Annotated in this window: 59 protein-coding genes, 1 tRNA gene, 1 rRNA gene, 1 other RNA gene and 1 pseudogene (2 of these 63 cut by a window edge); 4 read left to right on the top strand and 59 right to left on the bottom strand. The window is 37.2% G+C overall.

The genetic code is table 11. From position 1 onward, the window contains the following. The 25 genes and pseudogenes from QUE18_RS05085 to QUE18_RS04965 form a co-directional block, all read right to left on the bottom strand. Nucleotides 1-1,218, bottom strand: the 5' portion of a protein-coding gene (locus QUE18_RS05085) for a UDP-N-acetylmuramoyl-L-alanyl-D-glutamate--2,6-diaminopimelate ligase (RefSeq protein ID WP_009202843.1). Its footprint begins 240 nt before the window's first position; 1,218 of the gene's 1,458 nt are visible here — the first part of the coding sequence; it begins with the start codon at nt 1,216-1,218; its stop codon lies beyond the left edge, outside the window. 35 nt (nt 1,219-1,253) lie between these two features. After that, nucleotides 1,254-2,105: a diaminopimelate epimerase gene (dapF, locus tag QUE18_RS05080; RefSeq protein ID WP_009202844.1), complete on the bottom strand. Its 852-nt coding sequence runs from the start codon at nt 2,103-2,105 to the stop codon at nt 1,254-1,256. A gap of 190 nt (nt 2,106-2,295) precedes the next feature. Beyond that, nucleotides 2,296-3,567: an aspartate aminotransferase type Ic gene (locus tag QUE18_RS05075; RefSeq protein WP_009202845.1), complete on the bottom strand. Its 1,272-nt coding sequence runs from the start codon at nt 3,565-3,567 to the stop codon at nt 2,296-2,298. 62 nt (nt 3,568-3,629) lie between these two features. Beyond that, nucleotides 3,630-4,640, bottom strand: a complete 1,011-nt coding sequence (locus QUE18_RS05070; protein ID WP_008393645.1) for an NAD(P)H-dependent glycerol-3-phosphate dehydrogenase — start codon at nt 4,638-4,640, stop codon at nt 3,630-3,632. A 15-nt stretch (nt 4,641-4,655) separates the two neighbouring features. Further along, nucleotides 4,656-5,279, bottom strand: a complete 624-nt coding sequence (gene plsY / locus QUE18_RS05065; RefSeq protein WP_008393644.1) for a glycerol-3-phosphate 1-O-acyltransferase PlsY — start codon at nt 5,277-5,279, stop codon at nt 4,656-4,658. Next, a complete protein-coding gene (gene der / locus QUE18_RS05060; protein WP_008393643.1) occupies nt 5,279-6,601 on the bottom strand; it encodes a ribosome biogenesis GTPase Der in 1,323 nt (440 codons plus the stop codon). Before der ends, plsY begins: the two co-directional genes overlap by 1 nt. A 116-nt stretch (nt 6,602-6,717) precedes the next feature. After that, a complete protein-coding gene (pgeF, locus tag QUE18_RS05055; protein ID WP_009202846.1) occupies nt 6,718-7,536 on the bottom strand; it encodes a peptidoglycan editing factor PgeF in 819 nt (272 codons plus the stop codon). Then, nucleotides 7,526-7,873, bottom strand: coding sequence for a YraN family protein (locus QUE18_RS05050; RefSeq protein WP_008393641.1), 348 nt, complete (start codon nt 7,871-7,873; stop codon nt 7,526-7,528). Before QUE18_RS05050 ends, pgeF begins: the two co-directional genes overlap by 11 nt. 22 nt (nt 7,874-7,895) lie before the next feature. Then, nucleotides 7,896-8,552 carry a ribonuclease HII gene (locus QUE18_RS05045; RefSeq protein ID WP_009202847.1) on the bottom strand — a complete coding sequence of 219 codons (657 nt, stop codon included), beginning with the start codon at nt 8,550-8,552 and terminating at the stop codon, nt 7,896-7,898. 17 nt (nt 8,553-8,569) lie between these two features. After that, nucleotides 8,570-9,091, bottom strand: coding sequence for a signal peptidase I (gene lepB, locus QUE18_RS05040; RefSeq protein ID WP_008393639.1), 522 nt, complete (start codon nt 9,089-9,091; stop codon nt 8,570-8,572). A gap of 25 nt (nt 9,092-9,116) precedes the next feature. Further along, on the bottom strand, nt 9,117-9,977 hold the full coding sequence (ylqF, locus tag QUE18_RS05035) for a ribosome biogenesis GTPase YlqF (protein WP_008393638.1): 861 nt from the start codon (nt 9,975-9,977) through the stop codon (nt 9,117-9,119). Nucleotides 9,978-10,000: 23 nt separating this feature from the next. Further along, nucleotides 10,001-10,549, bottom strand: a complete 549-nt coding sequence (lepB, locus tag QUE18_RS05030) for a signal peptidase I (protein ID WP_008393637.1) — start codon at nt 10,547-10,549, stop codon at nt 10,001-10,003. A gap of 107 nt (nt 10,550-10,656) precedes the next feature. Then, on the bottom strand, nt 10,657-11,004 hold the full coding sequence (gene rplS / locus QUE18_RS05025; protein ID WP_009265055.1) for a 50S ribosomal protein L19: 348 nt from the start codon (nt 11,002-11,004) through the stop codon (nt 10,657-10,659). A gap of 137 nt (nt 11,005-11,141) precedes the next feature. Then, complete coding sequence (locus tag QUE18_RS05020) at nt 11,142-11,975, bottom strand: Cof-type HAD-IIB family hydrolase (protein WP_008393635.1); 834 nt, start codon at nt 11,973-11,975, stop codon at nt 11,142-11,144. Beyond that, nucleotides 11,962-12,681, bottom strand: coding sequence for a tRNA (guanosine(37)-N1)-methyltransferase TrmD (gene trmD, locus QUE18_RS05015; RefSeq protein ID WP_008393634.1), 720 nt, complete (start codon nt 12,679-12,681; stop codon nt 11,962-11,964). The genes QUE18_RS05020 and trmD overlap by 14 nt, the downstream gene beginning before the upstream one ends. Further along, complete coding sequence (rimM, locus tag QUE18_RS05010; RefSeq protein WP_008393633.1) at nt 12,674-13,189, bottom strand: ribosome maturation factor RimM; 516 nt, start codon at nt 13,187-13,189, stop codon at nt 12,674-12,676. The genes trmD and rimM overlap by 8 nt, the downstream gene beginning before the upstream one ends. Nucleotides 13,190-13,689: 500 nt before the next feature. After that, nucleotides 13,690-15,141 carry an aminoacyl-histidine dipeptidase gene (locus tag QUE18_RS05005; protein ID WP_009203654.1) on the bottom strand — a complete coding sequence of 484 codons (1,452 nt, stop codon included), beginning with the start codon at nt 15,139-15,141 and terminating at the stop codon, nt 13,690-13,692. 12 nt (nt 15,142-15,153) lie between these two features. Beyond that, a complete protein-coding gene (locus tag QUE18_RS05000) occupies nt 15,154-15,498 on the bottom strand; it encodes a hypothetical protein (RefSeq protein ID WP_008393630.1) in 345 nt (114 codons plus the stop codon). Nucleotides 15,499-15,527: 29 nt separating this feature from the next. After that, entirely contained in the window at nt 15,528-15,863 is a 336-nt protein-coding gene (locus QUE18_RS04995) for a PqqD family protein (protein ID WP_008393628.1), read from the bottom strand. Nucleotides 15,864-15,943: 80 nt separating this feature from the next. Then, a complete protein-coding gene (locus QUE18_RS04990) occupies nt 15,944-17,881 on the bottom strand; it encodes an OPT family oligopeptide transporter (protein WP_009203653.1) in 1,938 nt (645 codons plus the stop codon). Between the two features lie 162 nt (nt 17,882-18,043). Further along, on the bottom strand, nt 18,044-18,955 hold the full coding sequence (locus QUE18_RS04985; protein ID WP_009203652.1) for a hypothetical protein: 912 nt from the start codon (nt 18,953-18,955) through the stop codon (nt 18,044-18,046). Between the two features lie 233 nt (nt 18,956-19,188). Beyond that, nucleotides 19,189-19,506, bottom strand: coding sequence for a helix-turn-helix domain-containing protein (locus QUE18_RS04980; RefSeq protein WP_286259403.1), 318 nt, complete (start codon nt 19,504-19,506; stop codon nt 19,189-19,191). A gap of 27 nt (nt 19,507-19,533) precedes the next feature. Beyond that, nucleotides 19,534-19,656 (bottom strand): annotated as a pseudogene (locus QUE18_RS04975) (transposase); the annotation flags it as partial. Between the two features lie 430 nt (nt 19,657-20,086). Further along, nucleotides 20,087-20,308 carry a transposase gene (locus tag QUE18_RS04970; RefSeq protein WP_051040964.1) on the bottom strand — a complete coding sequence of 74 codons (222 nt, stop codon included), beginning with the start codon at nt 20,306-20,308 and terminating at the stop codon, nt 20,087-20,089. 34 nt (nt 20,309-20,342) lie between these two features. Next, nucleotides 20,343-20,651: a hypothetical protein gene (locus QUE18_RS04965; protein ID WP_207641996.1), complete on the bottom strand. Its 309-nt coding sequence runs from the start codon at nt 20,649-20,651 to the stop codon at nt 20,343-20,345. Between the two features lie 433 nt (nt 20,652-21,084). Between QUE18_RS04965 and QUE18_RS04960 the strand changes: the two genes are divergently transcribed. Then, nucleotides 21,085-21,867 carry a hypothetical protein gene (locus tag QUE18_RS04960; protein ID WP_009203970.1) on the top strand — a complete coding sequence of 261 codons (783 nt, stop codon included), beginning with the start codon at nt 21,085-21,087 and terminating at the stop codon, nt 21,865-21,867. A 532-nt stretch (nt 21,868-22,399) separates the two neighbouring features. On the opposite strand, the gene QUE18_RS04955 is transcribed toward QUE18_RS04960, so the two are convergent. The 20 genes from QUE18_RS04955 to QUE18_RS04860 all read right to left on the bottom strand — a co-directional run bounded on the left by QUE18_RS04955 (nt 22,400) and on the right by QUE18_RS04860 (nt 40,051). Continuing rightward, complete coding sequence (locus QUE18_RS04955) at nt 22,400-24,082, bottom strand: glycogen synthase (protein ID WP_009203896.1); 1,683 nt, start codon at nt 24,080-24,082, stop codon at nt 22,400-22,402. A gap of 145 nt (nt 24,083-24,227) precedes the next feature. Next, the gene (locus QUE18_RS04950) at nt 24,228-24,494 is read right to left on the bottom strand and encodes a hypothetical protein (RefSeq protein WP_009265063.1); all 267 of its coding nucleotides are present in this window, start codon (nt 24,492-24,494) and stop codon (nt 24,228-24,230) included. A gap of 128 nt (nt 24,495-24,622) precedes the next feature. Continuing rightward, nucleotides 24,623-25,411: a class I SAM-dependent methyltransferase gene (locus QUE18_RS04945; protein WP_040344376.1), complete on the bottom strand. Its 789-nt coding sequence runs from the start codon at nt 25,409-25,411 to the stop codon at nt 24,623-24,625. A 19-nt stretch (nt 25,412-25,430) separates the two neighbouring features. After that, the gene (locus QUE18_RS04940; protein WP_264292843.1) at nt 25,431-25,553 is read right to left on the bottom strand and encodes a hypothetical protein; all 123 of its coding nucleotides are present in this window, start codon (nt 25,551-25,553) and stop codon (nt 25,431-25,433) included. Nucleotides 25,554-25,831: 278 nt separating this feature from the next. Beyond that, nucleotides 25,832-26,425, bottom strand: a complete 594-nt coding sequence (locus tag QUE18_RS04935) for a cytidylate kinase-like family protein (protein ID WP_009203892.1) — start codon at nt 26,423-26,425, stop codon at nt 25,832-25,834. Between the two features lie 13 nt (nt 26,426-26,438). Further along, nucleotides 26,439-27,809: an MATE family efflux transporter gene (locus QUE18_RS04930; protein WP_009203891.1), complete on the bottom strand. Its 1,371-nt coding sequence runs from the start codon at nt 27,807-27,809 to the stop codon at nt 26,439-26,441. A gap of 397 nt (nt 27,810-28,206) precedes the next feature. Continuing rightward, the gene (locus QUE18_RS04925) at nt 28,207-28,521 is read right to left on the bottom strand and encodes a TIGR04076 family protein (RefSeq protein WP_009203890.1); all 315 of its coding nucleotides are present in this window, start codon (nt 28,519-28,521) and stop codon (nt 28,207-28,209) included. Nucleotides 28,522-28,650: 129 nt separating this feature from the next. Further along, nucleotides 28,651-28,806, bottom strand: coding sequence for a hypothetical protein (locus QUE18_RS04920; RefSeq protein ID WP_009203889.1), 156 nt, complete (start codon nt 28,804-28,806; stop codon nt 28,651-28,653). 252 nt (nt 28,807-29,058) lie between these two features. Beyond that, nucleotides 29,059-29,401: a transfer-messenger RNA gene (ssrA, locus tag QUE18_RS04915) on the bottom strand. Nucleotides 29,402-29,527: 126 nt separating this feature from the next. Then, nucleotides 29,528-30,013, bottom strand: a complete 486-nt coding sequence (smpB, locus tag QUE18_RS04910; RefSeq protein ID WP_009203887.1) for an SsrA-binding protein SmpB — start codon at nt 30,011-30,013, stop codon at nt 29,528-29,530. Beyond that, on the bottom strand, nt 29,997-32,135 hold the full coding sequence (gene rnr, locus QUE18_RS04905) for a ribonuclease R (protein WP_009203886.1): 2,139 nt from the start codon (nt 32,133-32,135) through the stop codon (nt 29,997-29,999). The genes smpB and rnr overlap by 17 nt, the downstream gene beginning before the upstream one ends. A 103-nt stretch (nt 32,136-32,238) precedes the next feature. After that, nucleotides 32,239-32,514 carry a preprotein translocase subunit SecG gene (gene secG, locus QUE18_RS04900; RefSeq protein WP_008393522.1) on the bottom strand — a complete coding sequence of 92 codons (276 nt, stop codon included), beginning with the start codon at nt 32,512-32,514 and terminating at the stop codon, nt 32,239-32,241. A gap of 70 nt (nt 32,515-32,584) precedes the next feature. Continuing rightward, nucleotides 32,585-33,874 (bottom strand): phosphopyruvate hydratase, encoded by a 1,290-nt coding sequence (eno, locus tag QUE18_RS04895; RefSeq protein ID WP_008393521.1) that lies wholly within the window; start codon nt 33,872-33,874, stop codon nt 32,585-32,587. A 38-nt stretch (nt 33,875-33,912) separates the two neighbouring features. Then, entirely contained in the window at nt 33,913-35,256 is a 1,344-nt protein-coding gene (locus tag QUE18_RS04890; protein ID WP_009203885.1) for a hypothetical protein, read from the bottom strand. After that, on the bottom strand, nt 35,253-35,810 hold the full coding sequence (locus tag QUE18_RS04885) for an RNA polymerase sigma factor (protein WP_008393519.1): 558 nt from the start codon (nt 35,808-35,810) through the stop codon (nt 35,253-35,255). Before QUE18_RS04885 ends, QUE18_RS04890 begins: the two co-directional genes overlap by 4 nt. Nucleotides 35,811-36,489: 679 nt before the next feature. Beyond that, nucleotides 36,490-38,184 (bottom strand): AAA family ATPase, encoded by a 1,695-nt coding sequence (locus QUE18_RS04880; protein ID WP_009203109.1) that lies wholly within the window; start codon nt 38,182-38,184, stop codon nt 36,490-36,492. A 95-nt stretch (nt 38,185-38,279) separates the two neighbouring features. Further along, entirely contained in the window at nt 38,280-38,573 is a 294-nt protein-coding gene (locus tag QUE18_RS04875; RefSeq protein WP_008393517.1) for a transcriptional regulator, read from the bottom strand. 28 nt (nt 38,574-38,601) lie between these two features. After that, a complete protein-coding gene (locus tag QUE18_RS04870) occupies nt 38,602-39,240 on the bottom strand; it encodes a hypothetical protein (RefSeq protein WP_009203110.1) in 639 nt (212 codons plus the stop codon). Nucleotides 39,241-39,478: 238 nt separating this feature from the next. Then, the gene (locus tag QUE18_RS04865) at nt 39,479-39,628 is read right to left on the bottom strand and encodes a helix-turn-helix domain-containing protein (protein ID WP_008393515.1); all 150 of its coding nucleotides are present in this window, start codon (nt 39,626-39,628) and stop codon (nt 39,479-39,481) included. 3 nt (nt 39,629-39,631) lie between these two features. Next, nucleotides 39,632-40,051, bottom strand: a complete 420-nt coding sequence (locus QUE18_RS04860; RefSeq protein WP_009203111.1) for a hypothetical protein — start codon at nt 40,049-40,051, stop codon at nt 39,632-39,634. Between QUE18_RS04860 and QUE18_RS04855 the strand changes: the two genes are divergently transcribed. After that, a complete protein-coding gene (locus tag QUE18_RS04855) occupies nt 40,051-40,374 on the top strand; it encodes a type 2 periplasmic-binding domain-containing protein (RefSeq protein ID WP_009203112.1) in 324 nt (107 codons plus the stop codon). The genes QUE18_RS04860 and QUE18_RS04855 overlap by 1 nt on opposite strands. A gap of 38 nt (nt 40,375-40,412) precedes the next feature. Here the strand turns inward: QUE18_RS04855 and QUE18_RS04850 are convergent, their stop codons facing one another. The 5 genes from QUE18_RS04850 to gpmI all read right to left on the bottom strand — a co-directional run bounded on the left by QUE18_RS04850 (nt 40,413) and on the right by gpmI (nt 45,170). Beyond that, nucleotides 40,413-41,750, bottom strand: a complete 1,338-nt coding sequence (locus QUE18_RS04850) for an MATE family efflux transporter (RefSeq protein ID WP_009203113.1) — start codon at nt 41,748-41,750, stop codon at nt 40,413-40,415. 170 nt (nt 41,751-41,920) lie between these two features. Continuing rightward, the gene (locus QUE18_RS04845; protein WP_286259363.1) at nt 41,921-42,652 is read right to left on the bottom strand and encodes a M14 family metallopeptidase; all 732 of its coding nucleotides are present in this window, start codon (nt 42,650-42,652) and stop codon (nt 41,921-41,923) included. 2 nt (nt 42,653-42,654) lie between these two features. Then, complete coding sequence (locus tag QUE18_RS04840; protein ID WP_330380002.1) at nt 42,655-43,080, bottom strand: succinylglutamate desuccinylase/aspartoacylase family protein; 426 nt, start codon at nt 43,078-43,080, stop codon at nt 42,655-42,657. Nucleotides 43,081-43,233: 153 nt separating this feature from the next. After that, entirely contained in the window at nt 43,234-43,515 is a 282-nt protein-coding gene (locus tag QUE18_RS04835; protein WP_015530868.1) for a hypothetical protein, read from the bottom strand. A gap of 113 nt (nt 43,516-43,628) precedes the next feature. Continuing rightward, complete coding sequence (gene gpmI, locus QUE18_RS04830) at nt 43,629-45,170, bottom strand: 2,3-bisphosphoglycerate-independent phosphoglycerate mutase (RefSeq protein WP_015530867.1); 1,542 nt, start codon at nt 45,168-45,170, stop codon at nt 43,629-43,631. A gap of 217 nt (nt 45,171-45,387) precedes the next feature. Here gpmI and QUE18_RS04825 point away from each other — a divergent pair, with 217 nt between their 5' ends. Further along, complete coding sequence (locus tag QUE18_RS04825) at nt 45,388-46,317, top strand: alpha/beta fold hydrolase (protein ID WP_207641992.1); 930 nt, start codon at nt 45,388-45,390, stop codon at nt 46,315-46,317. A gap of 75 nt (nt 46,318-46,392) precedes the next feature. Here QUE18_RS04825 and QUE18_RS04820 read toward each other — a convergent pair whose 3' ends face one another. From QUE18_RS04820 to QUE18_RS04800, 5 genes are all read right to left on the bottom strand, one after another. Further along, complete coding sequence (locus QUE18_RS04820) at nt 46,393-47,583, bottom strand: phosphopentomutase (protein ID WP_009203118.1); 1,191 nt, start codon at nt 47,581-47,583, stop codon at nt 46,393-46,395. A 186-nt stretch (nt 47,584-47,769) separates the two neighbouring features. Continuing rightward, nucleotides 47,770-48,516 carry a triose-phosphate isomerase gene (gene tpiA, locus QUE18_RS04815; protein ID WP_009265097.1) on the bottom strand — a complete coding sequence of 249 codons (747 nt, stop codon included), beginning with the start codon at nt 48,514-48,516 and terminating at the stop codon, nt 47,770-47,772. Between the two features lie 72 nt (nt 48,517-48,588). Beyond that, a complete protein-coding gene (locus tag QUE18_RS04810) occupies nt 48,589-49,794 on the bottom strand; it encodes a phosphoglycerate kinase (RefSeq protein WP_009203119.1) in 1,206 nt (401 codons plus the stop codon). A 164-nt stretch (nt 49,795-49,958) separates the two neighbouring features. After that, complete coding sequence (gene gap / locus QUE18_RS04805) at nt 49,959-50,972, bottom strand: type I glyceraldehyde-3-phosphate dehydrogenase (RefSeq protein ID WP_009203120.1); 1,014 nt, start codon at nt 50,970-50,972, stop codon at nt 49,959-49,961. A gap of 210 nt (nt 50,973-51,182) precedes the next feature. Continuing rightward, entirely contained in the window at nt 51,183-52,862 is a 1,680-nt protein-coding gene (locus tag QUE18_RS04800; RefSeq protein ID WP_009203121.1) for a Na/Pi cotransporter family protein, read from the bottom strand. Nucleotides 52,863-53,069: 207 nt separating this feature from the next. Between QUE18_RS04800 and QUE18_RS04795 the strand changes: the two genes are divergently transcribed. After that, on the top strand, nt 53,070-53,879 hold the full coding sequence (locus tag QUE18_RS04795) for a histidinol-phosphatase HisJ family protein (protein ID WP_009203122.1): 810 nt from the start codon (nt 53,070-53,072) through the stop codon (nt 53,877-53,879). 75 nt (nt 53,880-53,954) lie between these two features. Here QUE18_RS04795 and QUE18_RS04790 read toward each other — a convergent pair whose 3' ends face one another. The 4 genes from QUE18_RS04790 to QUE18_RS04775 form a co-directional block, all read right to left on the bottom strand. Continuing rightward, nucleotides 53,955-54,824, bottom strand: coding sequence for a radical SAM protein (locus QUE18_RS04790; RefSeq protein ID WP_040344008.1), 870 nt, complete (start codon nt 54,822-54,824; stop codon nt 53,955-53,957). Between the two features lie 20 nt (nt 54,825-54,844). Further along, complete coding sequence (locus QUE18_RS04785) at nt 54,845-55,522, bottom strand: C40 family peptidase (protein WP_008393497.1); 678 nt, start codon at nt 55,520-55,522, stop codon at nt 54,845-54,847. 227 nt (nt 55,523-55,749) lie between these two features. After that, nucleotides 55,750-55,821, bottom strand: a tRNA-Trp gene (locus QUE18_RS04780). A 74-nt stretch (nt 55,822-55,895) separates the two neighbouring features. Then, nucleotides 55,896-57,671 (bottom strand): 23S ribosomal RNA (locus tag QUE18_RS04775); it runs 1,112 nt beyond the window's last position.

Raw genomic sequence — 57,671 nt, 5'->3', positions numbered from 1 at the left:
TGGATTATCAGATGTTACAACGGTAAGATCTGCAAGTTTTGAAGATACTTCTCCCATCTCATAACGTCTTGCTTTTGCACGGTTTCCACCGCATCCAAATAAGCAGTAGATCTTCTTAGGGTTATATTTACGGATCGTTGTTAAAAGACTTTCAAGACTCATAGCATTATGTGCATAGTCGATCATTAATGTGTAATCTCCTGGAGTCTTGATGATCTCCAAACGTCCTTTGACCTGAATTGTATTCAATGCTGATAATACATCTTCTTTGACAATTCCCATATGGCGGCAAAGAGAGATTGCTGCCAAGGAATTATAAACTGTAAAGTCTCCTGGGATATCTACATGTACGTTATATTCCTGTTTTCCTTTGAGATCGTAAGCAACTCCAAGGTATCCAGGTTCCTGAATTCTTGTAATATTTTCTGCATAAACATCGTTTGTATCCTTCATTCCATATGTTTCGATCGCACATGTATGATCTTTGATGATTCTTTCTACATAGTCATCATCTCCATTGACAATTCCTTGTTTACACTGCTTAAATAACAGACTCTTACAATGAATATAGTCGTCCATATCTTTATGTTCATTTTCCCCAATATGGTCTTCTGCAAGGTTTGTAAAAATTCCATAATCAAATTCAAATCCACTTGTTCTATGAAGCATCAATGCCTGAGAAGATACTTCCATAACAACATTTTTCAATCCTGCGTCCGCCATCTTACGGAAAGATTCCTGTACGATATAAGATTCTGGTGTTGTATTGACGGATGGAATTCTCTCATCTCCGATGATTGTCTCAATCGTTCCGATCAATCCTGTTTTCTGTCCTGCATGTTCTAGGACTGCACGGATCATATACGTTGTTGTTGTCTTTCCTTTGGTTCCTGTGATACCGATCGTTGTCAGTTCTTCTGATGGATATCCAAAGTATGCTGCTGACATCTCGGCTAAAGCAAGTCTTGTATTATCAAACTTGATCACTGTCAGATTTTCTGGTACTTCTACATCTTTTTCTACTACGACTGCTGCCGCTCCAAGTTCAGCAGCCTGTGCTACAAATTTATGACCATCAAAGGCTGCTCCGCTGATACATACAAATACACTGCCTTTTTCAATCTTTCTTGAATCATATACTAATGTAGAAATCTCTACATCTTCACTTCCCTGCACGAGGGTATATTCTGAACGTTCTAATAATTCTTTTAAAATCATGTTCTATCTCCAATAATTCTTCTGTCTTTCTGCTCTTAATCGTCAATTCCTGTAAGATCGATCTCACCATCAAATACAGTTGTTGCTGGTCCTGTCATAAAGATCGTATTCTTCTTATCATCATATTCGATCTGAAGATCTCCACCTAAAAGATGTACCAAGACCTTCTTTCCTGTTTTCTTATTCAGATAAGATGCATAAGCACTTGCACAGGCTCCTGTACCGCATGCAAGAGTTTCTCCTGCGCCTCTCTCCCATACTCGCATCTTGATCGTTTTATCATCAACAAGTTCAATAAATTCTGTATTCACACGATCTGGGAACATTGGGTGATTCTCAAACTTTGGTCCGATCTTCTCAATGTCGATATCTGCAACAGAATCTACAAATACAACTCCATGTGGATTTCCCATAGAAATACATGTGATATTATATTCTTTTCCATCAACGATCACTGGCTGATCGATCACTTCATCAAGATCATCATAGATTGCAGGAATCTGTGAAGCTTTTGTGATTGGTGCTTCCATATCAACTTTCACCCATGTCACTTTGCCGTCTTCAACTGTAAGGTCTAATTCTTTAATTCCGCCTTTTGTCTCGATCGTGATCGTTGTTTTATCTGTCAGTCCATAATCATAGACATATTTTGCAATACAGCGGACACCATTTCCGCACATGGCTCCTTCTGAACCATCAGAGTTATACATGGCCATTCTAAAATCAGCTTTATCTGATGGACAGATACAGATCATTCCATCAGAACCAATTCCAAAATGCCGGTCACTGATAAATTTTGCCACTTTATTTGGGTTATTGATCTTTTCTTCTAAACAGTTTACATATACGTAGTCATTGCCACAACCGTGCATCTTTGTAAATTTCATGTATAATCAACTCCTTTTTATTATTTTACGAATAAACAGTTTTATTTTACCACATCAACGTGTTAATTGTATAGATACAATCTTTGAATTTATATTTTAAAAACCAAATACTAGTATTACAAAAACAAATGAGGAACATGCCTTATCACCATTGATAAAGAATATTCCTCATAATATTTTTTATGAACTCTTATGCCTGTTCTAACAGTTTTTCAATTCCTGCTTTCTTTACACATACACAAAACAGATCCATTGCCTGCTGTAACTCTTCTACTGTTGGGTAAGAAGGTGCCAGTCTGATATTGCTGTCTTTTGGATCATTCTTATATGGATATGTAGCTCCTGCTCCAGTTAATGTAACCCCTGCTTCTTTGGCAAGTTCTACAACTCTCTTTGCACATCCTGGAAGAACATCTACAGATACAAAATATCCACCTTTTGGATTCTCCCATGTGATCAATCCGCTTCCTTTTAACTCTTTCTCTAACGTATTAAGAACTGTCTCGAATTTAGGTTTTAAACAATCTGCTAAGATCTGCATATGTTTTCTGACTCCGTCTGCATTCTTAAAGAACTGCACATGGCGAAGCTGATTGATCTTGTCATATCCGATCGTCTGGGCTGTCATCACTTTCTTGATCTCTGCAATATTATCATCGCTTGATGCAATGATAGATACTCCTGCACCTGGGAATGTGATCTTGGATGTTGAGAAGAAATAATATGCTCTGTTATCATTTCCTGCTTCTTTACATGCATCTAAGATATTCTTAACTTTTACATCTTCAAAGATTGGATGTACTCCATATGCATTATCCCAGAAGATTCTGAAATCTTTGGCTGCTGTCTTCATAGAAGCTAAACGATCAACCGTTTCATCACTATAGCAGATTCCCTGTGGATTGGAATATTTTGGCACACACCAGATTCCTTTGATACTTTCATCTTCCGCAACCAGTTTCTCTACCTGATCCATATCTGGACCTTCAGATGTCATATCGACTGTGATCAGTTCAAATCCTAAAGTTTCTGTAACTGAAAAATGTCTGTCATATCCAGGAGCTGGACATAAGAATTTTACTTTCTCTAACTGTCCCCAAGGCTTCTCACCTGCTGTTCCAAATACAACCAGTCTCATCATCTGATCAAACATCAGATTCAGACTCGCATTTCCTCCAACAATGATATTCTTTGCTGGAATATCTAATAAATCGCTGAATATTTCTTTCATCTCTGGAAGTCCATCAAGAACTCCGTAATTACGCACATCCAGACCATCTTTTGCATGATAATCTGTCATTGTCTCAAGCATGCCATTTGCATGATCGATCTGATCTGGTGCTGGTTTTCCTCTTGCCATGTTTAGTGAAAGATGAAGATCTTTAAATTCCTGATACTTTTTGTTCACTTCCACTTCCTGTGCCTGTAACTCTTCTTTTGACATTTCCCTAAATGATTCCATTGTTGTCTTCCTTCCTTCATGTTTTTATGTTTTGTATATATTTATGTTTTTATATATCCTGATTAATTCCATTCAAGATTTGTATGTTCTTGTTTTCTCTCACGAAGGAGTAAGTTTGAAACTTCTTCTTTTGGATCCGCATTCTCAAATAACACTCTGTTCACTGCTTCCACAATTGGTACAGCTACATTGCATTTCTTTGCAAGTCCAAGGGCTGCTTTTGCTGAATATACCCCTTCTACAACCATTTTTACTTCTTTCATAGCTTCCTCTGCAGTCATACCTTTTCCCATTAAGTATCCTGCTTTACGATTTCGACTATGTACGCTTGTACATGTAACGATCAGATCTCCAACTCCTGTAAGGCCTGAAAATGTCTCTGGTTTTCCACCAAGTGCTTCTCCAAGACGTGTCAGTTCTGCGATTCCTCTTGTCATTAATGCTGCTTTTGTATTATCTCCATATCCAAGGCCATCAACCGTTCCTGCTGCTAATGCAATAACGTTCTTTAATGCTCCTCCAAGCTCAATTCCAACAATGTCAGAACTTGTGTATACACGGAATACTTTATTCATAAATACATCCTGAAGCATTTCCGCTGTCTCTTTATTCTTTGCACCAACTACAACCGTTGTAGGAATTCCTCTTCCTACTTCTTCTGCATGACTAGGCCCTGATAATACGCAAACTTCTGCATTTGGAATCTCTTCTTCAATGATATCTGATAATGTCTTATATGTAACATCTTCGATACCTTTTGCAACGTTAACAATGATCTGTCCGTCTTTTATAAATGGGGACATCTGTTTTGCAACCATACGAACAACAGGTGAAGGAACTGCCATAACAACAACATCTTCATCTGTTAAAGCTGTTTTAAGATCTGCCTCGATCATAATATTATCTGGCAATTTTACTCCAGGTAATTTCTCTACCTGCTCTCTCTTTGTGGAAAGCATCTCTATTTCATGCGGATCATGTGTCCACAATGTCACTTCATGTCCATTATTTGCTAATAATACCGCAAGGGCACTTCCCCAGCTTCCTGCACCGATAACGCTAACTTTCTTCATCTGTTTAAGTTCCTCCTAACGTTTTACTTTCTGACCTAATTTATTCTCAGTACCATTCATCAAACGCCCAATATTCGCACGATGGCGCCAGATTGCCATAGCTGTAAATATACATCCAACAATAACTAATTTCCAATCATGTGGATTGTTAAAATACAAAATAAATGGAATGATCAGCACCATGCAGATCGATCCTAACGATACATACTTAGAAATAGCCGTAATGATCAAAAATACTGCTGCACAGACCAACCCAAGCTGCCAGTGAAATGCAAAAATAACTCCCCCAGTTGTCGCTATTCCCTTTCCACCTTTAAACCCAAGATAAAACGGGAAATTATGTCCCAGTACTACTGCAAATCCTGTCAAAAGCCAAAGATAAGCTTCTCCTTCTACATGAAAAGCCGGCATGATCACATATCTCGCAAGATTCACCGCCACAAGTCCTTTGACGGCATCTCCAAGAAATGTAATGATCGCTGCTGTCTTTCCCAAAGTTCTTAATGTATTCGTTGTCCCGGAATTTCCACTTCCGTAATCTCTGATATCGATCTTATTTACTCGTCCGACAATATATCCTGTCTGAATACACCCAAACAGGTATCCGACGATCATACACACAACAATACAAACTGCCATTATCTTTCCTTCCTTTCCCTCGCAATAATATGAATTGGTGTTCCTCTGAATCCAAATGTATTACGGATCTGGTTCTCAAGATATCTTGTATATGAAAAATGCATTAACTGACGATCATTGATAAACACAACAAATGTTGGCGGTTTTACAGAAACCTGTGTAATATAGTAAAGTTTTAATCTCTTTCCTTTGTCTGATGGTGGCTGTTTCATCGCTACCGCCTCTGTAAGGATCTCGTTTAAGACTCCTGTCTGTACACGTAATGCATGATTCTCGATCACCATATCAAGAACATCAAAAATCTTAGGAAGTCTCTGTCCTGTCTTAGCAGAGATGAAAACAAGTTCTGCATATGACATATAAGATAAGACTTCTCTAACCTGGTTTGTAAACTTGTAGATTGTCTTATCGTTCTTCTCGATGAGATCCCATTTGTTAACCGCAATGATCATACCTTTTCCACGTTCGTGGGCAATTCCTGCGATCTTGGCATCCTGTTCTGTGATTCCTTCTTCCGCATCAATGACTAAGATTGCCACATCACAACGTTCTACTGCTGCAACCGTACGGATCACACTGTAACGTTCGATATCTTCTTTGACTCTGGCTTTCTTTCGAAGTCCGGCTGTATCGATGAATACATATTCTTTTCCATTACGTTTGACCGTTGTATCAATCGCATCTCTTGTTGTTCCTGCAATATCAGAAACGATCAGACGGTCTTCTCCCAATAATTTATTGATCAATGAAGATTTTCCTGCATTTGGCTTTCCGATGATTGCAACTCTTGGTCTTTCATCTTCTTTCTCATCTGCATCCTGTGGATTGCAGTGAACAAGAACTTCATCTAACAGATCACCGAATCCAATCTTAGAATTCGCTGAAACTGGAAATGGTGTTCCAAGCCCCAGATTGTAAAATTCATAAGTATCCAAAACGAATTTTTCGTAATTATCTACTTTATTGACTGCTAACACAATTGGTTTCCCTGATCGTCTTAACATATCTGCCACCTGATAATCTGCATCGACAAGCCCCTGTCTTACGTCTGTAAGGAAGATGATCACATCTGCTGTCTCCATTGCGATCTCTGCCTGTCCTCTCATGTGGCTTAATAATAGATCACCACTGTCTGGTTCAATACCACCTGTATCAATCAATGTAAACTGATAGTTTAACCATGTCACATCTGCATAGATACGGTCTCTTGTAACTCCTGGTGTATCTTTAACAATTGAAATTTTTTCTCCTGCCAGTGCATTAAACAATGTAGACTTTCCTACATTCGGTCTTCCTACAATGGCAATGATCGGCTTACTCATAATCTATATACCTCTCTAAATGTTTCAAAACCTGTACTGTTTCTTAGTATACCTTATCTTATGAGATTCGTCCAGTGTGAAGAATTTCACAAGATATATTCTTTTTATTTACCTTTTTATAACACAATAAATGCTGCCAGATTACCACGTTTCCCATGACTTGCTCTATGCGAAAACAGTAGATCAGGATTACAACATGTGCAGATATCTGTAATATCAAGATTTTCTGGACGGATTCCTGCTTCTGTCAAAATAATTTCATTTGCTTTCCAGAGATCAAGCTGGTATTTTCCATTCCCTTTATCATCCAAAAATTCTTTTGCATCATGTCCTGTCAGTTCTTTTTTAAACTCATCTGCAACATCTTCACTAACCTCGTAGCAACTTCGGCAGATTGATGGTCCAATGGCTGCGATGATATTTTCCTTTTTACTTCCATATTCATTTTCTAAAAATTGTACCATCTTGGCACCGATTCTTCCAACAGTGCCTCTCCATCCTGAATGTGCTAAAGCTGCAGCCTTTTCTACCGGATCATAAAAAAACAAAGGCACACAATCTGCATATCCTGTATAAAGCGGAATCCCCTGCTCATTTGTAGCAAGACCATCCATATCTTTCATAACTTTTCCACAATCTTCTTTCGTTACCTTATGGATTCTCGTCTCATGAATCTGATTTGAAAATACCAGCTTTGTATGATCGAATCCGATCGCTTCTGAGATTCTTCTGAAATTTTCATCCACAGCTTCTTTTTTATCTCCACGGTTATAGCTTAAATTCAACGTGGAAAACATTTCTTCGCTGACTCCACCCATACGTGTTGAAAATCCATGTCTGACTCCTGCCTGATCCAATTTTTTAAATGTCAGATATGGAACAGACCCCTCATGTAATATCGTAGACTGATTATCGTTTGATTTTTTAAAATGCATGTTTTATCACCCTGATCTTCTTTCCTAAAATCTCCACTACATCAAAACGGATCGGCTGTTCAAAAGATAGATGATTCTTCTTTAAATAAATCATTGCACTCTTTCGGATCTTCTGCTGTTTTCTTTGGTCTACAGCTTGTGCCGGATATCCCTTTTTGTCATCTTTTCTGTATTTTACTTCCACAAATACCAATGTCTGATCTTCTTTTGCTATAATATCAATCTCTCCGACTTTTGTATAAAAGTTTTGTTCAAGGACGTCATATCCTTGCTGTTTCAGAAACCAACAGGCAATCGCTTCTGCTTTTGCCCCTGTCTCCCTGTTATTTTTCTTCATATTATATATACTTTTTTGTTTTTTATATGTATTTCTTTACAAATGTTCTTCTATGGATATCACAGATTCCCTGCTTTTTGATTCCTTCAATATGTGCTTTGGTTCCATATCCTTTATTTTTTGCAAAGTCATATCCCGGATAAATTGTATCATATTCTTTCATCATACGGTCCCTTGTAACTTTCGCAACAATACTTGCCGCTGCGATCGATGCGCTTTTTGCATCTCCTTTGATGATCGGAACCTGTTCGATCTCAACGTCTGGAATTGTTACCGCATCATTCAATAAAAGATCTGGTTTTATCGAAAGCTTTGAAATTGCCTGCTGCATTGCCTTATAAGTTGCCTGCAGGATATTGATCTCATCGATCACTTCTTCTGAAGACATTCCAATACCGATTGCAACTGCTTTCTCATAAATCTCATCATATAAAAGCTCCCTTTTCTTCTCTGAAAGCTTTTTGGAATCATTCAGATATAAAATATCACAGTCTTTTGGCAAAATCACTGCAGCCGCAACAACAGGTCCTGCAAATGGTCCTCTTCCAACTTCATCAATTCCACAAATCGCCTGATGATCTCCATATTCTCTTTCAAAAGAAAACATCTCATACATTCTTTCTTTCTCAAGCCTTAATTTTTCTAACTTCCTGGCTTCTCGTTCTTCTTTCTTTGTCATAAGTCTTAAAACCCTTCCTATGGCCGGATCACACCTGCATTCTTCCATGGATAAAACCGGAAAATGATCCTCCCTGTGATCTTTGACCTCTTTACTGGACCAACCTCTTTGTATCTGCTGTCATTACTATTATCTCTGTTATCTCCTAAAACAAAATATTCATCTGATGAAAGATGAAACTTTCCTTTTAATTCACATGAATCTGTCGTATGATCTTTAGAATAATCTTTTACTTCTTTGTCGTTTACATAGACTTTTCCTTTTGTGATCTTTACCGTTTCTCCTGGAAGTGCGATCACTCGCTTTACAAAAAACTGATCGCCACCTTCTGGTCCTGGAAATACAATAATCTCATATCGTTTAGGATCCCGAAAACGATATGTTAACTTATCTAACAACACTTGATCATGATCATGCAAGTGCGGTTCCATTGAATGTCCACTTACTTTCGTCCGTTCACCAACACACATAATAAGAACAAATGCAAATGCAACCGCGATCAAAATGGTACCCAGCAACCTTAGAATACTTTTAAACATTCTTATATCTGCCCCTCAAAGGCTTTTATGCCTCTTTTGTCCCTTCTTCTGGTGTTTCCAGAGAAATTTTTCCTAATTTCCCATTTCGGAATTCCTCTAATACGATCTTTGATGCTTTTTCGTAATCTAATTCATTTCCTTTCATCTTACAATTACGATTTAGCGCAATCTGTTCTAAGATTTTCACTTTATCTTCATTTTCATCTACTTGATAGCGATCAGCAAGAATTCCCTGATAATGATTTTTTAAATACTCGATCAGTTCGATCGCCATTTCATCCTGATTGAGGATTTCATCTCTGATCGATCCGATCAATGCCAGACGAAGCCCAACCTGCTGGTCTTCAAATTTAGGCCATAAAATTCCAGGGGTATCTAATAATTCAATATTCTTATTTAATTTGATCCACTGTTTTCCTTTTGTAACTCCTGGTTTATTTCCTGTTTTTGTACAGGCTTTTCCAACCAGACTGTTGATAAATGTTGATTTTCCAACGTTTGGGATTCCTGCGATCATTGCTCTGATCGGACGGTTTTTAATCCCACGTTTTCTATCTCTCTCAAGTTTTTCCTTGCAGGCATCCATCACGATCGCCTGTGTACCTTTGACACCTTTTCCTGATCTTGCATTTGTTCTTGCTACATAGAATCCTTTTTCTTTAAAATATTCTTCCCACTGTGCAGTCACACGTTCATCTGCCATATCTGTCTTATTTAACAAGATCAATCGTGACTTGTTCGCTGCCAACTGGTCAATATCCGGATTTCTGCTGCTTAGTGGAATTCTTGCATCCACAAGTTCGATCATAATATCGATCAGTTTCATGTTTTCCTGCATCATACGTTTTGCTTTGGTCATATGACCCGGGTACCACTGAAAATCCATTCTTTATTTCTCCTTCCCTCTGTTTACCACGGCCAGTATTTGATACCGACCTTTCCAATGATATTTGTTCTTTTGATATTTCCAACACTCGCACTTCTGGAATCTTCACTATTATTATAGTTATCTCCCACAACAAAGTACTGCTTACTCTTTAATGTAATCTCATCTGCTGCTAATCCTGCAGATAAAATCTTCTGACTTGAAAATGCTTTTGTTTTCTTTCCGTTTACATAGATTCTGCCGTTTTTGATCTGAACCTTTTCTCCCGGAAGACCTATCACTCGTTTTACATAGTAATTTCCATTCTTGTCATCTGATTTAAATATGACCACATCATACCTGCTTGGTCCCTTGATCTGATAGATCAGGCGATTCACCAGATGTTTTTCACCTCTTTCAATCGTTGGTGACATAGAATCACCTTGAATCGTAAAACTGAAACACACAAATCTTACTAACAAAAATGCCAGTAACACAACTCCGACAAATTTTAAGACATACTGAATCACGATTTCCCTTTGCTGACGCTGTTTCTTGCGCATCTGATAGGTTACTGTGTATCCTTTCCTCATAGAAGAACTCCTTTCCTCTTCGTATAGAAAGATTCGTAAAATTCCTGTATACTAAAACAGGGATAAGCTATACAGCCTATCCCTCTCTTTTGACAATCTTTGTCTGATTATACTCTTTCTTTTACTTTTGCTGCTTTACCAACACGATCACGTAAGTAGTATAATTTAGCACGTCTTACTTTACCACGTCTTACTACTTCAATCTTTTCGATGATTGGAGAATGTACTGGCCATGTTTTTTCAACACCAACACCACTTGCCTGTTTTCTTACAGTAAATGTTTCGCGTGCTCCACCATTCTGTCTTTTGATGACTGTTCCTTCGAAAACCTGAATTCTTTCACGGTTTCCTTCTTTTACTTTCGCGTGAACTCTTACAGTGTCTCCTGTTTTGAATTCAGCAACTTCTCTTAACTGTGCATCTTCGATGCTTTTAATAATATCCTGTGCGCTCATTGTTGTTCCTCCTTGAACGTTTTTAGATGTTCTTAATACCAAATGTAACAGAGGACCATCCATATTTATAACAACTTGAACATATTATCATATTTTTTTATGTGAAGCAAGTGTTTTTTTGTATTTTTTAAGATTCTTTACCTTAATACAAATTTCTCCATTGCCTTTGCGACTCCATTTTCCTGATTGGAAACCGTAATATAGTCTGCGATCGCTTTCATAGAATCAAGGCCATTTTCCATAACAACCGCAAGTCCTGCACTTTCTAAAAGTTCTCTGTCATTGTCTGCATCCCCACAACTCATAATCTCTTCTTTTTGAATATTCAAGATCTTTGCAAGATGGAACAGACCATCTCCTTTATTACAGCCTTTCTTAGAAATCTCAAGATTCTTTGGAAGAGAACTTGAAAACTGAATGTCTTCAATCTTACTCAATGCATCCGCTGCTCTTCGTCTTTCTTCCATCGTCTTAAATAATAAAGTTGTCTTCTCAACAGTTGTTGACTGTTCTTTTACAAACATCTCTAAATCATCAACAAGAACTCTCGACCCCTGCACAATTGCTTTTGTATTTGAATCAAGTTCATAATAATCAATATTTTCCATTTCTTTTTTGTTAGCATAGGATTGCCCATTTAAACTAATACTTTCCATTAGATCAAATTGCTTAAGAAAATCCATCAACTCTAAAACTCGATCCATTTCAAAATGATTTTTATAAATCACTTTTTCTTCTTTTAAGTCATAAATGGTTGCACCATTACTGAAAATCCCATAGCGAATTCCTTCCATCTCTTTTAACTCTGGCGGTAATGCATTCACAGCTCTTCCTGTAGCCGGAACGAAATAAACACCTTGTGCCATTGCTTTTTTGATCACATTCTGTGTATACTTTGTAATCTTACGCTCTCGATTCAACAGTGTTCCATCCATATCCGCTGCGACAAGCTTAATCCTATTTTCCCCCATCTTTTTCTTTCATCTCCTTCTCATATGCCTCCCATAGATCCGGTCTTCTCTCTTTGGTACGTTTGACTGACTGTTCATGCCTCCATTTGCGGATATTCTCGTGATGTCCGGATAAAAGAACTTCTGGCACCTCTTTATCTAAAAACACTGGTGGTCTTGTATACTGTGGATATTCAAGCAACCCATTTTCGAAAGATTCATCCCCAGCGGAATCATCATTATGTAAAACACCTGGAACCAATCTTGAAATTGAATCGATCATCACCATTGCAGGCAATTCCCCACCAGTCAATACATAATCTCCGATTGATACATAATCTGTGACTATTTCTTCCAAAACCCTCTCATCGATTCCTTCATAATGCCCACATAAAAAAACTAATTCTTCTTCTTTTGCAAGTTCCTTTGCCATCTCCTGATGAAATGTTGTCCCTTGCGGCGTCAGATAGACAACTCTTGGTTTCTTCTTCATATCTTTTTCAAGGTCTTTATACGCACGGTAAACCGGCTCTGGCTGCATCACAAGTCCGGCTCCGCCTCCATATGGGTAATCATCCACTTTCATATGTTTATTGGTAGAATAGTCACGAATATTGACCGCATTGATCTCAAGAAGTCCTGCTTCAATCGCTCTTCCGATGATACTTGTATTCAACCCGTCCATCACCATCTCTGGAAATAATGTTAATATATGAAATCTATTCATCTAATAATCCTTTCATGACATGGACTGTGATCTCACCTTTTTGAAGATCCACATTCTTAATGCATTCTCTGATCGCTGGAAGTAAAACTTCTTTTCCATCTTCCATCTTCACTTCATAGACATCATTTGCACCCGTCTGTAAAACATCAGTTAATTCCCCAAGAACTTCTCCATTATCCTCTCTGATCACAGAAAGACCGATCAGATCTGCGATAAAGTATTCGTCTTTTTCAAGAGGTACTGCCTGATCTCTTGTAACAAACAGGCCTTTTCTTTTATACATCTCTACTTCGTTGATATTTGAAAATTCTTTAAATCTCAAAACCGGCTGGTTCTTTACGAATTTGCATGACACTACGTGTAATAGTTTTCTTTCTTTTCCTGTATCTAAATATACTTCTTTTAATTTCTTAAATCGTTTGATATCATCTGTCATCGGAAATACTTTGACTTCCCCAGCGATGCCGTGTGTGTTGGCGATTGCTCCTACTTGTAAGAATTCTTCCATGGATTCATTTTATTCCTTTCATTTTGATTTTTCTATTTATTATTGTATAAAATGGTTTAAAAAAACACAACTATTTTATTATAATCGTACTTGTTATAATATATCAATACAAAATGGCAGAAGATTCAACTCCAATAATATTATCAACAAACTGAAGATAAGCAATTTGAATATTTTCCAAACACCTCGATAAATCGGTGTTGTTTAAGCCCTTTTACCATCTGTCATCTGTTAATAAATACAAAAATTATTAGCCAGTACCGTATAACATACACACTGTGTAGTGGTTTGAATCACGTAAATTATTTGAATATTATAAAAAGAGATCATGTGTCGGCAACCGTACGGACACGTCTGCACTTAGCGAGTGGATGGTCGTTAGACCATTCAGGAGCTTAGTACAGCTACGTGGGAGTCCGAACGCGAGTGGGTTGCAGACACATGATTTCTTTTTATAATATTCCACCAATAATTTCCGTCTTCAAACTACAAATCACAATTTATTTCAAAGCAGCCAACGTTTTCACAACCAGTTCCCATGTACGTTCTGTAGATGAGATACTCAACACCTCATTTGTTGTATGAATATGTTCCATCTGTGGTCCAAAGGATACTGCATCAAGCCCCGGCAATTTAGAAGCAAAGATTCCACATTCAAGTCCTGCATGAATACCTTCAACAACTGGTTCTTCTCCGTTGTATAAATGTTTATATGCTTCAACCATAACCTCACGTAATCTGGAATCTGCTTTGTATTCCCATCCTGGATATGGTCCTGCAATCTCTACATTCCCTCCTAATGTTTCTGTAAGAGATGTTAATTGATCGATCAGATACTGTTTTTCTGTCTCACTGGAACTTCTAACTGCAAATGTCATCTGTACTTCAGATTCTTCTGTTGTTAAAATTCCCATATTCAGTGATGTCTGTACCAATCCTTCAATCTCTGGATTCATTCTCTGAACACCATTTGGCATATGAACCATTGCTGTTACTACTGCAAATGTTGTATCTTCTGTGAATGTTTTTATATTTGCTGCTTCTTTTACATTCACTGTTAATTTTGCATCTGGATCTGTGACTTTATATTCTTCTTTGATCTGTGCAAATGTATCTTCAACGATCTGTTTTGCTGCTTCTAATTCTTCTGGAAGTACTGCAACAGATGCTTCGCTAAACTTAGCGATCGCATTGTCTTTTTCTCCACCATTTACGGAAACAAGCTGCATTTCAACCTCATTAAACAGACTTAACAATACTCTTGCCATTGCACAGTTTGCGTTCAAACGTCCTTTGATGATCTCGACACCAGAATGCCCACCTGCAAATCCAGTCATCTTGATTTCAATGACAGATGCATTGACAGTTTCTGTCTCATATGGAATCTTACAGATTACGGATGCTCCACCTGCACAGCTGACTGTAAACACTCCTTCGTCTTCAGAATCCATGTTCATAAATAAACGTCCCTTAAGATCTGAAACATCAATAGTTGCTGCTCCAAGCATACCGATTTCTTCATTAACTGTAAAGATTGCTTCGATTGGTGGGTGTGCCATTTCTTCATCGTCTAACACTGCAAGTGTATATGCAACCGCAATTCCATCATCTCCACCTAAAGAAGTTCCTTTTGCTGAAATATAATCTCCATTGATTTCCAGATCCAATCCTTCTTTTTCCATATCTTTATCGCAATCTGCTTCTTTGACTGCAACCATGTCCATATGTCCCTGAAGGATGACTGGTTCAGAAGCCTCATATCCTTTGGATCCATCTTTCCAGATGATCACATTCAGATCTTCATCCTGTCTGTATTTTAATTCATGTGCTTTTGCAAAATCTACCAGATAATCGCTAATCTGCTGCAGATTTCTTGATCCGTGAGGGATTGAACAAATCTCCTCAAAATATTTAAATACTTTGTTTGGCTGTAATTCTCCTAATACTGACATTTTATGTCCTCCTTATTTTTTATGCATTTTGTAACGACTGCCCTCTTGTTCGAGCTGATTCGTTTTCAGCATATATTCTACAAGTTTCTTCGCATAGTCTCGTTTATCCTTCACAACCGCTTTGTTTCTTGAAAATGGCTGTTTCGCTTCAAGACCTTCGCAAATCTGTTCTACCTGTGAAATTGTAACGTATTCATGTTGTTTTAAATACTTTTTTATTTTATCCTGTCCTTTACTAAAAAGCAAATTCATCAGGTCACTTGTCTGATTCTTTTGTTTTACGATTCCCCATCCATATAGGATCATCGTCACTATGGCAAATAAAGCAATGCCTATGATCACTGTTGATATTTTCATATTAAATCCTTTTTCACTTTTAATAATATTTATTCTTCAAAAACAATGTATTTATTTCTTTCTAAAATTGCAAAATACTGTGATAATCTTTCATATAACTGTGTTGCTGCACCTTCATGAACTGCTTGAAGTTCTTTTCCTATCTCATAAATACTTTTCTTTCCATCAATTTTCTGCCACACAAAACTTCCATATTCATCTAATTTGATAAAACTGTAACGTGGCTTTTTAAATATTTTCTGCGCGATCGTATTATAAAATCCAGTATTTTCTACTGTAATTTCTACAATTCCATCTTCTGACACATCCCATTTCATATCATTGATCTTCGGGATGTTGTCAATATAATTCTTCTTTTCTTTCATAATACACCTTTTTATTTAGAAAGCACTACTGCAGAATCGCAGCAGTGCTTTCTTCTCACTGAAATACATATTTATTTTTATTATTTTGCGTCTACTTCAATCGTCTTTTTATTTCTTGTGAAGTAGAATAATATAGCTAACAATACTACAAAAGCTGCTAAACCTACCCAGTTACCTACACTCTGGAAGGCAGCTCCATATACAGATGACAGATTGATCTTATCTGCAACACCAAATACTGCCAGTACAGCCAGAAGGATACCAACGATACCTTCTCCTGCAATCATACCTGCAGCATAAAGGACTCCTCGATCTGATCCGTCTTTTCTTGCCGCATCACTGTCATATTTTCTCTTATTGTCAATAAACCAACGAATCAGTCCACCAACCATGATCGGTGTACTTAAGTAAATTGGTAAATAAAGACCGATTGAAAATGCTAACACTGGAATTCCAAGGATTTCAACAACGATTGCGATAAACACACCCATGAAAATCAATACCCATGGTAATGTACCACCCATAACACCTTCAACGACCATCTTCATCAATGTTGCCTGTGGTGCTGGGATCTGATCAGAACCGAATCCCCATGCTGCGTTCAGAAGGTACATAACTCCTCCGATCGCAAATGCTGCTACGATCGCACCGATCAATTCTCCGATCTGCTGTAATCTAGGTGTCGCACCTACGATATAACCTGTCTTTAAGTCCTGTGAAGTATCTCCTGCCATAGCTGCTACGATACAGATAACAGTACCAATAGAAATCGCTGATACCATACCTGCTGCACCTGTATTCCCAGTTGCTTTTAAGATAAATGTTGTTACGATCAGTGTCGCGATCGCCATACCTGATACTGGGTTATTACTACTTCCTACAATACCAACCATTCTAGATGATACCGTTGCAAAGAAGAAACCAAATACAACAATCATCACTGCTCCCAAGAAGCTTACTGGAATCTCTGGTAATAACCAGATTAAAACTGCAATGATCAGGATTCCTCCAAGAACCACTTTCATAGAAATATCCTGCTGTGTTCTTAACTGGCTGTCACCTTTCTTACCGAATCCCTTCATAGCATGTCCAAATGTCTTGATCATTGTTGGGAATGTCTTGATCAGACTGATCAGACCACCAGCTGCTACTGCACCGGCACCAATATATCTGACATAGTTACTCCAGATCTGGCTTGCACCTAACTGATTAAATGCAAGTGCTTTTCCTGTCTCATCGACAACTTTTGATAAAGAATCTCCGCCAAAATAAGCAATTGTAGGAATTAATACAAGATAAGATAGCACACCACCTGCAAAAAGATAGCTTGATACCTGCACACCACAGATATAACCTACACCTGCTAATGCCGGAAGAACATCCATACCAACGGATGTTGTATACTGTCCCTGCATTGAAAATTCAACTTCACTAGGGAAAAGTTTTAAACCATCTGCAATAAATTTATAAACTGCCGCAATTCCGAGTCCTGCAAATACAACTTTAGATTTACTTCCTCCTTCTTCTCCAGCTAAAAGCACTTCTGCACAAGCTGTTCCTTCAGGATAAGGAAGTACCCCATGTTCTTCTACGATGAGGGCTGTACGAAGAGGTACCATAAAAAGTACTCCTAAAATACCACCGCAAAGCGCGATCAATGCGATAGATACAAAAGATGGAGCAGTAACTCCACTTCCCTTTTCTGATGCCCAAATAAAAATAGCAGGGATTGTAAAGATTGCTCCTGCTGCTAATGATTCACCTGCTGAACCAATTGTCTGTACCATGTTATTTTCAAGGATGGAATCTTTCTTTAAGATCACACGGATCACACCCATGGAAATAACTGCCGCTGGAATGGAGGCTGATACAGTCATACCAACTCTTAGCCCCAAATAAGCGTTTGCACCACCAAATATAACCGCCAGTATCATACCAAGGATTACTGATGTAACTGTAAACTCTGGTAATACTTTATCTGCGGAAATAAAAGGCTTAAAGTCATTTTTCTTTTCCATTTTTCTCTCCTATTTTCAATATATATTTCACTGTATCTCTCTATTATACTAAATCATACAAGAAAAAGAAACCCCTTCTTTTTCTTAAACTTCTTAACTTAGATTCCTCGCATTTTTTAATAAACAGTTTTGCTTTATGTGTTGTATAAAATGCATTATACATTAAAATAAATCAAGCATATTATCCAAATAAACTTCTTCTCTAACGCATATTTGGTATTCTGGTTTTACCATATAGTATAGTAGAAACTCCAAAACCAACGCACTTCCCAATCCACGTCCTTCAATTTTAAAATTCTCAAACCCCATTGGAAGATAAATTTTCTTTATATCATTAACACTGATAAATCCTGGATTCTTCATTGCCTTTGAAAAACGATAGCCTTCCTTTGCATCTGGCGAATTGCATTTGTGATCTGGTATCATTTCTCCTAAGTTTTTTCGACTGACTATTTCGTAGCATTGCTTTCTGTCTTTACATCCAAACCAACAGCATTCATTGCATAAAAATTCCACTTTATTTTTCTCCTGCTCCGAAAGCATGTTTAATTTATCAAATGCTTTATTTAACCGAAAATCTGGTACTACATACCGAAAATCTTCTTTCTTTACTTCTTGCAAAAATTCATTAAAATCCGTCAACACTTTTGTCGTAGAAGATACAAAATATAATTTTGGATAATTTATTTCCAAATACTTAAGCAATAAATCCGAATGGACGATCACACCATTTCTTTTTTCTCCAACTTCTTCAAACATTTTGCATAGGATATTACATTTTTTATCTGTTAAATGTTCTTTTCTAAGTAAACTGTTGCTAAAAGTCAGTCTGGCTGAAATTCCATATTCCTGTGTAAGTTTTAAGACTTCTTCTGGATTATCAGATCCAAATCCTGCGCGTCCGCCTCCCCAGAGACAATCTGCAGGAGAGCCATAGATGGAACTGATCTCACACCAGTCATAAAAGTATTCTCTGTGTTTCTTATATAATGGCAGAAAGGCACAATATAATTCATAAAATTCAAATAATCCTGGCAGGTGATAGTATACTTTTTTGTTTTTTCTTTGGCTCATTTGTTATTTCTCCCATTTCTGATCGTCATTTTTCATTCCTATTATTATAGTCATATTTTTCTATATTATGGTGACATGCTCCCACCACTTAAATCCCTGATTTTGAAGTGGGGCTTCTTGCTCAATGGCTCTACTGAGCCAAGTATCTACAAGCTATCCTCGCGTGCCCCGCGATTCTTTTACCCGGACACGGGCATGTTTTCTTATTATCTGATTGTCCGGATACGGACAGTTTATGCTGTCAACATCCTTCTTGCCTCTTCACGGATGCTGATCGCTGCATTATGATCTCTGTCCATCTTATTTCTACACTCACAGTGATAGACTCTTTCGAATAATCTCAACTCTTTCTTTATCCTTCCACATTTACAGCATTTTTTACTGGAAGGAAAGAAACGGTCTACCTTTATCATTTTCTTTGTCTTTTCATACTCTCGAATCTTATCATCAAGCATCTGATTGTACAGAAAACGACAACAGCCAAATGTTTTGCCAAGAAGTATCTTCTGTTCTTCTGTCGGATAGATCCGAAAACGATATGCTATGTTCAATACTTTTTCTCTCCTTGGGTTTCAATGTATTGACGGATCACTTCTACTGTAGTGCCTGCTACTGGCACTTTTATAAGCATTGATAAATTTACCAAGTTCTGTTCTCGGCTGCGCACGGAACATTACATGCACATGATTAATGTCATGGTTCTATTATACCATAGACCGTACTATCGAACAAGTGTTCTTTTTGTTTTTATGCAATTCATCTCCAACCTGTAGAGGAGAATTCTTGCTATATTATGTTAAAATTACGTTAATCAGTAGTTTTGTGAATATGTCTGTTCGTGTGGTCTTTGCTGCTATTCTTGTGTTCCATTTTTCATTGCAAATTGAAACATTACCGTTTTTCTTATCTTGCCGGATGGATTGGAATGCTTGTGGCGGAAATACCGTTGCTTTTGAAGAAATTTTAATTTGTAAGTTGGCCAACTATAAATTATAAATTTGATATGGGTGTCAAAACATAATAATTATCGCCCATAGAAATCTATGTTCCTTGAAAATTTCTTATAAAACAACAAATATCCATTGTTAGCTCTGTTTTGGGGTAATAACCCACACCACTGTTTCTGCTCTATTAACTGATCTGGGGAATTAAGGCGCACTGACCCACACTGTTCAGATATCCAAACAGCTTCTTGAAGTTCAGGGCTGCCAGTTTTATCCCAAAACGGAGTTTAGTGGGGAGAAGCCCTCTTACCGGCATATGGTCTATCTGGTATTTCCTCCACAGGATGGATGGGATTGTTTCCACTCCGTTTCTGATCCGGGACAATTCCTTATATTTTTCTGTCTTCATTTTCCTTTGTGTCTTTGCTCTGTCAGAGGATTTTTTAGACAGAAAAACCACACTGGTCCTTTAAACATCTTGGGGTTGCACTGGTCACGGTGTGGACAGTTTTCACATTTGTTTTTTGGAAATGATATCCTGCATTGTCCAGTCTGGTTGATATAATTGCAGCGTTTGTATTGTCCCTGCCGCTATAGGCCCCATCTGTTATAAGCACTGTTGGCTCCTCTGTTTTTTCCATAGATTCAACAGTTTCCACAATGTTTGCTGTATAACCACGGTTTTGTTTCCCCTCTTTTTCACGGTAAGTTGCATCCGGGTCAGAGGGATTCTGCAGGATTTGGGAACCCATAGCTCCATCTTCTTTGGTTTTCAGCCGTCTCGTACCGGATTCTTCCACAACCGTCTATTCTTTTAAAACACGCTCCTGAAGTGGAAGTTTGAATTGCAATTAACACGAAAAGTTATTGTTCACTGTAACATTCCGCGAGGTGTTTTTTTTGCGAACAAAGTTCACAGAAAACCCGAGAATTGCGGCGCGAAGCGTGTTACTGTGAACGGTAACCACGAAAAAGATTTTCGTGAATTATGATCTTGGAAAATATTGACCGCTTATAATAAGATTAGTATAATGATGTAAAAATATAACGACTCAAAGGGAAAGTCTGACAATATAGCTGAAGCAGAACTTTTGGACACGTTATAATGGGAAAGGAGTGGAAGGAAAAAGAGAAATTAACAGCATCACAAAATGAAAAAACCAAATAATCAGGAGAAAAATCAAAGTGAAAAAGACAAGAAACATTTTAGTAAGCTTATTGGCATGCCTTTTCGTAATCCTGGCAGTACCTACAGCAGTAAGCGCAGCAGCAAAGGCACCTCAGTGCCCGAAGAAACAGACTCTGGAGTTTTATAATGCTTATATTAGTGGAAATGAAATGCCCACAGAAGGAGATGGATATATTTATATAAAGAATTTATCCAGGTCCGCTGTAATCACAAATGTAAAATCATCTAACAAATATTATACCGCATCAAAAGCAGCTGGTCTTAACGCTATTTTTGTACAAACGACATCAGATTCCGATTCCATACATGATGTAAAAGATGGCGAAAAAACAAAACTCCGTTTTACAGTAAAACAGAATGGAAAGAGCTATAACCTGTCTTGTGCCGTAACATTCAAAAAGCACTCTCGAGTATTTAAAAGTGTAAAGATCGGCTCCAAAAATTATGCTGCTCTTGCAAAAGGCCATTGGACGGTAAGGGATAAAGGAACTGCTCCAAAATCAAAAGTAAAGATTACTGTTAAAACTGTCAAGAATTATAAGGTGGACAGTATTGAAATCTTTTATAAAAATAAATCCAAAAAGATAAAAAATGGTAGAAAGGTTTCTTTAAAAAATGCCACAACAATTTGTATAAACTATCATATAACAGCAAAACCCAAATATTATAAAAGGCCAACTGCAGGTTACAGAGGTTACTTCTTTGGCGGAACTGTTAAGAGTCCATTGTATGAATCTTTTTATCTAGAATATGAGGATAATATATTGGCTCCTCAATGATGTAGAAAAATAGCCAATAACGACGGGCTATCCCTATGCCCGTCATCCCCTTATTGAGAAAACCATGGACGATCACCACAAAAGATTCCGATTTCAGCACTGAATTACAAGATTGGAAAACTTGAGTGGGGGTATGTTAAATGTTATTATTTTTCAATTTTTGTAGTGGTAGACAGTGTTTATTATAAATACCAATACAGTAAAACATACACACTGTGTGGTGGTTTGAATAGTGTTTCGTTGTATGAGTCAGAAAGATGATAAGAAGAAATATTTATAAGAAAAAAGGGTGACAACATGAGCACTTTTTGAATGCGTTTTTTACAAATTCGCAGCGCCCTGTGGTTGATTGTCTGACCGCAGTTGCGGGCATTTTGGCTCGCAGCCAGGGAGTTATCAAAGGAACAGGCGCGGATCAGCGATTTGTAAAAAACGCTTTCAAAAATGTGGAGTGTCACCCTTTATTCTTATAAATATTTCTTCTCTTGTTCTTTCTGACTCATACATGCAACACTATCAACAAATCACAATTTTATCTTGGTGTTAATTCTACATACATATCTTTGTACTGTCTTGCACTTGTCTCCCATGATACATCTTTATTCATATCACGGATCACCATATCATCCCAGCTTGCTCTATTCTCAAAGTAGCATGTCTTTGCTCTATTGATCGTATCATACAGAAGTCCGCTTTCATATCGATCAAATGTAAAGCCGTTACCTGTATTATCAAACATGTTATATGGCCAAACAGTATCTCTAAGTCCTCCTGTCTCTCTGACAATTGGAATCGCACCATATCTCATAGCAATCAATTGTGTTAGTCCGCATGGCTCGAATCTTGATGGAACTAAAAGTGCATCACATCCAGAATAGATATTGTGGGCAACATTTTCATCGTAAGCAATATAGGCACAAAAACTTCCTTTATATTGATTCTCGTAAGAACGGAAAGCTTCTTCATACCAGGAATCACCTGTACCAAGAACAACTACCTGTGTATTTCCATCCATAACGCCTGGAATTACGTCATTGACCAGATCAAGTCCTTTTTGGTTCGTAAGACGAGAAATCAATCCGATTACCATCTTGTGTTCGTCGACCTCTAATCCTAAAGATTCCTGTAGTGCTTTCTTATTCTTCTTTTTATTTTCGATTGCTGTCTTTGCATCATAATTTGCTTTTAACAGCTTGTCTGTGGCTGGATTCCAGATATTGATATCGATTCCATTTACAATTCCTCTGATCTTATTCTGGTGATATCTTAAGTGCTCTGCAAGTCCTTCTCCATATTCTTCTGTCTGAATCTCTCCAGCGTATGTGTTACTTACCGTTGTAAGTCTATTACAATAAGTGATTCCACCTTTTAACATATTCGCATCCAGCCAGTTCTGAGTCAGGCAGTCTTTGTTGAATACATAATCCGGAAGTCCTGACCAGTATTGGATCATTTTTCTGTCGTAGATACCTTGGAATTTTAGGTTATGTATCGTAAGTACTGCACTTGCACGTCCTACATTTGTATCTGCAAAACATGTTCTTAGATAAAGTGGTACCAACGCTGCCTGCCAGTCGTGGCAGTGTACTACATCAGGAACCCAGTCCAGATAATTCAGTGCCGCCAATGCTGCCTTGGAAAAGTAACAGAACTTTGGAATATCATCAATCAGATTTGTATACGGATTACCCCAAGAGAAAAATTCCTCATTGTCGATAAAATCATAAATTACACCATCTTCCTGATACTCCATAATACCTACATAGTATTGTCTTCCATCAGAACAAAGATCCATATAGAAAGAGCCTTTGTATTCCATCTTTTCTTGGTATTCCCAAGGAATGCATTTATACCTTGGAAGGATTACTTTCACATCTACATTTAATTTAGCAAGACTCTTTGGAAGTGCAGACATTACATCTCCAAGACCTCCTGTTTTCACAAATGGATAGCATTCTGAGCCAATAAAAACGACACTTCTTCTTGGTCCAAGATCATGCTGTTCAATAACCTGATTTTCTTCTACTGGCGTTTCTATTTTGATTTCTTCTTTTGGTTCTGGTTGTGCAACTTCCTCTTTTATTATTGCAGGTTCTGCTGTTGGAATAACAGTCTCTTCTGTATCTGTACTTTTCACTGTTGAAACAGTTGCTTTTTTTGCCCTGCTTTTTGCATTATTTCTTGTCTTACTTTTTGTTCTTGTTTTTCTGCTCATATTTGCCTCCAATCTGCAACATACATCATGCGGTCTGCAATGAATTTTTATGATATTCTTATTATACCATAAAAAGAATGGCACTGCATATCACTTTAGTAATATACAGTATCTTTCCTTTCTTCATTATCATCATGTATCTACTTTATCTAAGCAAATTCCACATTACAGCCTGTGCTTTTTCTAAGTCTTTTCTCGCCACAAAAATTTCATACTGTATGGACTGTGATGTAGGATTCCCCACACTTCCAAAGTTTCCACGAAGTGTTCCTGATCCTGCCCATTCTCCTAAGTGATTGTATGTTTTGTATTTGTACTTAATCTTTTCCCGATCCAAGATATCCCTGATCGCATTAAATTGTATCATGTCTGTTCCAATCCATAAGCTTTCTGAGTTTAATATTGTAAGCATACTTTTCTCCTTTCTCGCAATTTCCAATTTTATTAAACTGGATTTGCCCCCTCTTTTGCAGCATACCGAAGCCTCTTTCAACCTGTTAATTAATTTCTTATATTTTATCACAATTTCCTGACTGTGTCCTATTTTTTCCCATAAATAATTCCCATCCCGCTGATCATCCATGGTGTTGTTACAAATCCCGGAATAAAGTCTAGCTTCTTTTCCAGATTTCCTATGTAGTGAACTTCTGAAATTCCTTCTTCTTTTAAGATTCTTACAAACTCTTCCATATCTCCGTACAATGCTTTCTGTGAAAACATATCCTGAAAAGAAAATACACCGCCTTTTTTCAAAACTCTTAATGCTTCTTTTACAACATCCCTCTTATCTTTTGCTGTTCGCACTTCATGAAACACGAAATTGCTTACTACTGCATCAAATGTCTCATCAGGGAAATCCAGTTTTGCTGCATCTCCTTTTTGAAAAGTGATATGGTCTGCAACTCCTTCAATCTTTGCATTTTTCTCGCACTGCTCTTTTGCATAATTCCATTCCACACCCCAGTGATCCATCGCTGTGATCTGTGCCTTTGGAAATGCTTTGGCGCAATGAACAGTAAGTGCTGCTGCTCCGCATCCGATGTCTAGAAGTTTCCCTTCACCATCCCAATCAAGATGTTTAATCAGATGTTCATGTACTCCTGCCATCATATTTCCTTTTCCAAATGCGAATGCTTCATGACAGATCAGCATATAAATTGCCATTACCAGAGTCAAAATGCATAATACGCCTACTATGATTGCAATGACCATTTCACTTAAAGCTACTTGTACTGCTACCGCAATAACACCTAAAACAATTACTGCTCCAAATAACATATACAATGCTTTTTCAGGTACCCAGTTTCCATAATTTGCTTTTTCATTCATTCTTCTTTTCTCCCTTTCATTAGTGTTCACTAACTATTCTCATCAACTTTCCTGTACGGATGATAGAATCTAACATCTTAGCAAAACCTTTTGGATCAAGAATCTGCATATGCATATGATTCTCATCTTGAAATCTGTGCAAATTGACCTCCATCAAAAAAGTATGCTCAATTGGAATTTTCATCTGAGAAAGAAATGTGAGTCCTAAATCTGCTCCAATTGATGAAGCGACAATAAGCGTTATTTTTTCTATTCCTTGCTTTTGCAGATACTCTCCTATCTGATGAATTTCATCTTGTTTACTTTGATAACTTTGTTCCCATCGTTTGAAATTCCATTTTTATATTCCTCCTTATAGTTTTAGTATATCAGATTCAAAAAATATTTCCTATATGAGATAATAAGAAAAATTCCTATAATCTAACAAATATCCACACAACCCATGATCATCTTCTCACACCTTGCATATCCCAACTGCGAACTGTTTAATGACAATGTATAATTACTTGCCATCCCCCATTTTTGTTCTGTATAGAAATTATAATTTGTCCTTCGTCTTTTATCTGTATCCTTTATAAGTTTTACTGCCCCGTCTTCTGTAACATTATATAACTTGCAAATACGTTTGATCTTCTCTGGCATGTCTCCATGTATAAACACATTTAACACATCATCTCTACCCTTCAGTATAAAATCAGTATTTCTCCCAATCATAACGCATGGTTCTTTTTCTGCAATTTCCAAGATTACCTTTCTCTGTGCCTCATACAGCATATCGTCCACGGATTTCCCTGTAATATCACGACCCGAAAATGCATAGGCAAAAAATCCTTTCTTTGGGGATAATTCTGCATTTTCTTCGATATATTCTGGTGATAATCCTGACTGTTGCGCAATCTGATCTATAATATTTTCACTATAATAAGCAATTCCAAGCTGTTGTGCTACTTCTTCTCCGATAAATCGTCCACCGCTTCCAAATTCTCTACTGATTGTAATGATTCTTTTTGCCATAATACCTTCCTCCTTAATGTGTTAATCGCTCTACTTTTATTTTTTGGATTTTCTTTAAAAAGACAAATCCGATCAGACATGCTGCAAATTCTGTAATTGGGAATGCCCACCAGATCAAAGATACTCCTGCTCGTCCTTTTCTTACAAAAATTGAAAAGATTCCTGCCAGAGGTAATATGATCACAAGTTGTCTGAGAAGTGAAATAATCAGTGATTCCATACCACCATCCAATGCTTGATATATTCCCTGATATGCTACATTGATTCCTGCGAAAATAAAACTAATTGAAATAATTCTCATTGCTCCGATAAAATATTCTCTGGAACTTCCTGCATTAAATAATGTTGCAAAAGAACTTGGGAATATTTCTGTGATCAAAATTCCAAAGATCATCAATACGCTCGTGTACATCAATCCATATTTGATTCCATCTTTTATCCTCTTTTTACTTCCCATCCCATAAGCAAATGCTATGATCGGTGTAATCGCATCCCTTAGTCCAAATGCTAAGAATAAAACAAACTGCTGTACTTTATAAAACAATCCGTAGGCTGTCTGAGCGGAAGGACTGAACTTCAAAATAAGGTTCATTACATATACCATAATTGACATCAATGCCTGTGCAATGATCGCCGGAAGTCCGATTGCATATATTTCTTTGATAATTCCAGCATCTGGCTTCATATACTTTGCTCCATGCTCAAATTCTTTGTTTAATTTCATATGAAAGATAAACAATAACACTGTTGACACTACCTGTCCGATGACTGTTGCATAAGCTGCACCTTGAACCCCCATTTCTGGAACAGGTCCAATCCCATAGATCATGATCGGATCAAGGATGATATTTACCACTGCTCCCGCAACCTGACCGATTGTTGAATAGAGCGAACGCCCTGTTGCCTGTAACAACTTTTCAAATAGAGAAAAGAAAATGATTCCCATGGAAATGATACAGCATATCCTAAGATAACTTGTTCCCATAGAGATTACTTGCGGATCAACCGTCTGTGATGAAATGTATGTTTTAACTCCAAAGATTCCAAAGAGCAAACAGACCACATAAATGATCCCGCCTAAAAACAAACTGTTTCCAGCAACCTTACCTGCTTTTTTATGATTTCCCTGTCCGAGTGTTCTTGCAAGAAGTGCATTGGTTCCTACTCCTGTTCCAATCCCTACCGCAACCATCAGCATCTGAACTGGAAATACAAGCGTCAAGGCATTTAGGGCTGCCTCGCTTCCTGCTCTCATGTTACCTACAAAAGCACTATCTACAATATTGTAGACTGCCTGCAATGCCATTGATAAGATCATTGGAATTCCCATCTGGATCATGAGCTTATTGACTGGCATATCCTTCATCTTGTTACTTTCTGCCATTTTTAATTTTTCCTCCTTTTTTGCATAAAAAAAGAATGTAGTTCATCAGAATAAGCTGGTCTTACGCTGATTGGCTACACACTTTTTAATGACATTTTATGATTGTAAAAATAGAAAAACGAGTAGCAAAAACTGGATTTACGCTCGTTTGCTACTCGTTCGTTTTTTATTATATTTTGATTTTTTGAAAAAGTCAAATGAAAATTATTGTACATTCTCATAATTACAAATCTGGATTGCCGCACCATCTCATTTTGTCCTTCTAATCTGTTCTGCCATAAGTGCCTCCGCCTTTCCTTGTTTCTCAATGTTGTATTATAATCTGTCCCATATTAATTTAACATCTACACCCCATATTTATAATCAATAGTACCATATTCCTTCTTAAAATAAAACTCTAGCTTCTTTCATCTTCCAACACTTCGATATAAAAACTAACCGGGCGGAATCCATCATTACAGCTGATCATTGCTGATTTTTTATTTTTCATCCATCCTTCATAAATATCGCTGCCTCCATAAACTAATGTCATAACAAACGGAGAGATACTCTCACATGCACTTTCACAAAATCCTTCTGGTCGTTTCCATCCTTCTGCAATAAATACTTGCCCCTCTTCTATATCGCAAGCATTCTCCATAGGATTTTCATACTTTTCCATTAAGTCTTTATATTCTGTTTTACGGATTGCAGTAATTTTACATCGTTTCACTTATTTTCTCCCCTTACATTTTATTCTATCAATTTTTATTCTCATTATAGCACAAAATAAAGGCACCAGATATTTCTAAAAAACATCCAATGCCTTTATGATTTTTCTTATAAATATGTTTTTATTTCTCTAGATATCTAACGCCACAGGATACCCTTCATACACAGCATTTGTAATCGTAGAAACTTCCGATGCATCTCCGATCACTGTCACATATTTATCAATTTTCTCTAATAAAAGTGGTCTATGTCTGATGTTCGCATCTGGAGCAAGTTCATCTCTCATTTCTACAATATAAAAAAATCCCTGTTGTCACTGAGAACATGGATGAAAATCTGATCATCACTTATTCTCCGAAATATAAAGCTTATCAGCGAAAGATCCGTTCCCGTCAGATCGAACGTGCCTGTATATCAGCAGACCTTTTCATCCGAACGAATCAAGGTTGATGATACGATTGATGCATACTTTGAAAATATATTGCAACACGAATGCAACACGAAAAAAGAAAAACCCACGTAAAAACGTGAGGTTTAAGAATGGACTAGGCGGGAATCGAACCCGCGTCCAAAAGCCAATTCACATGAGGCTCTCCCATTACAGTCAGTCTTCTTTCATTCCCTCTACCGTGCTCCGACTAACAGGATCACAGCTTCAGTAGCTTCATCAATACTTTAACCGGCACAAAGCTTGACCGGTCAAGGGTCCTGCATGTTTGAAGCCAGGATTCCAGACTACAGGTGATCTAGAGCTGACTGCTGCAAACTAGGCAGCGTACGCTAATTTATTATCTGCGTTTATATTTAAGTTTGTACCGTAAGGTGGTCCCTCCCAATGGCTCCTCAAGCTTCATAACCCCTGTCGAAACCTTTACTAGCCCGGAATTAATAAGCTTGGTTAGAGACTGAGAGCCTTCCCAGTCTCGAAATTATATTATATAGTCTCTTATATAGGATGTCAAGTCTTTTTGTATAACTTCTTATACAATCTTTAATCTTCCTTGAAATTATCCAAAGTTTCTTACTTTGAAGTCTCTCTGTGCTTCTCTTAACTGATCTCTCTTTGAGATATCTTGTCGTTTGTCGTAGAGTTTCTTACCTTTGCATAATCCGATCTGAACTTTCACCAAACTTCCACTAAAGTATACTTTTAATGGAATCAATGTATATCCCTTCTGATTGATCTGTCCGATCATCTTGGAAATCTCCGATTTATGCAATAATAGTTTTCTTGTACGAAGTGGATCTTTGTTGAAGATATTTCCTTTTTCATAAGGGCTGATATGCATCTGATGAATGAACACTTCCCCATTATCAATATCAACAAAGGATTCTTTGATGCTGCAGTGTCCTTGTCTTAAAGATTTTACTTCAGTTCCATGAAGTACGATCCCTGCTTCAAAACTGTCTTCTACAAAATAATCATGTCTTGCTTTTTTATTATTTGCTATGAGTTTAATTCCATCCGTCTTCGCTTTACTCATAATCCTCATCCTCCACTAACTCAAAATCAATATTCTTAAGCATCATATCCACATCTTTGACACGGATTTTCGCCTTCTCTCCTAATTTAAATGTTCTTCCAGTTCTTTCTCCTACCATGGAATAGGTCTTCTCATCATAGTAATAATAGTCTCCCGGAAGAATGGATACATGAACCATTCCTTCGATCGTATTTGGAAGTTCTACATAGATTCCCCAGTTTGTCACACCGGAAATGATTCCTTCATGTACTTCTCCGATTCTTCTTCTCATGTATTCCGCTTTCTTAAGCTTACATACTTCTCTCTCAACTTCTTCTGCACGGCGTTCCATCTTAGATGACTGTTCTGCTACTTTTGGCAAAATTGCATCGTAATGACTGAATCGTCTTGTTGTAAATTTATTATGCAAAGTTTCCTTGATGATCCTGTGAATCTGAAGATCTGGATATCTTCGGATCGGTGATGTAAAATGGCAGTAATATCTTGTGGACAATCCAAAATGCATAGAGCTGTATGCAGAATATTTTGCCTGTTTCATAGATCTTAATGTCAAACGGCTGATCAATGGTTCTTCTGGTGTTCCTTCAATCTTTGTCAGTAACTTCTGTACTTCTTTTGGATGAATCTCATCATGACTGCTCTTTAAGTAAATTCCAAAGTTTTGTAAAAATACCTGTAACTTATCAATCTTCTCATGGTCTGGAATCTCATGAATTCGATACAAAAATGGAATCTCTCTCCAGTAAAATTCTTCCGCAATCGTTTCATTGGCACACAGCATAAAATCTTCTATAATCTTTGTTGCTGCATTTCTCACCTGTGGATAAACATCAACTGGACGGCCTTTTTCATCTAAGATGATCTTAGATTCTGGAAAGTCAAAGTCAATGCTTCCTCTTTCATGACGACGATGTCTTAAAATGTCGGATAATTCATTCATTAACTCAAACATTTCTACAAAATCTTCATATTTGTTACGTTCTTCCATATCCCCATCCAAGATTTTAGCTACGGATGTATATGTCATACGATGATCGACGTTGATCAATGTCTCTGCGATCTGATGATCGACAACCTTTCCACTTGGATCAACTTCCATGATACAACTTAATGCCAGTCTGTCGCATCCCTGATTTAAGGAACAGATTCCATTCGATAATTGATGTGGAAGCATCGGAATCACACGGTCTACAAGATATACACTTGTTCCTCGTTTTAACGCTTCTTTATCTAATGGAGAGTACTCTGTTACATATTCGGATACATCCGCGATATGTACTCCAAGTAAATAATTCTTTCCTTTTCTTGATAATGTAATCGCATCATCTAAGTCCTTCGCATCTTCTCCATCGATCGTTACCATTGGCCAGTCTCTGATATCCATACGGTCTTTGTAGTCAGATGCTTTGATCTGTGATGGAATCGTATCAACCTGCTGTTTGACATCATCTTCAAACTGGGTTGGGATTCCATAAGCTTTGACAATTGATAAAATATCAACTCTTGGATCATCTTTATGTCCTAAAACTTCAATGATCTTTCCTTCTGGACTTCTTCTGGCATCTCCATAATCTGTGATCTCTACCATCACTTTAAATCCGCTGGTAAGATTCTTGCACTGAGATTTGGATACAAAAATATCACTGTCAAATCTTAAATTATCTGGAATCACGAACCCAAAGTTCTGGTTTTTCTGAAGAGTTCCGACCACTGTCTTGATTCCTCTCTCTAAAATCTTGATGATCTTTCCTTCTTTTCTTCTTCCAGAAGTTGGATGATCGTCCAATACCTGCATTAAGACCGTATCTTCATGGAAAGCTCCATTCATGTTCTTCTCATGAATGTAATAATCGTCATCTTCCCCTTCCACAGTCACAAACCCAAAACCTTTGCTTGTACAACTGAATGTTCCTTTGACCGTCTTCACACTTGGCGGCATGTATTTTCCACGTTTACTTACTTCAATCGATCCTTCTTCTACCAGTTCATTCAAAATCTCAACAAACTCGTCACGATCTTCTGGAGCTACCTGCATCAGGTATCCGATCTCTCTTTGTTTCATTGGCTGATAATACGGATCGTTGATCAACGCTTTAATTTTCTTCTTTCTGTTAAATCGTTTATCTGTCATTACGTTCTCCTGTATATTTAAATCTTCTTAATCTTTTTATGGAAATTCTCTTCGACATAAAAAGCACCTCTTAAAACAAGTTTAAGAAGTGCTTATCTTTTCTCTAAATAAATCTTGAGCAAAGGATTGCTGCTGTTACGAAAAATACGATCGTAAAGAATGTTGTCACTTTGATCAGTGTTCCTTCCTTAGAACGACCTTTGTTCTTGCTCCAGTATGTTCCGCTATCTGCTGCACCGGTTAAAGAACCTAATCCCGCCTCTTTTCCTTCTTGCATTAATACTAATATGATTAATAAAATTGATGCTATAATAAAAATTACAGTTAATGCTGTTTTCACGATATGCCTCCTAATATATTTCCATTCACTGTGGTTCATTCTAACATATACATATCAAACTTGCAAGGAAAACAACAATACTTTGCATAATTTTTACATTTTTATCCTTTTACCAGCCATATTTTGATAAGCTTCCAAGCTCTTCTTCAATACGTAATAAACGATTGTATTTTGCAGTACGATCAGATCTGCAAGGTGCTCCTGTTTTGATCAGTCCTGCATTCGTTGCAACTGCAATATCTGCGATCGTCGTATCTTCGCTTTCCCCTGATCTATGAGAAATGATTGTTTTGTAGTTTGATTTTGCAGCTGTCTCAATGGCATCTAATGTCTCTGTCAATGTTCCAATCTGATTTGGCTTGATCAAAATACTGTTTGCAATATTTTCCTTAATTCCTTCTCTTAGCCGTGCAACATTTGTTACAAATAAATCATCTCCAACTAGCAGGATCTTCTCTCCAAGACGGTAGGTCAATACTTTCCAACCTGGCATATCTTCTTCATTTAATCCATCTTCAATGGAAAAGATTGGATAATCTTCGACAAGCTTTTCATAATACTGCACCATTTCTTCAGAATTTCTTCTTACTTCCTTGCCTGCCATCCTGCTTTCTCCCATAAAATGATAAACTTTCTCATCTTCATTATAGATTTCTGATGCAGCACAATCCATAGCGATTGCTATTTCTTCTTTTGTTTTATATCCTGCCTGTTCAATTGCCTGCACCAAAAGATCTAATGCCTGTTCTGAGCTTTCCAGATTCGGGGCAAAACCTCCTTCATCTCCAACACCTGTATTTAAATGATTTCTCCTCAAAATGTATTTTAATGTATGATAAACATCAGTTCCCATCATCAAAGCATCTTTGAAAGAGTCTGCACCAACTGGTGCAATCATAAATTCCTGAAAATCAACGGTATTATCTGCGTGTTTTCCTCCATTTAATATGTTCATCATTGGTATCGGAAGTTTGGATGCAAAGCTGCCTCCGAGATACTGGTATAACGGTAAACCTAGTCCACAAGCGGCTGCCTTAGCAGTTGCAAGTGATGCTCCAAGGATTGCGTTTGCCCCAAATCTTTCTTTGTTTGGGGTTCCATCTGCTTCTAACATAATCTGATCGATCTCAATCTGATTGAGTGCATTTTTGCCAGTCAAGCGGTCTGCAATCTTATGATTCACATGATTAACAGCTGTTTCAACACCTAATCCACGGTATCTTTTTTCGCGGTCTCTTAACTCTAACGCCTCATATTTTCCTGTGGAAGCACCAGAAGGGACAATCGCTCTTCCCAAGGCTCCATTTTCTAAAAGTACATCGACTTCTACCGTTGGATTTCCTCTGGAATCTAAAACTTCCCTTCCGATAACATTTTCAATGCATAAACGATTTTTCAATTTTTGTCACATCCTTCTTTATGAAAATAATAGTGGTATTATTTCCTTGGTTGGATGTTTTTATACATATCACTAATATCGATCAAATATATTTCTTTTCCATGTTGCACCAGCATCTTCTTCTCTTTTCCTGCCAGATACATTTGCGTATCATCTCTAAATTTCTTTGGCAATATAAATTTCTTATATGTCTTATTTCTTAGATTACACAAATAATCATTACCTTGATCATCATCAAATAAAACATAATCTCCAGCATCATCAATAATATGTACTGTTTTGACATCTGGAATATCAATGGATGTTTCATATGCCAGATGTTTTAAATGTAACTTTCCTTTCTTTTCTTTGTATACATACCATTCGTTATTTGAATATTGTTCTTCTTTGGAGCGGTCATCCCATTGTTTTGTCGCTTTGGCTGTTTTTAGATTAATTTTATTCCAGACGTTGTATTCAGAATTTTTTGTCATGACAGGATTTCCCATTGCTACAATCTTGTCTTTTCCAATAAAACAAATTTCTTCATTGTGTGCATATCCACTGATTCCTGGCTGTTTGGTTTCTTTTCCTGTTTTAAGATTCAATGCACTCCAATATCCTTTGCTTCTGTAATTTAACAAAATCCATTCCCCATCTGGTGACATCTCCATATTGCAGATTTTGGTGTCATCTGTAATCTTTGTTACTTTTCCTGTTTTAAGATTTAATTTTGCAATACATTCTTTTTGTATGATATCATCTTTTTTATTCATATGATATAAAGAAACATAAATCGTATCTTCATCCCATACTTTCCAGAAAATATCACTGATATTTCCTTTCACATTGTATACATAAATTTCTCCACGAATCACTGCATACTGAAATGAAAATTTCCTTCCATTATAAATTCCATGGAACCATTTTTTCTCTGGTTTTAATTCTTTTAAATGATTCCCTTCAATTGTATATACTTTGTCTGTCACTTCGACATCGTATTTTCCTTCGTAATGATACTGACAGATAAAGCTTTGGTTGTGTCCTTGTTTGATTTCCATGTTATCTTTTAGCACAATCTTGTGGTTTTTCTTATGATCACTGACATCTTTGGTTTGTGTTACTTTATATATCGTCTGTGACATAAATGTCTTTTGAATCCACTGCCGAAATGTTTTCGATGTCGCTGCTGCCACGCTAACACTTATTCCTAAGGTCAGAAAACAGATCAATGCAATCGTTGCTGCTTTAACCATTGGTGTCATTTGCTTAAATTTTAATTGCTGTTTGTGGTTTTGGTTCTTTCTCTTTTCCATATCTTTCAATGTTTCCATCAAAAATTTATCATCCACTGCATCGATTGCCTGAAATAATGTTTTTTCCTCATCCTTATTGTCTTTCATATTTCAAATCCCTCCTCTTTCAGATATTCTTTTAACTCTTTTCTGATCCTTAACAGTTTGACTGACATATTCTTTGGAGTTATTTCATAATCTCTCGCCATTTCTGAGACCGATTGCAAAAACCAGTATCTTCTTAAAAATAAAATTCTTTTTTCTTTTGGCAGTTCCTCTATGAACTTTGCAATGATCCATTTTAATTCCCGTAATTCAATCTGATTTTCTACATTTTGTTCTTTGCTGATGCACTCTTCTAATTCTTCCAGTGAAAGATCATACTGGCTGTTTCTCTTTTTTGCATGATGATATTCATAGCGTTTTAATGATAGATTTTTTATGATCCTGCAGATATACGCTTTGAATGGATTCGGTTTCTTGGGCGGTATCTGATTCCACAAGGTAAGCCATGTATCACTGACACATTCTTCACTGTCTCTGATATCATTTAAGATTCCCATGGAAATGCTTGTACATAATCGTCCGTATTTTTTATCTGTTTCGTGAATTGCTCTTTCTTCACGGTTTGTATATAGATCTATGATCTTTTGATCTTCCATATCCTTGCCCTTCCTTTGTTTATTTTGATGATCATCTGGTTATATATACGGAATTATTATATGATACTACATAGAAATTTTAATTTGCTGGTTTGATGACGGAAATTATTGGTGGAATATTATAAAAAGGGTTATCTGTCTGCGACGTGCTCTCGCTCGACTCACACGCAGCTGTACTAAGCTCCTGAATGGTCTAACGACCATCCACTCACTAAGTGCAGGCGTGTTCCTACGGTCTCAGACAGATAACCCTTTTTATAATATTCAAATAATTTACGTAATCGAAACCACTACCGAATGTGCATGGAGAATGATATTGGATGTAAATTAATTTTTTCAAGACAGAAGATAAGTGTTTATTATATTCCCAAACATCTCGATAAATCGGTGCTTATGCATCTCTTTAAATTCCCGTTTACGAATACAAAAATTGTTAATCAATATCATATAACATACACACTGTATAGTGATTTGAATCACGTAAATTATTTGAATATTATAAAAAGAGATCATGTGTCAGCAACCGTACGGACACGTCTGCACTTAGCGAGTGGATGGTCGTTAGACCATTCAGAAGCTTAGTACAGCTACGTGGGAGTCCGAACGCGAGTGGGTTGCATGCACATGATCTCTTTTTATAATATTCCACCAATAATTTCTGTCTTCAAACTACAATTTACTATTCAACTACAACTTTGCATATTTTCTTAAAACAAGCAATTCCATATTTGATAAAATTTTTCATACCATCCTGTTTTAGTTTTGCCACATAATCTTTCTCTTCAATCTGTTTTAATGCCTTTTCACATGCTGCATCCAGATCTCCGTCCTCTGCATACTTTATCTCAATCACAATTCCTGTTCTATTGGTCGGAACCTCCACTAATATATCACTGTAACCAATTCCTGATTCTGCATTTGACTTAATCAGCCAGTTTGATTTGTATCCTAGAAGTCCAAGCAAAATACCGTGATAAAAATTTTCCTTCTTTTCTTTTGCCACCGCTGTGTCACGTATACTGATGGTATTCCAGAGATAGTCTCCAAAAATCTGTTCTATCTTTTCGGAATCTTTATCTACAAATGCACTGCAAAACTCTTCCAATGTTTTTCCATCATTTCTTGATACATCAGAAAACCACTCTCTGATTTTTTTTACGAAAAGATTTCTAACCTCTTTATTCGGAATTACCAGACGGTATTTTCCACTTTCTGTACAACCTTTATGTGTCAGATATCCTGTCGTAAAAAGCACACTCCATAAATTTTCAATGCTTTTATCAATCTCATCATAAGTGAGTTCTGATACAACATCCTTTGCAATACTCTCTCCTGCTATTAAACGTTCTATCTCGTTTCTAGTCGATATATCAGCCTTGTCTATAAATCTACGAACGATAGCATTACCACTTGAGTTGGACCAGAAATCCTGTGGCTTAGCAGAAACATCTAAATATAAGCTTTTACAATATTGAATTACATCCCATGGACAATATATATCAATATTTCCAAAATGATAACCGTCATACCACTCTTTGACTTCTAAATAATGATCTTTAAGATTGTAATCATTCAATATTTTTTTGACCTCAGCATCTGTAAATCCAAAACTCTCATCATACTGATCATTCAAGATTGATAAAACCTCAAAATTATTAAGACCTGTAAAGATGCTTTCCTTAGAAATCCGCATACAACCTGTCAAAACCGCAAACTGTAAACTATCATTGGTCTTCAACGCCATTCCGAAAAGACCTCTGATCAATGACACCATCTCTCTGTAAAAGCCATTCTGAAAAGCCTTATCCAAAGGGACATCATACTCATCAATCAAAATGATCACCTTTTTTCCAAAATGCTTGTACAATAATTGCGACAAAACCTGAAGGCTTGATATCAGCATTTTTTCATTCATTGTATTCATACCATTATTTAATGAAATAATAGCTTTGTATCGTTTTTTCTCATTTTCTGACAGATGTTCACTATCTTCCAAAAATCCAAACCGCTCTGCTTCTAGACCTATCAACTCTGTCATGCGATACTTGGCATCCTCAAAAGTTAATCCATCCACACTTTTTAATGAAAGGGAAATAACCGGATATTTTCCCATATACTCTTCACAAAGTTCTTTATTTTTTGTAATATATAATCCATCAAACAATGATTCGTCTGCATCTATTTCAAAAAAAGAGCGTAACATACTCATATTCAAGGTCTTACCAAAACGACGTGGACGTGTAAAAAGAGTAACCTCGCCACCTGTTTCCACCAACTGTTCTATAAGCTTTGTCTTATCAATATAATAAAAACGATTCTTTCTGATTTTTTCAAAACTATCGATTCCTACTGGCAGTTTTAAAGTATTTACCATATAAACCTCCACGAAATGTTCAAAATCCGCTATACTTTGTCTTAAGTATAGCGGATTTTTATTTTTAATTCAAATACACTTTTATGCTTCTGATATTAGATACCTTTACCCTTAATCACAGATTCCAAAAAATCAACATATTCTTCAAACTGTTGAATTCCCATCTCTGTGATTTCATATTGTGTTACCGCTTTCCCATTCATTAGTTTCTTTTCAGATTTAACATATTCCCAGCTTTCTAATTTCTTCAGCTGTATACTAAGATTACCGTCCGATGCATTTGTTAATTTCTTTAGTTCTGTAAAAAGCAATTTTTTTGTGATCAGATGACTGATGATCAGTAGTCTGAGTTTTGAACAAAATGCTTCCTGTATTTGATATTCTTTCACCCTGTAACATATCCTCTTTCATTTATAATCATTCTTTTCTTATACATTTTGCTAATATCATATAGCCAATAATAAGCATAACATAATAATACAAATCTTGATAGTGTATCACGATATTTCCAATTGATAATTCCTGATCTATCGCAAATGCGATCAGGTAAACGACTAAATTACCTATCGCACATACAGCATATATTTTGTTATCACGTACAAAACTGACAATTAAAAATGATACACTTAATAAGATAATTGCTGAAAACACCTGTAAATTCATCAACATTTCTAACATTTTTCCTGCCTGAGAAGCTTCATTATTTAATGTAAATGATCCGATAATTCCTGCAATCCATAAAATGACTGGGATCACAACTACAACGCTTCCATAAATATAAAGCATCGCCTGATAATAATGATTAGTATTGCTTTTTTCCTCTTTGTACATTCGGAAAATATAATACGCCAAATAAACAAAACATATCATTCTCCCAATATACATTTCCCTCACGAATCCTTGATATAAACTGACGATTAAATACAACACAACGGTTATCATATTAATAATTGCATAGCTTTTAAAAAATCCACCTAATTGATTCATTGGATTCTTTGCTCCATCGATTGCTGATCGAATCATTTTAAAATCTTCTTCGTATGTTTTATTGTCCATCTTCTCTATCTCCTTTTGTTTTTAAAGTTCCTTTATTTTATAAAGTTTATATTATTATATTTTATTTATATTTTTTTGTCAATATATTTTATTTTCTCTTTATTTATGTTATACTTACCTCGCACAACAAACGTACGTTCGATAAAGTGAGCTGCGGCTATGGCTAAATTAAATAAAATCAAACCAGATACTATATTAAAAAACTTCTGGAAAAATAATGACCGATTTGCTGATCTTTTTAATGCTTTCTATATTTGGCTGGTGTCACGCCCATCACGCTTTTAAATGCGGATGAAAATTTTCCTGGATTTTCGTATCCCATTTTCAATGCAATTTCTTGAATCTCTACTTTGGAATCTTCCATTAACAGATTGGCTGCAACATTCATACGTTATCTCTTCTGGTAAGAATAAATGGAATCTCCATAAATTTCACGAAAACATTTTTTCATGCTTGTTGCTGGCATATCGTATTGTTTTGACAATTCTTCGATTGTGACTCTCACTTGTAAATTTGATGTAATCTGCTCATGGATCGCACGGATCTTTTCCATCTCGATGCGTCCTTCTCTGCATTGGTCGATGCATAGAACTTTCTGTCCGCTGTTTAATTCAAACTCGGACATACATTGTTCCATATGCATATCGGTAAAACAGATCATGATACCTGGCAGAATCTGATGAACTGTCATCTTACCTTCTCCAGTTTCATCGGAAATCATCATGACCATGCTGTTTTCATCTTTTATGATCGTTTTTGTGTTGCTTCCAAATTGGGCAATATCCAGATTTAAAAATAGAAATTCTCCCAATGACGGACTACCAGCAAAGAGGAGAAACATTTTCCGTTCTTGGAAGCAAATATGATCTGTTTGAAGGTATTTATGGGCCTGCTGACTGGAAGAGACTTTGTCAGTTTCTTGAACTTGACAGGACACCAATTTGTTGTGCCATTCCTAAGAACCACCCTCTTTGTGATCACAAACAAATTTCTATGCATGATCTTGATAATCAACATATTGTTACGATTCCTCTGGATACAGATCTGACTCTGCCTTATGGATTAATGTATGCAAATGAGCCAAGTGAAGCTTTGAAAAAGTTTCTTAGAATTGTAAAAAAACTGACATGGTAAAACTGTCAGCTTTTTTGATCTCTTCTTGCAACGTATATTTATTCATTTTTATTTGTAAGTTTTTTCATGATCTTAAGCATAATAACTGCTGCGATCAATGCTGTAACCACGTCTGAACACGCCTGTGATACCAAAACTCCTGTATATCCAAACACATTTGACATGATAAAAAGTGCTAATACATAGATCACACCCTGTCTGCTAATGGATAAAACAAAAGCTCCTCCTGCATTTCCAACGGCCTGACATACGCAGGTTGAGATCAGGCTCACGGACATAAAGGTCATTCCGATCTGCTGGAATCTTAACATCATGGCTCCATTTGTTATGATATCTGGTTTATCCATAAATACTTTGATGATCTGTGGTGCGAAAATACACATGAGAATCGTAAATAATAGTCCTAATCCCATTTCAAATAAATATGCAAATTTCAGGATATTTTTTAATCTTTTTTCATTTTTAGCCCCGTAGTTGTATCCGACCAGCGGCTGTCCTCCGAAGGCAAATCCTACGAGTACTAAGGCTGTGATCATATTAACCTTTAATGCGATTCCCATCGCTGCGACTTTATCTGTTCCATATGTAAGTAAAAAATTATTGGTCATGACCATCATAAAGGTCTGCATGATATTTGTGATCGATGCTGGAATTCCGATCATTAAGATATCTCTGATCCTTCTTCCTGTGACCTTCATATGGGATGGAGAACATGTCAGTCTCTTTGATTTCTTCATCACCGCATATACATAATAAATATCTGCAATGATATTTCCAAGAACTGTTGCCATGGCGGCTCCTGCTGCCCCCTGGTTTAATCCAAAGATAAAGATTGGGTCAAAGATGATATTTACAATGGAACCAATAATTGATCCTGCCATTGACTGGACTGCTAATCCTTCGGTTCTTAGGATATTGCTTGGCACCATGCTGAAAATGATAGATACTGCACCAATCGCAATCCATGTGTAGTAGGCATTGGCATACTGGTATGTATCTTTGCCAACTCCTAATAATCCGAGAATCTGTGTACGGAATAATAATAGGATTGCACTGATACATAGTCCAAATACCAAAGATATCCAGATACAGAATGCGCATGTTTTCTTTGCCTCGTTATCTTTCTTCTCTCCTAACAATCTTGAAATCGCGGAACTTCCTCCAAGTCCGAAGATATCTCCAAATGCGATCATTAAGGTAAACATCGGTGCTACGAGTGACACTCCGGCAACCAGTTCCTGCACTCCTGTCAGGGCGATAAAATAGGTATCTACCATGTTATATACTAATGATACAATCATACTTAATACCACTGGCAGTGCAAGTTTCATATATGCCTTTGGAACTGACATTTTTTCAAATAAATAGTTTTCCATAAAAACTCCTTTCCAAATCTTATTTTATAGGCCAAAAAACATCCATAATCCTTACTTAAAATGGATTATGGATGTCCAAACCGTAGCATTGCATACGCAATGCCCTATCATATTTTACTTTATCACTAAGTGGCATTTTAACAGAGTTTATTTTATACGTCAAGATTCATTTAAATAAAATCTGTATCCTTTATGATCTTTGCAATTGCAGTATTCGAGTAGATCAATGGATTGGATCCATGATAAAACAAACATCCCTCGCATGGCGACTTGATCACTGCATCAATTCCGTAACGTGCCTGTTTTACATCAACCTGATCTGTTTCCGGTGTATAAATCGAAAATGCCTGTGTTCCCCATACCTGCCATTCATAATTCAGAGTTGTCGTATCATAAGGTTTTGGATTTCTTAACATAATATATGGCATTGCAAATTCTTTTGCCACTTCTACATTTTCATATCCTGTTTTCATGATTCTGACATGCGGAGTGAAATTTCCTTCCAGATAAAAGCTTGTAAAATGGATTCCATAAGTATAATCTTTTACTTTTTGGAAAAATCCGTCTGCAATCCTTTGTGTTGTCTCACCCAGATCATATCCTGGAAACATTCGATTGATATCTGTATTATCCGTTGCCCAGAACCTTGTACTTGTATTGAGTGAATATGGATTAACAGAAGGAACGATCATAATTCCAAGATTCTCATCAAGGCATCTTCTTTCTTCCAATAATTTTAACGTTTTGATCAGATTGGAACACATATATAATTGTTGAATTTCATTTCCACGGATCGCACCGACAATACAGACTGTTTTTTCATTTCCTCCAAAATGATATCCATAAATTTTAAACGAATCCCTGTAAAGAGAATCCATCTGATAGAGTAAAACTTTTTCCATTCTCACGCCTGCCTTTCCAGAATACGTCCAATCAGTGATCCTTCACTTACAACCGGATATTCTCTTAGTGTAAATAATATTCCATCACATTCTGAATATAATTCTTCTTTCACAACGCCCTCCAATGGATCTAGAATTTCTCCGATCTTATCTCCCTTTTTAACATTTGTCCAATGTTCTACCGTTGGAAGAAAGATTCCTGCATATCCCGCATTCAGATAGTGGACTTCTCCATCCGTGGAGATCAACGGATCTTTCGGTGTAATAACTTCTCCTTGCCACATTCCAAGATCTTTCATCTCTACAAAAATACCATCCACTAATTGTTTGCAGTACTCTTTTGTCACGCGCATTCCAACGCCCATCTCCACGACAAGCACTGGAGTTCCGATCATATTTAATGAATGTGCAAAAGTTGCTTCTAACACAGTAGCAGCTCCATGTACCCACACATAGTCAATATTTAATCGTTTCGCATAAGGAAGCAACGTATCTTTGCATAGTTCATTGATCCTTACCTGCGGAATCTCTCTTAAGAAAATATTACTTGCATGAATGTCAAAGCATTCTTATCAATGCACTTATTTGATCGCTGTCATAAACAATTCGTACATATCATCTTCACCACTTAATTTAGGCGAGTTCTCTCCTCCACCATTCGTACTTCTTCTCATTGTTGCGTAAAATTCTTCTCCAGCATTGATCAATTCCATCGGATAAATCTCATATCCTAGTTCCTGACATTGCTTGCAAAAGGCAAGAATCGGTTCTTTTTCTTCCCTTGTTTTTAATAATGTCTTTCGTATTGTGTCATCATGCAGTGCTTTTTCCTGTAATTCTTCTAATTTTTCGTATACATCCATATCGGACACCTCCTTAAGAAAAAAGGCACTTATGCTATACTGCATAAGCGCCTTTGCCGTTATTCTTATTATATCTTGTTCTCTTGATTCTTTCAAGATGTCTTTTTAAGATCTTATTTTACGATCAGGGATTTTCCTGTCATTTCTGCTGGCTGTTCCATTCCCATTAACTCGATTAATGTAGGTACGATATCAGCTAAGCATCCACCTTCTCTTAATTTTAATCCTTCTTCAGCATTTACAAGGATAAATGGTACTGGATTTGTTGTATGTGCTGTAAATGGAGCTCCTGTTTCATAGTCTTTTAACTGCTCTGCATTTCCGTGGTCAGCACAGATAAACATCTGTCCATTTACTTCTTTGATTGCTTCTACTGCATCTCCAACGCATTTGTCAACTGCTTCTACCGCTTTGATCGCTGCTTCTTCGATTCCTGTATGACCTACCATGTCGCTGTTTGCGAAGTTCATGATGATCACGTCATATTTGTCAGATTTGATCGCTTCTACAAGTTTTGCACCAACTTCTGGAGCACTCATCTCTGGCTGAAGATCATATGTTGCTACTGCTGGAGATTTTACTAAGATTCTGTCTTCTCCTTCGTTTGGTTCTTCGACTCCACCGTTAAAGAAGAATGTTACATGAGCATATTTTTCTGTTTCTGCTAAACGTAACTGTTTTAATCCGTGCTGTGCAAGGAATTCTCCAAATGTATTCTTGATCTCTACTTTGTGGAATGCCACTAATTTGTTAGGGATTGTCACATCATATTCTGTGAAGCATACAAATGTTGTCTTGAAGTATCCGTTTGGACGATCAAAACTGTCGAATTTATCATCACAGATAGAACGTGTGATCTCTCTTGCACGGTCTGGTCTGAAGTTGTAGAAAATAACGGAATCGTTTTCTTTTAATGTTGCAACTGGTTCACCATTTTCAACAATAACTGTTGGTACCACGAATTCGTCTGTAACATCTTCTTTGTAAGAAGCATCAATTGCATCGATCGCACTGTCAGCTGTATTTCCCTGTCCCATAACGATCGCATTGTATGCTTTTTGTACACGATCCCAGCGATTGTCACGGTCCATTGCATAGTAACGTCCAGAGATAGATGCCACTTTACCTACTCCGATCTCATCCATCTTCGCTAATAATTCTTCAATGAATCCTTTTCCTGATGTTGGAGCTGTGTCACGTCCATCTAAGAATAAATGAACATATACGTTCTCTAGACCATTTCTCTTAGCCATTTCAAGAACGCCATATAAATGTGTATTATGGCTGTGTACTCCACCATCTGATAATAATCCAAAACAATGTAATGCAGAACCATTCTTCTTGCAGTTTTCAATTGCTTCTAACATTGCTTCGTTCTTAAAGAAATCTCCATCCTGGATCTCTTTTGTGATTCTTGTTAATTCCTGATATACGATGCGTCCTGCACCCATATTCATATGCCCTACTTCAGAGTTACCCATCTGACCTTCTGGAAGTCCTACTGCCATTCCAGATGCATTTCCTTTTACGAATGGGTATTCTTTCATTAATTTATCCATTACAGGAGTCTTTGCTTCTGCTACTGCATTGGCTTCTTTGTTTTCATTTAATCCATATCCATCTAAAATCATCAGGACTGTTGGTTTTTTACTCATTATTTTCTCCTTCATTTCCCAAAAATTAATCTTATTTTATGTCCGTTAATATTATAACGATTTTCTTCTTGAAATTCAACTATTATATGATTGTATTTATGGACGTACATTTTAATCTGGAGTATAATATATTCAGATACAATTTTATATAACTAATATGTTGATTCGTCTTTTCTTTGCTTGCATATTAGTTTTTACAGATTTGGAGGTGCTTAGTATGCTTCATGAAGTTAGTTTTCATTCCTTTAATGACCGTGATGAGGTGCAAGGTTGGGTTTATGTACCTGCCTGCAAACCAAAAGGAATTGCACAGGTGATCCATGGCTTTGGTGAACATTCCCGTCGTTATTTCCATATGATCGTAAAATTTATGGATGCAGGGTATATCGTTGCTGCAGATGACCATGTTGGACATGGAAAAACTGCAATGTATAATGATACCTGGGGTGACTGGGGTGATGCTGGTTTCCATACGATGATGGAAGATGAACATAAGTTAAAAGAAATCGTCAGCAAAATGTATCCTGATCTTCCTTATTTTATGTTTGGACACAGCATGGGATCTTTTATTACGAGAGATTTTGCTGCAAAATATGGAGAAGAACTTGCAGGAATCACAATCTGTGGTACAGCTGGTCATTTCCGTGGTGCTACAGAAGCTGAATCTGCCTTATTGGCTGCTGTAGCTGAAGGAAAAGGGAAAGAATCTGACCCTTCCTTTACTGCTGATCTAATGGGCTGGATGTGTGAACGTTGTGGTAATATTTCCATAGGCAATGAATGGATCTGTTCTGATCCTTATGTTCAGCGAGATCATGCAGAAGATCCATTTGATGCATTTACCCGGCCAACTACAAATCAATCTCTGCTTTATTTTGTCCAGATGATGAAAGCGATCACTGGCACGGAATGGGCTGGCAAGGTTCCTTCTGATCTTCCTATTTATAATATCGGTGGAGATCAGGATCCTGTTGGTGAATACGGAAAAGGTATTTATGAAGTTACCAACTGGCTTGTAGATACTGGACATACAGTAAAAACTCGTGTTTATTCTGGTTACCGCCATGAGATTCATAATTATGATGAAATCAAAGATGAGGTGGAAGCTGGTATTATTTCTTTTATGGATTCGATTTTAGATGAATAATATACATACCAAATTATAAACAAAACACCACAGGAGATCTTTATTTCCTTCTGTGGTGTTTTTATTTCAGTTGTACTATTTTAATTGACTTAATAAAGATATTCCGATCGTTCCTTCTGGCATCGTGACACCAAAATTATCTGCGATCGTAGCTCCGATCACTGCAAATGTATCTTGATCTTCTAGCCTTCCATTTTCTTTCATAGACTTTGAATATGCGATAAATGGTGTGTATTCTCTTGTATGGTCTGTTCCTGTATAAGTTGGATCATTTCCATGATCTGCGGTGATGATCAATAAATCATCTTCTTTTAAAACTTCTAACAGATTTCCTAAACCAACATCAAATTTCTCGATCTCTTTTGCATAGCCGACTGGATTTCTTCGATGTCCCCAGAGTGTATCAAAGTCTACCAGATTGGTAAAACAAAGTCCATGAAAATCTTCTTTGCATACATCCACGGTCTGCTGCATTCCATGCACAGAGCTTTCAGAATGATATGCTTTTGTGATTCCTTCTCCACAGAAAATATCATTGATCTTTCCTACTGAAATTACGTCAAATCCTTCATCTTTTAATGCATTTAAAGCAGTTCTTGAAAATGGTTTTAAAGCATAATCCCTTCGATTGCTTGTTCTTACAAATTCGCCTTTTTTCTTTCCCACATATGGTCTTGCAATGATTCTTCCGACTTTCCATTCATTTTTCATCGTAAGCTCTCTTGCGATCTCACAACAGCGATAAAGATTCTTAAGATCAAAAGTTTCTTCATTTCCACAGATCTGCATCACAGAATCGGCAGATGTATATACGATCATTGAACCATTTTTGATCTCTTCTTCACCTAATTCATCCAAAATCTGCGTTCCACTGGCACATTTATTGCCAATGACTTTCTTTCCACATCTTTCTTCTAATTCATGGATCAATTCTGGTGGAAAACCTGTGTCTGTAAAGGTAAGAAATGGTTTCTCGATCTTAAGTCCCATCATCTCCCAGTGTCCTGTCATGGTGTCTTTTCCGTTACTGCTTTCTTTTAATCTGGTATAGTAGGCGATTGGATGTCCTTCGTCTTCCATTTCTTTTGTTGGATGTAAATTTAACAGTCCAAGTTTTTTTAGATTTGGAATATTTAACGTTCCCACGGTATCACAAATATGCCCAAAGGTATCTACATCATGATCTCCAAATCTGGCTGCATCTGGCATTTCTCCGATCCCTAAGGAATCTAAGACAATGACAAAAATTCTTTTGTATTTCTCCATATCATATGCCCCCTTTTCATCTACTCTCGGAATCTTTTTTGTGCTTGATCTTATTATAAACCGATTTATTTCTTGCTTCTAGTCTTTTATTTCTTTAATCTTTTAACGAATTCTACCATTATATAAAAAAGAAAAAATCCCCCGGATATTCAATATCCGAGGGACCCATCATTTAATTAATCAAATTTATTTATAGTTTACGATTTTACCAAAGTCTGGTTTTAATGATGCTCCACCAACTAATCCACCGTCGATATCTGGCTGTGCAAATAATTCTGGTGCACTAGCTGCAGATACAGATCCACCATACTGAATGCGGATTGCTTCTGCTGTAGCTTCATCATATACTTCTGCGATACATGCACGGATTGCTGCGCAAACTTCCTGAGCCTGTTCTGTAGTTGCAACTTTACCTGTTCCAATAGCCCAGATTGGCTCATAAGCGATAACTGCAGTCTTAGCCTGGTCAGCACTTACTCCCTGGAATGCAATCTTGATCTGCTGGCGAACGAAGTCAATTGTAACTCCCTGTTCTCTCTGAGCAAGAGTTTCTCCACAGCAAACGATTGGTGTAATTCCATGTTCAAAAGCTTTTAATACTTTCTTGTTAACAGTCTCGTCTGTTTCAGCAAAGTATTCTCTTCTTTCAGAATGTCCAAGAATAACATATTTTACTCCAAGATCTGTTAACATATTAGGAGCGATTTCTCCTGTGTAAGCTCCACTTTCTTCAAAGTACATATTCTCAGCACCGATTGCAATGTTGCTTCCTGCTGCTGCTTCAATTGCTGCTGGAATGTCGATTGCTGGTACACAGAATACTACATCAGAAGTTTCACTTGCTACTAATGGTTTTAATTCTTCGATTAATGCTTTTGCCTCGCTAGGAGTTTTGTTCATTTTCCAGTTTCCTGCTACGATTGTTTTACGCATAAGACTAATATCCTTCTTTCTTGACATTTTGTTTATAAAGTGTATTAAATATTAAATATTTAAATGCAATGATTATTTGTCGTTGGCTGCTACTACACCTGGAAGATCTTTTCCTTCTAAGAATTCAAGAGAAGCTCCACCACCTGTAGAGATGTGTGTCATCTTGTCTGCAAATCCTAACTGGTTAACAGCTGCTGCAGAGTCTCCTCCACCGATAATTGTTGTTGCATCTGTATCAGCTAAAGCCTGAGCAACGGCAATTGTTCCTTTGGCAAGGATAGGGTTTTCAAATACACCCATAGGTCCATTCCATACAACTGTTTTAGCAGTTTTTACTGCTTCTGCGAATTTCTCACATGTAGCTGGTCCAATATCAAGTCCTTCTTTATCAGCTGGAATTGCATTAGCTGCTACAACAGATACTTCGATCTCAGCATCGATAGGATTTGGGAATCCGTCTGCTACTGTTGTATCGATTGGAAGATATAAATTCTTTCCTAATTTCTCTGCTTTTGCCATCATTTCTTTACAATAGTCGATTTTTTCATCGTCTACTAAAGATTTACCAACTTCTAATCCCTGTGCTTTTAAGAATGTATAAGCCATTCCTCCACCGATGATCAGTGTATCACATTTTTCAAGTAAGTTATCAATTACTTTTAATTTGTCAGCAACTTTCGCTCCACCTAAGATGGCTACCATAGGTCTTTCTGGATTATTAACCGCATTTCCTAAGAAATCAATCTCTTTCTGCATTAAATATCCTACAACGGCTGTGTCAACATATTCTGTTACACCAACGTTTGAGCAGTGTGCTCTATGAGCTGTACCAAACGCATCGTTTACAAATACATCACAAAGGCTTGCAAGATCTTTGCTGAATGCTTCACCATTTTTAGTTTCTTCTGCTCTGTAACGAGTATTCTGAAGAAGTACTACTTCTCCATCTTTCATAGCAGCTACTGCTGCTTTTGCATTATCTCCGACAACATTGTCATCTGCTGCAAATTTAACTTCCTGTCCTAACAGTTCGCTTAAGCGTACTGCTACTGGTGCTAAAGATAATTCTGGTTTTGGTTCTCCTTTAGGTTTTCCTAAGTGAGAGCAAAGGATTACTTTTCCACCGTCAGAAATCAGTTTCTTGATTGTTGGAAGTGCTGCTACCAGACGATTTTCATCTGTAATCTGTCCGTCTTTTAAAGGCACGTTGAAATCGCAACGTACTAAGACTTTCTTTCCTGCTACATTAATGTCATCTACAGATTTTTTGTTTAACATGTTTCGTTTTTCCTCCTAAGATTGTATGCCATAAGGCATATCTTAATTGATCAGGGTTTCTCAATCCTTGATTAAAAATAGGGGCCCGGTCCAAAAGACCGGACCCCTTATCTGAGTCTTATTACACTGTATAATTACAGGCCTGTCCTCATTCCAATATCAAATTAAGCTAATTCAGCAAAGTATTTGATTGTTCTTACCATCTGGCTTGTGTAAGAGTTTTCGTTGTCATACCAAGATACAACCTGAACCTCTGTTGTTCCATTATCTAATGGAAGAACCATTGTCTGTGTAGCATCGAATAAAGAACCATATCTCATTCCTACGATATCGCTAGATACGATTTCGTCTGTGTTATATCCGAAAGATTCTGTCTGAGCTGCTTTCATAGCTGCGTTTACTTCATCAACTGTTACATTTCCTTCAACAACTGCTGTTAAGATTGTTGTAGATCCTGTAGGAGTTGGAACACGCTGAGCAGATCCGATTAATTTTCCGTTTAATTCTGGAATAACAAGTCCGATTGCTTTAGCAGCACCTGTAGAGTTAGGTACGATGTTAACTGCTGCTGCACGAGATCTTCTTAAGTCACCTTTTCTCTGAGGTCCGTCAAGAGTCATCTGATCTCCTGTGTAAGCATGGATTGTGCACATGATTCCAGATTTGATTGCTGCAAGATCATTAAGAGCTTTAGCCATAGGTGCTAAGCAGTTTGTTGTACAAGATGCAGCAGAAATAACTGTATCCTCTGCTTTTAATTCTTCATGGTTTACATTGTAAACGATTGTTGGAAGATCGTTTCCTGCTGGTGCAGAAATAACAACCTTTCTTGCTCCTGCTTCGATATGAGCAGATGCTTTTTCTTTAGATGTGTAGAATCCTGTACACTCAAGTACTACGTCTACTCCAAGTTCTCCCCATGGAAGGTTTTTAGCATCAGCTTCAGCGTAGATTGTGATTTCTTTTCCATCAACTGTGATAGAGTTTTCACCAGCTTCTACTTTGTCAGCTAATGCATATGTTCCCTGTGAAGAATCGTATTTTAATAAGTGTGCAAGCATCTTTGGAGATGTTAAATCGTTGATTGCTACAACTTCATATCCTTCTGCTCCGAACATCTGTCTGAATGCAAGACGTCCAATACGTCCAAATCCATTAATTGCTACTTTAACTGCCATCTCAAATTCCTCCTAAGTCTTGATTAATTAAATTTTGATGGATTTGCCAATCTGTTAATCTATTGACAAACTTCCTTTTTATTTTAAACAATACTGACAAAAAATTCAAGTGAAATTTAGTATTTTTATCATGTATACAATAAAACGATTTTGTACAATTCTACCAAATTTTATCCCGTTTCTTCGGCACAATGAATAAAAAACTTTTCCTTATTCTTCTTCATCATTCTGACTTAAAATGTATCTTGCAATTGTAAATGCATATCCTGCAATTCTTTCCATACTGGAAATGATATCAAGGAAATATACACCAATATCTGGAGAACAATCTCCATCTTTCATTCTCTGAATATGTCTCTTTCTGATGATCTTTCTTGTACAATATACATCTTCTGCATAAGATAATGCTTCTTTTGCTTCTTTGGTATCGTCAAATTCAATCGCACGGATTGCTGACTCAAATGCAGCTCTTACAATATTATTCATATTTCTAAGCTCTTCAATCGCATCTTCTGAAATATTTTCATTCATATCCTTGATATGCTGCAGATATCCTGCCATATTCTCTACATGATCTCCTGAACGCTCAATATCTGTGATCGAATCAAACAGATTGTTGACAACTTTCATCTCTTTTTCTGTGATCGCCAAATGACTGATCTTTACAAGATATTCTGTGATCATTGGTTCTAAATGGTTGATCACCTGTTCATCATTATGAACTTTATCGATCTTACTCTGTCTTGGTTCTCCACTCATTGCTTCTTTTGTTACACGATTTAAATTCTTTAATACGATTTCACCCATACGTACCACTTCTTTCACTGCATTCTCAACTGCAAATGCAGGTGTTTCAAGAATACGTGGATCTAAGTGACGTAATGCTTTCTCTTCTGGTTCTTCTTCTTCGTCTTCTACTGGCTCTTCACGAATGATAAGTCCAGATAATTTTACCAATGCATTCGCGAATGGGAATAACAGTATCGTCACAGATATGTTAAAGATCGAGTGGAAAATGGAAATCTGTGTACTGGATATATGCTGCATTGCAAGATCTGGGAAGATTCCAAAGAAAATCGTCATGATCACCCCATAAATAGCTGCACCTAATACATTAAAACTTAAATGGATCACAGCTGCTCTTTTTGCTGTTTTATTTGCACCCGCACTAGATAAGATTGCTGTGATACAAGTACCAATATTCTGCCCTAACGTAATAAAGATCGCTGATCTCCAGTTTACGATTCCTCTCATCGCTAATGTCTGTAAAATACCGACAGATGCAGATGAACTCTGAATGATCGCTGTAACAACAGCGCCGACTAAAATACCAAGGATCGGATTTCCTCCTAATACCTGAAATGCTTTGTAGAATACCGGACTATCCTGATATACTCCAATGGATGATGACATAGATGATAATCCAATAAATAAAATACCAAATCCGACGGCAATCTCCGCTTTCTGTGTCATCTTCTGCTTATTAGAGAATGTGATGATGAAAGCTCCGATTCCTAAAATAAATGGTGCAAAAAAATCTGGTTTTAACGCTCCCGCCCATTCATTAGCTGATACCAGCCATGCCGTGATCGTTGTACCTACATTGGCTCCCATGATAACACCGGCTGCCTGTGTAAGATTCATAATCCCTGCATTTACAAAACCTACAACCATAACAGTGGTTGCTGATGAACTCTGAATAATTGCTGTAACCAGTGCTCCTACAAGTACACCTAAAATACGATTATTTGTTAAATAGCCAAGCAGGTCTTTCATCTTATTTCCTGCTGTCTTTTGAAGTCCTGATGCCATGATATCCATTCCATACAGGAACATTCCAAGTCCGCCGATAAACGCAAACAGATTACCGACATGTGTTAGTGTATTCATTTTTTACGATTCCTCCTGTGTTTTTACAGACCCTCTTATTGGATCTCCCACATATATTTCATTTGTCGTTATTCCGACATAAATAATTTTAACAAACCTACTCTTATATTTAAAGAACTTTTTACATAGATTTTATTTTTTCTTTACCTTTCTGTCATAATGTATATAATAAAAGTATTATATTAACTATTTACAAAGGAGTTTTTTATGATTCTTGCAGATTATCATTTACATACCAGCTTTTCTTCCGATTCTGAATCTCCTATGGAAGAAATGATCCGACATGCTGTTTCACTTGGTCTTAAAACTATTTGTTTTACAGAGCATCATGATATTGATTATCCTGTTAATCCTGATGGATTTGATTTCCTTCTAGATCTTCCTTCCTATAAAGAAGAAATATTTAAAATGAAAGAACACTATCAGGATCAGATTGAAATCAATTATGGAGTGGAACTTGGATTAATGCCAACAACCCTAGATCAATGTGCTGCATTCGTCAAGGATGAGCCTTTTGATTTTATCATTGGTTCTACTCATATTGTTGATTTTATGGATCCATATGATGCGATTTATTTTGAAACATATCCTGCCCGTCTGGGACTTGCTCATTATTTTGAAGATATCTTAAAAAATATTTCTTCTTTTAATCATTATTGTGTCTATGGACATCTTGATTATGCTGCACGTTATATCAAGGATCCTTCTTTTGAATTCCATTATAGAGATTATTCTGATCTTTTAGATGCCATTTTAAGGATGATCATTGAAAATGGCAAAGGTATTGAAGTGAATACTGCTGGACTTAAATATGGAATGAGTGATCCAAATCCTCATCATGAGATCATAAAAAGATATATAGAACTTGGTGGTGAAATTATTACGATCGGATCTGATGGCCATTGTCCAAAACATATGGCTTATGATTTTTATAAATTACCTGATTTTCTGTCTAATCTTGGAATTCGTTATTATACCGTCTTTCGAGATAAGAAACCTGAATTCATTAAGTTATGAGTTTCTCTGCATAAAAAGGAACGAGACAATAGGCTCATAATATTCCTATTGTCTCGTTCCTTGATTCTAGCTATATTAGAATCCCCTCATCCACTCTGATTTCAAATGAACATTTCCTTTGATTGCTTCGTCTAACAGATTGATCATTGCTTCCTTATCCTGATTTAATGTTCCTCTTAAATTCACATAATTAGATGCATGATTCGATCTGAAAATACAATCTGGGCAATCCATATATTTTAACATTTCTTTTGTCTCGATCAAAATATCATATGGATTTAACAGTTCAAATTCTCCGCTTCTGATCTTATCTGCTAACGGAAGATCTTCTTCTATCATTAATGTAAGCAATCCTATATAATCTGGCTTCATCTGAGATAAAACAAGTCCTGTATCTTTTGCATGTTCCTTCCATAGCCGTCTTCCACCTAACCCTGATATAGCTGTCACAGATAAACGGATCTTTGCCTGTTTTACTTTCTGTGCTGCCTCTATCATCTCTTGTGATGTTACACCTTTTTTCATATATGTAAGGACTTCATCATTTCCTGATTCCAATCCCATATAGATCATAGATATTCCAAGTTCTCTTAATTTGTCAAAATCTTCTTGTTGTTTCATCAAAATGCTTCTTGGCGATCCGTATAAAGTTACTTGTTTACATTCTGGAAATTGATCTTTGATAAAGTGAAGGATTGCTTCAAGATCTGTCATCTTACAAATCAATGCATCTCCATCTGCCAAAAAAATCTTCTCTACATATCGATACTTATTTCTTGCATCTTGTAAATCTTCTAAGACTTCTTCTACTTTTCTGATCCTAAATCGTTTTTCTTTAAACATGCTGCAAAAAATACAACGATTCTGACTACATCCGATCGTTACCTGTACGATCAGACTGTATGCTTCACTTGGCGGCCGATAGATCATTCCTTCATATCTCATATCTTATCCTGCTTTCTTAATTATTTTACAATTCTTCTTACAGAAAGTACTTTTCGATAATTAGCCTTTGGCGAAATCTTAATTCCTGTTTTTCTTGAACTTGCATGAACAATCTTTCCATTGCCTATATAAATAGCAATATGCCCACTATAACAGATCAGATCTCCTGGCTGTTTATTACTGTAAGAAACCTTACGTCCTGCACTTCTTTGTGAGGATGAACTTCTTGGAAGATTATATCCAAATGACTTATAGACGCTTTTTACGAATCCTGAACAATCCGCTCCCGTATTCAAGTTTGTTCCTCCCCATACATATGGATTCCCAACAAATCGTTGTGCAAAACTTGCAACGGTTTGTCCTTTGTTATAAGTACTTCCCGTAAGTTTTGGTGCATTTGTACTGATATAAACATACTTTTTTAATGCATATCCAGTTTTGTTACCAACTTTAATTTTTCTCCAGCTTCCACTTGTTGATAATACTGTAACTTTTGTTCCTACACTTAGTTTCTTGATCGTTTTAGAACGTTTAGACTTTGCTGTTCTTAATTTGCACCAGTGTTTATAAATCTTTCCACTGTACCCTGATGCTGCCTGAACGGTTGTCGACGATGCTTGATCAGCTATCGTAACTGTCGATATCATTATTACGACTGTCATTATTATAACAGCTACTTTCTTTATTGTCTTTATCATAATTCTGCCTCAATTCTACTCTTTGATATTTTGTTACATTTCTGTTACATTTATTAAATTTAACACATTATTCTTCTTTTGTAAAGTGGTTTTGTAGTATTTCGTAATATTTTTGTAACATTTCACAAAGTAATCTTGCTAAAATTCAAAGGGTAAAATCTGACATACGCTTTCTTTTCCTATAAAAAGAAAAAACAGACTAAATAAAATTCAATCTGTTTTCGTAACAGGGGCAGAGAGACTCGAACTCCCAACTGCGGTTTTGGAGACCGATGTTTTACCATTGAAACTATGCCCCTTTATTAAATTGTAAAGGATATACCTTCAAAACAACATACAAGAATCTTTCTACATCTCTTACACTCAGCCTTCTTTGGTTAAAGCCTCGACCGATTAGTAACAGTCAGCTCCATACGTTACCGTACTTCCACCTCTGCCCTATCTACCTCGTCGTCTTCAAGGGGTCTTACTACCTTTCGGTATGGGAAATCTTATCTTTAGGGGGGCTTCACGCTTAGATGCCTTCAGCGTTTATCCCTTCCAGACTTGGCTACTCTGCTATGCACTTGGCAGTACAACAGATACACCAGCGGTCCGTCCATCCCGGTCCTCTCGTACTAAGGACAGCTCCTATCAAATTTCCTCCGCCTGCGCCGGATAGGGACCGAACTGTCTCACGACGTTCTGAACCCAGCTCGCGTACCGCTTTAATGGGCGAACAGCCCAACCCTTGGAACCTGCTACAGCTCCAGGATGCGATGAGCCGACATCGAGGTGCCAAACCACTCCGTCGATGTGAACTCTTGGGAGTGATAAGCCTGTTATCCCCAGGGTAGCTTTTATCCGTTGAGCGATGGCAATCCCACTTTATACCACCGGATCACTAAGTCCTACTTTCGTACCTGCTCCACCCGTCGGTGTCACAGTCAAGCTCCCTTCTGCCTTTGCACTCTTCGAATGGTTTCCAACCATTCTGAGGGAACCTTTGAGCGCCTCCGATACCCTTTCGGAGGCGACCGCCCCAGTCAAACTCCCCGCCTGACATTGTCCCCTGACCGGTTTACGGCCACAGGTTAGAAATCCAACATGGTAAGGGTGGTATCCCAACAGCGACTCCGGTACAACTGACGTCATACCTTCTCAGTCTCCCACCTATCCTGTACATACCATGCCGAATCCCAGTATCAAACTGGAGTAAAGCTCCATGGGGTCTTTCCGTCCTGGCGCAGGTAACCAGCATCTTCACTGGTATTTCAATTTCACCGGGTGTATCGTTGAGACAGTGCCCAAATCATTACGCCTTTCGTGCGGGTCGGAACTTACCCGACAAGGAATTTCGCTACCTTAGGACCGTTATAGTTACGGCCGCCGTTTACTGGGGCTTAAGTTCAAAGCTTCGCTTGCGCTAACCTCTCCCCTTAACCTTCCAGCACCGGGCAGGCGTCAGCCCATATACTTCACCTTGCGGTTTTGCATAGACCTGTGTTTTTGCTAAACAGTTGCTTGGGCCATTTCTCTGCGGCCACTCTCATGGCACTCCTTCTCCCGAAGTTACGGAGTCATTTTGCCGAGTTCCTTAACAATACTTCTCCCGTCGGCCTTAGGATTCTCTCCTCATCCACCTGTGTCGGTTTGCGGTACGGGCACATATAAAACAATAGCGGCTTTTCTTGACAGCCAGGGGCCTGGACTTCCCTACTTATGTTCGGTACGCGTCACGTCTTCAGATCGTGCTGCGGATTTGCCAACAGCACTCCTACCTCGCTTGCACCGGGATTTCCATTCCCGGATTCCATTCCCTGTCTGTGTCCCCACAGTTCTGTTTATATGCGGTACAGGAATTTCAACCTGTTATCCATCGACTACGTCTTTCGACCTCGCCTTAGGTCCCGACTTACCCAGAGCAGATCAGCTTTACTCTGGAAACCTTAGATATTCGGCCTGAAGGATTCTCACCTTCATCTCGCTACTCATTCCGGCATTCTCTCTTCCTAGCAGTCCACCACTCCTTACGGTATGGCTTCATCCCGCCAGCAATGCTCCTCTACCAATGTTTACACATTCCTAAGCTTCGGTGTCGTGTTTCAGCCCCGGACATTTTCGGCGCAGGGACTCTCGACTAGTGAGCTATTACGCACTCTTTCAATGA

This window comes from Anaerostipes hadrus ATCC 29173 = JCM 17467, from assembly GCF_030296915.1.
GTDB lineage: Bacteria > Bacillota > Clostridia > Lachnospirales > Lachnospiraceae > Anaerostipes > Anaerostipes hadrus.
Note: the sequence above shows the minus strand (reverse complement) of the source record. Positions and strands in the feature narration are given on the sequence as shown.

What these genes read in the sequence shown, in the direction of transcription:
- dapF (WP_009202844.1), bottom strand. Translation starts at nt 2,105, where the DNA reads ATGAAATTTACAAAGATGCACGGTTGTGGCAATGACTACGTATATGTA.
- QUE18_RS05075 (WP_009202845.1), bottom strand. Translation starts at nt 3,567, where the DNA reads ATGGAATCATTTAGGGAAATGTCAAAAGAAGAGTTACAGGCACAGGAA.
- QUE18_RS05070 (WP_008393645.1), bottom strand. Translation starts at nt 4,640, where the DNA reads ATGAAGAAAGTTAGCGTTATCGGTGCAGGAAGCTGGGGAAGTGCCCTT.
- plsY (WP_008393644.1), bottom strand. Translation starts at nt 5,279, where the DNA reads ATGGCAGTTTGTATTGTTGTGTGTATGATCGTCGGATACCTGTTTGGG.
- der (WP_008393643.1), bottom strand. Translation starts at nt 6,601, where the DNA reads ATGAGTAAGCCGATCATTGCCATTGTAGGAAGACCGAATGTAGGAAAG.
- pgeF (WP_009202846.1), bottom strand. Translation starts at nt 7,536, where the DNA reads ATGCATTTTAAAAAATCAAACGATAATCAGTCTACGATATTACATGAG.
- QUE18_RS05050 (WP_008393641.1), bottom strand. Translation starts at nt 7,873, where the DNA reads ATGAAGAAAAATAACAGGGAGACAGGGGCAAAAGCAGAAGCGATTGCC.
- QUE18_RS05045 (WP_009202847.1), bottom strand. Translation starts at nt 8,552, where the DNA reads ATGACAAAGAAAGAAGAACGAGAAGCCAGGAAGTTAGAAAAATTAAGG.
- lepB (WP_008393639.1), bottom strand. Translation starts at nt 9,091, where the DNA reads ATGTTTAAAAGTATTCTAAGGTTGCTGGGTACCATTTTGATCGCGGTT.
- ylqF (WP_008393638.1), bottom strand. Translation starts at nt 9,977, where the DNA reads ATGGATTTTCAGTGGTACCCGGGTCATATGACCAAAGCAAAACGTATG.
- lepB (WP_008393637.1), bottom strand. Translation starts at nt 10,549, where the DNA reads ATGAGGAAAGGATACACAGTAACCTATCAGATGCGCAAGAAACAGCGT.
- rplS (WP_009265055.1), bottom strand. Translation starts at nt 11,004, where the DNA reads ATGAGCGCACAGGATATTATTAAAAGCATCGAAGATGCACAGTTAAGA.
- QUE18_RS05020 (WP_008393635.1), bottom strand. Translation starts at nt 11,975, where the DNA reads ATGGGGGAAAATAGGATTAAGCTTGTCGCAGCGGATATGGATGGAACA.
- trmD (WP_008393634.1), bottom strand. Translation starts at nt 12,681, where the DNA reads ATGAATAGATTTCATATATTAACATTATTTCCAGAGATGGTGATGGAC.
- rimM (WP_008393633.1), bottom strand. Translation starts at nt 13,189, where the DNA reads ATGGAAGAATTCTTACAAGTAGGAGCAATCGCCAACACACACGGCATC.
- QUE18_RS05005 (WP_009203654.1), bottom strand. Translation starts at nt 15,141, where the DNA reads ATGTCAGTATTAGGAGAATTACAGCCAAACAAAGTATTTAAATATTTT.
- QUE18_RS05000 (WP_008393630.1), bottom strand. Translation starts at nt 15,498, where the DNA reads ATGAAAATATCAACAGTGATCATAGGCATTGCTTTATTTGCCATAGTG.
- QUE18_RS04995 (WP_008393628.1), bottom strand. Translation starts at nt 15,863, where the DNA reads ATGAAAGAAAAGAAGAATTATATTGACAACATCCCGAAGATCAATGAT.
- QUE18_RS04990 (WP_009203653.1), bottom strand. Translation starts at nt 17,881, where the DNA reads ATGGAAAAGAAAAATGACTTTAAGCCTTTTATTTCCGCAGATAAAGTA.
- QUE18_RS04985 (WP_009203652.1), bottom strand. Translation starts at nt 18,955, where the DNA reads ATGAGCCAAAGAAAAAACAAAAAAGTATACTATCACCTGCCAGGATTA.
- QUE18_RS04970 (WP_051040964.1), bottom strand. Translation starts at nt 20,308, where the DNA reads ATGAAGACAGAAAAATATAAGGAATTGTCCCGGATCAGAAACGGAGTG.
- QUE18_RS04965 (WP_207641996.1), bottom strand. Translation starts at nt 20,651, where the DNA reads ATGGGTTCCCAAATCCTGCAGAATCCCTCTGACCCGGATGCAACTTAC.
- QUE18_RS04955 (WP_009203896.1), bottom strand. Translation starts at nt 24,082, where the DNA reads ATGAGCAGAAAAACAAGAACAAAAAGTAAGACAAGAAATAATGCAAAA.
- QUE18_RS04950 (WP_009265063.1), bottom strand. Translation starts at nt 24,494, where the DNA reads ATGCTTACAATATTAAACTCAGAAAGCTTATGGATTGGAACAGACATG.
- QUE18_RS04945 (WP_040344376.1), bottom strand. Translation starts at nt 25,411, where the DNA reads ATGAATGAAAAAGCAAATTATGGAAACTGGGTACCTGAAAAAGCATTG.
- QUE18_RS04935 (WP_009203892.1), bottom strand. Translation starts at nt 26,425, where the DNA reads ATGGCAAAAAGAATCATTACAATCAGTAGAGAATTTGGAAGCGGTGGA.
- QUE18_RS04930 (WP_009203891.1), bottom strand. Translation starts at nt 27,809, where the DNA reads ATGGCAGAAAGTAACAAGATGAAGGATATGCCAGTCAATAAGCTCATG.
- QUE18_RS04920 (WP_009203889.1), bottom strand. Translation starts at nt 28,806, where the DNA reads ATGAGAGATGAACTTGCTCCAGATGCGAACATCAGACATAGACCACTT.
- smpB (WP_009203887.1), bottom strand. Translation starts at nt 30,013, where the DNA reads ATGAGGATTATGAGTAAAGCGAAGACGGATGGAATTAAACTCATAGCA.
- rnr (WP_009203886.1), bottom strand. Translation starts at nt 32,135, where the DNA reads ATGACAGATAAACGATTTAACAGAAAGAAGAAAATTAAAGCGTTGATC.
- secG (WP_008393522.1), bottom strand. Translation starts at nt 32,514, where the DNA reads ATGAACCACAGTGAATGGAAATATATTAGGAGGCATATCGTGAAAACA.
- QUE18_RS04890 (WP_009203885.1), bottom strand. Translation starts at nt 35,256, where the DNA reads ATGAAAGACAATAAGGATGAGGAAAAAACATTATTTCAGGCAATCGAT.
- QUE18_RS04885 (WP_008393519.1), bottom strand. Translation starts at nt 35,810, where the DNA reads ATGGAAGATCAAAAGATCATAGATCTATATACAAACCGTGAAGAAAGA.
- QUE18_RS04880 (WP_009203109.1), bottom strand. Translation starts at nt 38,184, where the DNA reads ATGGTAAATACTTTAAAACTGCCAGTAGGAATCGATAGTTTTGAAAAA.
- QUE18_RS04870 (WP_009203110.1), bottom strand. Translation starts at nt 39,240, where the DNA reads ATGGACAATAAAACATACGAAGAAGATTTTAAAATGATTCGATCAGCA.
- QUE18_RS04865 (WP_008393515.1), bottom strand. Translation starts at nt 39,628, where the DNA reads ATGAATGTTGCAGCCAATCTGTTAATGGAAGATTCCAAAGTAGAGATT.
- QUE18_RS04855 (WP_009203112.1), top strand. Translation starts at nt 40,051, where the DNA reads ATGACGGACTACCAGCAAAGAGGAGAAACATTTTCCGTTCTTGGAAGC.
- QUE18_RS04850 (WP_009203113.1), bottom strand. Translation starts at nt 41,750, where the DNA reads ATGGAAAACTATTTATTTGAAAAAATGTCAGTTCCAAAGGCATATATG.
- QUE18_RS04845 (WP_286259363.1), bottom strand. Translation starts at nt 42,652, where the DNA reads ATGGAAAAAGTTTTACTCTATCAGATGGATTCTCTTTACAGGGATTCG.
- QUE18_RS04835 (WP_015530868.1), bottom strand. Translation starts at nt 43,515, where the DNA reads ATGGATGTATACGAAAAATTAGAAGAATTACAGGAAAAAGCACTGCAT.
- gpmI (WP_015530867.1), bottom strand. Translation starts at nt 45,170, where the DNA reads ATGAGTAAAAAACCAACAGTCCTGATGATTTTAGATGGATATGGATTA.
- QUE18_RS04825 (WP_207641992.1), top strand. Translation starts at nt 45,388, where the DNA reads ATGCTTCATGAAGTTAGTTTTCATTCCTTTAATGACCGTGATGAGGTG.
- QUE18_RS04820 (WP_009203118.1), bottom strand. Translation starts at nt 47,583, where the DNA reads ATGGAGAAATACAAAAGAATTTTTGTCATTGTCTTAGATTCCTTAGGG.
- tpiA (WP_009265097.1), bottom strand. Translation starts at nt 48,516, where the DNA reads ATGCGTAAAACAATCGTAGCAGGAAACTGGAAAATGAACAAAACTCCT.
- QUE18_RS04810 (WP_009203119.1), bottom strand. Translation starts at nt 49,794, where the DNA reads ATGTTAAACAAAAAATCTGTAGATGACATTAATGTAGCAGGAAAGAAA.
- gap (WP_009203120.1), bottom strand. Translation starts at nt 50,972, where the DNA reads ATGGCAGTTAAAGTAGCAATTAATGGATTTGGACGTATTGGACGTCTT.
- QUE18_RS04800 (WP_009203121.1), bottom strand. Translation starts at nt 52,862, where the DNA reads ATGAATACACTAACACATGTCGGTAATCTGTTTGCGTTTATCGGCGGA.
- QUE18_RS04795 (WP_009203122.1), top strand. Translation starts at nt 53,070, where the DNA reads ATGATTCTTGCAGATTATCATTTACATACCAGCTTTTCTTCCGATTCT.
- QUE18_RS04790 (WP_040344008.1), bottom strand. Translation starts at nt 54,824, where the DNA reads ATGAGATATGAAGGAATGATCTATCGGCCGCCAAGTGAAGCATACAGT.
- QUE18_RS04785 (WP_008393497.1), bottom strand. Translation starts at nt 55,522, where the DNA reads ATGATAAAGACAATAAAGAAAGTAGCTGTTATAATAATGACAGTCGTA.